This window comes from Adhaeribacter sp., from assembly GCF_057359045.1.
In genome coordinates, this window is the sequence record NZ_JBMQUD010000089.1 from 57,672 (window position 1) to 115,342 (window position 57,671).

Consider the following 57,671-nt stretch of genomic DNA (forward strand, 5'->3'; position numbering starts at 1 on the left):
CAAACTCTATCAGCCACTCGTGGTGCGATTGACCGTTGCCGGCACTTACCACTGGTGCCACGGTAAACTCTACCACCTCGGTTTCCGGAAACTGTTTAAGGGTTTGCTGCAAGGCTTTCTCTACTTCTTCGCCAATTACGTGCTCGCCAAACGCCGAAATAAAATGCTTAATGCGCCCCGAAACAATTAATTTATAAGGTTGGGTGGAGGTAAATTTCACGGTATCGCCGAGCGAATAACTCCATAAGCCGGCATTGCTGCTAATAACCAACGCGTAGTTAACGCCGGTTTCTACTTCGCCAATGGTCAGGCGCGTAGGATTAGGATTAAAATATTCGTTAGCCGGAATAAATTCGTAAAAAATACCGCTGTTTAAAAGCAACAACAAACCCGGATCGTGCTGCTGATCCTGAAAAGCAAAAAAGCCTTCCGAGGCCGGAAATAATTCGATGGAATCGACGGGGCGACCAATGGTCTGGAACAGTTTGGCTTTATACGGGCTAAAATTTACGCCGCCGTACACAAACAACGAAAAATCCGGAAATACATCTTTTATTTGTTTGCCGGTACGCTGCACAATTTTATCGAAATACATTTGCACCCAGGGCGGAATGCCGGAGATTAAGGTCATTTTCTCCCGGATGGTTTCGTCGATAATGGCATCTAGCTTGGTTTCCCAATCTTCGATGCAATTGGTTGCGTAAGTAGGCAATTGGTTGGTGCGTAAATAACCCGGCACGTGGTGGTTGGCAATGCCCGATAAACGCCCAATTTTAATACCGCCTACATCTTCCAACTCGGGGCTACCCGATAAAAAGATGAGTTTGCCATCCAGAAACTGCGCTTTACCGGTGTTGTAAATATAATGGAGCAACGCCTCTTTGGCTCCGTTTATATGATTTGAGATAGAGTCAGGGGAAATAGGAATATACTTGGTACCCGAAGTGGTACCGGAGGTTTTTGCTAAATACAGCGGTTTGCCGGGCCATAAAACATTGGCCTCGCCTTTCTTAACCCGGTTAAAGTAAGCGCTTAAACCTTCGTAATCGCGCACCGGAACAGCCTTTACGTAATCGGCGTGGGTCTGAATCTTATCGAAACTATGCTCCCGGCCAAAAGCGGTGCCCGCAGCTTGTTTTATAATTTGCTTAAATATTGCCGCCTGGGTCGTAACGGGTTGCTGCATCCAGGCTTGGTTGCGGCGATAAGTGAGGGCAGCCAGGGGCTTACTTAATATTGCTTTTATACCCATACGGGAGAACAGTAGCTTTACTTTTTAAAAAATAAACTGCTAAAATAACAGGTTCGCCACACAAAAAGGCACTTTGGCTTTATAAATATTAAATACCTGGCCGTATAAACTCTAATTTATAAGAACTACTTAAAAACTTTTTGAGTAATATTACCAACACCAAAACAAACTATTCACCTAAATTAATTATAAAAATATGGCTATAAACAAAGCAAATGCCATTTGGCACGGCGGCCTTAAAGAGGGTAAAGGCAATGTATCTACTAAAAGCGGTGCCCTAAACAGCCCGTATTCTTTTAAAACGCGGTTCGAAGGCGATGATAAAGGCACCAACCCCGAAGAATTAATAGGTGCTGCCCACGCTGGTTGCTATTCTATGTTTTTGAGTAGCTTACTCGAAAAAGCCGGCAAACCAGCAACCCGTATTTTAACCGAAGCCACTGTACAGCTTACGGTAACCGATAACGGCCCCATTATTGATTTGATTGAATTAAATACCGAAGCCGAGGTGCCCGATATGAGCAATGAAGATTTTCAGCGGTATGCGCAGGAAGCAAAAGAAAAATGCCCCATATCGGCGGCCTTAAAAGCCGTGCCCGAAATGCGGCTGAACGCTACGTTAAAGTAAACCGGGTTAAATATATTTTACCCTAAAAATTTAGTTTAATTTTTCAATTACCGGCCGGTTTGGTTACCTAAGCTGGCTATCAACTGCTTAGCAGGTAAACCGGCCGGAATATTTTTTATTTTGTTTTATTTGCAGCGTAGTACTTGCCGCACAAAAGTATCTTGGAACCTACTTTTTCCTATATTCACGGTTCGTTTAACCTATACCCTACTGCATGAGATCCTTAGTTCGAGTGGGATTAAGACCTTCCCGTAATGCCCGGTTATCTTTTGGCGTACAATTAATGCTGGTCTTTTTCTGGATAATTTACGCGCTATTTCTCATATTTTCTGAAAACCCCACCAACGATCGGAATTTTTTGTATTACATTTTTCTGGTAATGGCTGTTGGTTACCTGTGCTATATTCTGTCGCAGAACACCTCTATTTTTGGCACCCAGGCTTATTTCGAAATTACGCCAGATTATATTGTTCAGAAGCAAGGACACTTTCGCCGGAAAATTGTAATTCCGTTCGCCCAGGTAGCCGCCATGCACATTGCAACTTTTGCGCTTACCTTAACCATGAAAACCGGCGAACAACAAATGCTGGATTTAAAATTAATCCGGCGCCGGCGCAACTTAAAGCTGATTAAGGAACAACTCCACAATATGGCCTTAAAGTTTGATATAGCTTTAACCGAAGGACCTAATAACCGGCATTAATTTAAGCCGTTAACTTGCGCTACTTTAAAAGCAGGCTGGAATAATAGCTTTTGCTAACGACAAAAGAGTGGTTTTGCGCAGCTGAAAAATCGCCAATAGCTAATCTATGTTATAGTTAATAATGAGGCGAATTGCCTGACAGGCACAGGTTTAGCTTTAGGTTAAGGCCATATATAATATACGCAAGCTTACCAGAATTACCAGTACTCCTACCAAAATCATCAGCGATTTAACCGGCAGTTTTTTAGAAAGATTAGCAGCAATGGGAGCCGCAATAACGCCACCCACCACCAGGCCTGCAATTATTTGCCAGTAACTTAAACCTATCATGGCAAAAAAAGTAACTGAGCTGGCAAAAGCCACAAAGAACTCCGTTAGGTTTACCGAGCCAATGGCAAACCTGGGCGAGCGGCCGCCCGCAATTAAACTCGAAGAAACCACCGGTCCCCAGCCTCCACCCCCTACCGAATCGACAAAGCCGCCGAATAAAGCCAAGGGCGCAATGCGGCTAGATTTAATGCGGCTGCGATTTGGTTTAAAAGCCTTAATAATAATTAATATACCTAACACCAACGTATAACTGGCCACCAGCGGTTTCATAATATAATTGTACGCTTCCAACGACGAGAGCACGTAAGCCCCCAGAATAGCTCCCAATACGCCCGGAATTAACAAAATCCGGAATAATCTTTTATTTACATTACGCAGTTTCAGGTGCATGAGCCCCGAAGCACCACTGGTAAATATTTCGGAAGTATGCACACTGGCACTAGCCGCCGCCGGTGGTACCCCAATGGTTAACAAAAAAGTAGTAGAAGTTAAACCGTAAGCCATTCCCAAAGCGCCATCTACCATTTGGGCTAAAAATCCACCCAGCATATAAATAAAAAAATCGCTGGTAAAATTTTCCGTAACAAAGGCCGAAACCAGCTTTACCGAACCGAACCGGTATAACCCAAAAACCGCCAGCAAAATCACCCCAGCAACAACTAACCAAATTCGTTTAATGCGATTTTTTTTCCGGAACGAAGCTGGTGCAGCCAGCGACATCGTTTCTGCACCAACCGCATTTACATTTAACCGGGCATTGTTATCAGGGAATCCTTTATCTGGTAAATTCATATTCTATTATTTTGCGGGAACAATAACTTCTTTTTTCCGGAGATCAAGATTCTGAAATATAAATAGCCGCAGGGTATGGGTATTAAAAAACCGGTTACCGGCAGGTTGCTGCTGAAAAACGTGCATATAGCCTAATTGCGCATTCAGGTTTTTGGTAAACTGGTAACCAACTCCGGCAAATAAACGATTCTGATCGAAGTAGTTATAAACGATTTCTTTACCAAAGTTTACGTGCAGTTCATCGTTTAAAACTAAAAAAGGTACCTGCGGCGCAATGGCATCGGCGGTAAGTGGCACCAGTAAAGCCAGCATATACCGCACTCGCCAGTTAAAATGGTATCCATCCTGCAAAGCATCATTCGCTATATTCCGGTTAAAACGTTGTTCCAGGCGTACCCATTGGTTTGTTTGCAACCGCTTACTCCGCCCCGACCAGTTTACTTGCTGCCAAAGCCTATGCTCTGGCCGTACCGTTTGCTGGGTTTCTAGAGCCGGCCAGTGGGCAGCATACGCATACCCCGCCGTAAACCGCGTATGCTCCGAAATATGATACGTAACCCCCGGCCGAATAATGGTGGTTGCCCAACGGTCCAGAAAATCAGTGCGGCGGGCATGCAAATCCAGCCACAACGAAAATTTATCTGAAAGCCGCGTTTGGTTAAAATACCCTAGCCATGCCTGGCTCCGGTCAGTTACTTCTTTAGTCGCTGTTTGAGCCTGTAGATTATTATTCACTAGCCCTCCAGAAAATAAAACAAGAAAAACGACCAGCCGGTAAATATTAGCCAAAGATAAATATTTCGTGTAAAATATTATCATATCAAATCTATAGAGATTCAGGAAAATGATCCTAAAAAAATCGGATGCCGGTACAAAACCAGCATCCGATTAAAAATATTATAAATTAGGCTGCGGTGTGGTGCGCAGGTAAGGCTTAATTACTTTATGCCCTTTCGGAAATTTAGCCGGAATATCTTCGTCTTTTACGGCCGGAACAATTACACAATCCTGGCCTTGCTCCCAATTAGCCGGGGTTGCTACACTATAATTGGCGGTAAGTTGTAAAGAATCCAGTACCCGGATAATTTCGGCAAAATTGCGGCCGGTAGAAGCCGGGTAAGTTAATTGTAATTTAATCTTTTTATCGGGCCCAATAATAAACACCGACCGCACCGTTGCCGTATCGCTGGCGTTCGGGTGAATCATGTCGTACAGGTTGGCAATGGTTTTGTCGGGGTCGGCAATCAACGGGAAATTAACGGTAGTATCCTGGGTTTCATTAATATCCTGAATCCAGCCGGCATGCGATTCCAGTGGATCTACACTAATGGCAATAACCTTGGTGTTACGTTTATCAAATTCGCCTTTTATGCGGGCAACGGCGCCCAACTCAGTAGTACAAACCGGTGTATAATCGCGCGGATGCGAGAAAAATATTGCCCAATTGTCGCCAATCCATTCGTGAAAATGGATCGTTCCCTCTGAGGTCTCCGCAGTGAAATCCGGGGCTATATCGCCTAATCTTAATGCCATAGTTTTATAATTTTTAGATGGTCAGACTTTTTAAAATATAAACCTAAAATAATTTCTTTAAATATGAAAGCAAATACAGCTTATACAAAGCTATATGGGCCACCAAAATAAGGAATTAAGCTGCTGGCCAGGACGATTGTACGCGGCTCCTGCTTATTTATCCTGCCATTTTTTGCATCTGGTGCTGCTTTACCAGCTTCCGTTGCCTTATCTGCCATTGCAAAAGAGTAGCTACATAATCAGTAGATGTTAGCGCCTCTAATAATATACTTAACTCCTGTTCCAGCACGGCTAGTTCGGACAAGTCCAGAAATAGCTTTAAGGTATTGGTTGCCGGATTTACCTGCGCCCGGTTGTTAAACCAATAACTTTTCCGGAATAAAGTGGCGGCAAACAAGCCAAAAGCCGTTGACGAACCGGGTAAAGTAAAAGAATATCCTTGTCCGGGTTTCTCCAGCAAATCGGCGGCACCAGGTACCCGGGCGTTTGCTTTGCCCGTGCGCAATTGTTTCTGTAAAAAACTGTGTACGGCGGCCACATTCTGCAACTGAACCTGCCAGGTGTTCTTCATGGTTTCGATTTCTTTGAGCCATACTTTTGTAATAAGTACGGGCGGCACCGGCGGCAGAATTTGATCTAATAAAGCTAAATAATTGATAGATGCAGCCCCTTCGGCGGTTCTTCGGGGTTCATTGTCAGGCGATAAAAAATATCCTGGTTCTATTTTAAGTTTCATGTTGCTGGTTGTTAAGGAGAAAACGAGGCAAAGCCAGGCCGGCATCGCTTTTCTGCTTAAATGCCAGCTTAGTTTTGCCGCTTACACATATCGTCGGTCATATAAATGAAATATTCAGTCTGATGGAGATTAAAGCCGGAAGCCTATAGGTTTATTTATTTAGTAAACCATCTATGGTAACGGCTACATAATATAACCCACCAATGCTTGGCCCGGCAGCATATTGGATGTAGCGGTTGTTAAAGATATTGGTACCTCCCAATTTAATAGCGGTTTTACTTTCGGGTAAACGGTAGGTGGCTTGCGCATCAAAGGTGTGGTAAGCCGGTACCGCGCCGTTGGCCAAAGGACTCTCCCACAAAAAGGAATCCTGCCAGCGGTAAACCAGGTTAAAGCCAAGATTTTTTACTACCTCGCGGTTACCTAACGATACATTAGCCGCCCATTTGGGCGTGTTAAAACCGGTTACAAATACATCCGATGCGTTGTTGGCTTTAATATTATTGTAATTTACGTTACCGGCCAGGGTAAATTTCTGGTAGAAATTATACGTTAGTCCCAGCGAGGAGCCATAGTTACGGTATTTGTTTTTGGCGTTGGTATATACCCGGTACCGGGTTTGCTGGGCTGTACGGTTAGCAGCTAAGGCCGCCAGTACGGCTTCGTCGGTACCTACCTGGGCTTGCGTAGTTAATGTAGCGCCGCCCGGAGCGGCCGGTAAATAAGGTACGGCTACCTCTACCTGACCCAAAAATCCGTCGTACTCGTTGGTATACGCATCTATATCTAAAACCAGTTTGTTCTCAAATAAAACGCTTTTGTACCCGATTTCATAAGAATTAATGCGTTCGGGGCGGGTTTTATCTAAGGCCGATACCGCTAATAAATACCGGTTACTAAGGGCTGCTTCCCGGGTGTTAGTGGCCGTGCCATTGGCTACATCGCGGTTTACCGCGGCATTAAAGGTATTAATAGAAGCCAATGTATACGAATTATCGAGGTAATTTAAACCTTCGTTTATATAGCTAAGCCCGCCTACCCGCCGCACGTTGCCGTTATTTACGTAAGAAACTGCCTCAAACAAAGCCGGGAACCGGAAACCATTCTGGAACGAAGCCCGGAAATTATGGTTCTGCGCCAAAGTATAAACAGCCGCAATCCGGGGGTTTAGTTTTGGGTCAAATTCTGGGTTGTAGTCCAGGCGCAGCGAGCCGTATAATTTTAACTTATCTTCTAAAAGTGTTTTAGTTACCTGGCCAAAGCCGCCAAACTTTTTGTAGTATACATTATTACCGCCAGGCAGGGTTCTTTCGGCAATAGGCCGGGAAAAATCTACAAAATTATTGCCATCCGGAATTACTTCGTACAACCGGGCATCTAAACCCACCAGTAAACTAATAAATTTAATTTTATCGGTAAAATCCCACTGGCCTTCGGTATGGTATACCCGGCTACGTTGGGTTAGCAATGCGCCTCCGGTGGCTGGCGCGCCGGCTACTACTTTGCCATGGTCCCAGTTATTTATGCTGCGGATAGTATTTTTAAGGGCATCAAACGCTGGCGTACCGGGTTCTACGCGGCTGGCATCGGCAGCCGATCGGGCTGCTTTCATGGCGTTGGCTAAATCGGCACCTTTGTTTAACTCTCCTTGCAAAGCGTTTTTGAATTTGGCGCTCCACTCGGCATTGCTACCGCCGCTGCTAATTTCCAGGTTATCTACCATGGGTTTAATGTTGTAAGAATCGCCGGTATTTTCTACTGACAGGTAAGAACGTAAGAAATAATTAGCGCCTTTTATTTCTACCCGATGATTTTGTACCACTACGTTATCTAACTGAATTTTATTTCCCCGCTGAAACAAACCATCCATTTTACCTACGCGGTAACCGTACGAAATTTCGGCGTTGGCGCCCAAACGGTAATGCAGGGCCGCATCGAACTTTAAATTATCTACGTACGGGCTAACTACATCTTTTTCCCAATAGCCGGTACGTCTTAACTGAAAAGACTGGTTTGATTTGCCGTTGTAAGTTATACCGCTAATGGTTAAGGCGTTGGCCGAGGCATCGTCGCCGTATTTGTTCCAGGCATCGTAGGCCGGGTTATTGGCGTCGGCGTTTAATTCGGGGTACAAGGGATTGGCAGTACTGGAAGTGTTGGGGTTCTGGTTTGTAGCGGTGCTGCCCCGCCAATCGGTGCCGCGCATGTAAGCGCCGTTTATTTTAAAAGCCCATTTATCGTTAAAAGCTTTGGCATATCTTACCGCAAAATCAACTAAGGGGCTGGGTTCGTAATCTTGGCCATCTACGTGGTTAATGCCGGTTTTCTGGTAAATACTTAAGCCCTGGTGCAAAAACGGACTTTTGGTAATGAGGTTGGCCATGCCGTTAATGGCATTCATGCCGTATAAAGCCGAGGCGGCGCCCGGGGTTATTTCTACGCTGGCAATATCTAATTCGGTGGGACCAATGGCATTGCCCAGCGGAACGCCCAAAGTAGCGGCCTGCATATCTACGCCGTCTACCAATTGCATAAACCGGAAATTATTCGGGATATTAAAGCCGCGGGTATTGGGCACTTTAAAGGTTAAGCTGGAGGTGGTCATTTGCACCCCTTTTACGTTTTCGAGGGCATCGTAAAAACTGGGGGCCGGTGTTTCCCGGATGGCCCGAATATCCAGTTTTTCGATAGCTACCGGCGATTTAAGAATATTTTCTTCTACGCGCGATGCCGTAATAACCACTTCTTTCCCCAATAAAGTTTGGGTAACCAAAGCAATATTTAACTTAGACTCGGGCCCGGTAACTAAATATTCCTGCGGCTGAAAACCAACCGAAGAGAAAACCAGCGTAAAAGGAAATTTTAAGCGGGTCCGGAAAGTAAAATTGCCGCTCTCGTTAGTAATGGTACCGGTAACAGCCCCTTTTACATAAACACTCACGCCCGGCAATCCGGTTTTGGTTTCCTGGTCCGATACGTGACCCGATACTTCTACCAGGTTATTTTCCTGGGCCCAGGCAGTTAATAAGGGTATAAAATAAGCTAAATATATTAGGAGAACAATTTTTTTCATGTTAAATACTTATTCAAAAATTACTTTTTTACGGATGAAGATTTTACCAGTTTAAAATCAACAACAACCCGGCGAGCCATAAATTTTAGTGGTTATGCCAACGCGCCCGGCTCCTTTTGCATAAATATTATTCATGGTTTTACTTAAATTTATTTATCTTGTCTACTTTCTCTACTTAAATAATAGACAAATAAAAACAGACTTTATTTAGCAACCAAATATTCCTGAAATTATTTTCTAATAATCTATAGAATAAATAGACAATATGATTAAAATGAACCTGTATACTGGTTAAATTTAAAATAGTTATTAGCTAGCAGTAAAGTCTAAATTATAACTAGTAAATTAATCAGGCTGACTATCGCTTACTAAATAGGTAAAACCGCAGTATGGCACCCTACTTATGCTCTCTTAGTGTTGTCATCTGGCCAAGACCTAGTGGTCAAATAACATTACAGGCAATTTTAATGATTTCTTTATTCCCTATTTTACTGTCTACACAATAGATGCTTGCAGCATGACAGGATGGGGTTAAGTATGGAAGGAGTTGATACGACTTGGCATTACACCTGCTTTATCTTTCGCTAAGCACTTACCTCTAACCATAAAAAAAGAAATACCCGGCAAACTTGAATTTACCGGGCATTTTCTTTTAACTAATTATTATCTAAAGGCTGATTACCTCTTCTTATGTAACGGATAACTTTATAAAGGCCGGATTTTAATGTTTCTGAACCATACTTTATCGCCGTGATCCTGCAGAGCAATATAGCCACTTTTCTGACGACCATAATCCGGCATGGAGGCAAACTTGCTGCCTTTCACCAAAGCTTCCCACTCGGGGCTCCAAAGCTGGTATTCTACTACTTTTTTTCCGTTCAGCCATTGCTCTACGTGACCATTTTTTACAATAACCCGCACGGCATTAAACTCTCCTACCGGTTTTACAGCCGGTGTAGCTAAGGGCATTAGGTCGTAATTAGTACCGGCTTTGCGGTTGCCGTTTTTGCCTTGTTTGGCATCTGGATGGCGTTCATCGTCTATAATCTGTATTTCCGGGCCGGTTTGCCAAACGTAGCGGTATTTAGGATCTTCAACCACGTTAAAGAAAATACCACTATTGCCCCCTTCCGAAATTTTCCACTCGAGCTGGAGTTCAAAGTTTTCGTACTGGTTTTTGGTAATAATATCGCCGCCACCTTTACCCACCAGGGCCAAAGTACCCTCTTCAATCTGCCAGGCCGCCGGCACCGATTCTTTCCGGAAACCACGCCATTGGTCCATCGATTTGCCATCGAATAAAAGTACCCAACCGGCAGCAACCTCCGATTTGGTTAATTCATTTAATTTCTGGGCAGAGGAGTTCTGCGATTTAGTAGCGCAAGCGGTGGTAAGCCCAATAGCTAAAAATAAGGCGGCAATGTTTTTAAGTTTTTTAAGCGAAATCATGCAATATGGGTGTTAATTATAATTTGATTTAATTTAGTAAACACAATAGGTTAGCTTCCTGGCTTTTTTAGCAGGCTAATCAGGAACAAGAATAAATAATTGGTTTATGCGGGAAAGAAGCCTAGGTGGTGCAGAAACTACGCAGAAGAAATAGGTAGCCTAAAGATTGCTTTTATAAATTGGAGTTTAATATTTTCTCCGGCAGCCGCTCCGTTATACCCAAAGAATTAATTGCGAGCAGCCCGGATCAGTCAGTTTTATTTTCTGACCCGGGCCGTTCATGCAATTATTTATCTAAAGAATTGATCCAGGCCGCAATTTTAAGGGCGTCGGCCCGGGGAACTTGCGGCATTGGTGGCATTTCGGTAGCATAATCGGGCCAGTTTTGCGGCTCCGGATTATGAATCAGCTTTACAATCCGTTCGTTCGAATATTTCCGTTTGGCTACATCTTTGTACGCCGGGCCTACCTGGCGCTTATCGGCATTGTGGCAAGCCAAACAGTTGTTTTTAGCCAACAACGGTTTTATAGCTTCAAAAGTAGGCGCTTTTTCAACAGTAGCGGTGGTTTTAGTTGCAGTAGTTTTACCGGTGGTTTTAACGCCGCCTTTGGCTGCCGTAACATTGTTGTTTTTAGCACCGCTTTCCGGCACCGCCGACTGTAATTTATAGTTAAACCGGTCTCTCATTAGTTCGGTAGGAACTCTTTTTACCGCTACTTCTTTGCCGGAGTTTCTGGTACTGGCTTGGGTAAGAGGCAGTTTAGCACCATCTGGGATATTATTAAGGGTATAGAAAGCATTGGTATGTACCAAAGCAGATGACGAACCTTTTTCCCGAACGCCTTCTAACGAAATGTTGTGCACATAATACTGGCGTAAATCATCTACAATCAGGCGGGCTTTTAAGCCATCTTCCGATACTTTAACGCCTTTAACTTTCGGGTTCTCGATATTAACCGGCGGGCTGCCGTATACCGGGTGGTATTTATACGTAAAGCTTTCGATGGAATAAGAAGCCAAATCTTCGGCCGAGTTGCGGTCTACTGGTTTCGTAAATTCTACTTCAAAACCATCGGGCATGGCACGTACGTTTTTCATCTCGAACGGTACCTGGTTGTTCCAAACCAAACGCTGCAAACCCTGATTAGCTTCGCCGGCCGAGCCCCAACCGCGGTTGGTTTCCCCTACAAATAAAGAATTATCCGGTGCCCAGGCCATCCGCATTACCCCCGATTGAAAACCGCTGCGGAATTCAATGGCTACGCCCTGGTACTCACCTTTTACTTTTTCCATGATTACCCGCGAAATCTTGCTTTGCCCCTGGTCGCCGACTAATAACTGACCGGCAAACGGACCAAAAGCGCCTTCCGGAATTTTAACGATTTCGGAGTTAGAAATACCCAAAATAGTATGCGGCAATACTACCGCCTGCATTTGTAATTCCGGGAAATCTTTTTTCAGATCGGCTTTTGTTAAGAATTTTTCATTTACCACGTTTTCGGGTTTAATGGCCCGTCCGTTGGCATCTTTAAAGTCTCTGGGGTTAAGTTTAGCGTTAAATTGCTCGGTGGTAATTTTTACCGGCGAACCTGGTAAACCAGACCAGCGCAAACCAGCCGGGTGGCCCGCAAAAATACCTTTTTTAACGTGCCATATTCCGCCCGAACCCACGTATTCGCCCTGGTTATCGGTATAGAATAATTCGTCGTCGATGATACCTAAACCGGCCGGCGACCGCATACCGGTAGCCCAGGGCTCCATTTTACCATCCGGACTGATTTTCAGGGTCCAACCGCGCCACGGCACCCGGCTTTCGCCCCGCCACCACTGCTCGTTACCAAAGGCCACGTTGCCGGTTACAAAGAAAGAACCATCGGGAGCAATTTTAGGCCCGAAGCTGTACTCGTGGTAATGGCCCGATAACGGCCAGGCGTAAACGGTTTCGTAAACATCGGCTTTACCGTCCTGGTTCGTATCTACCAGTTTGGTTAACTCGCCGCGTTGGGCGCAATACAAAGCACCATCTTTATAAGCCAAGCCCAAGACCTCGTGCAAGCCAGAAGCAAACTTCCGGAAATAAGGTCTTTGGCTGGTGGGGTTTTCTACGATATAAATATCGCCCCTGCGGGTAGAAACGCCCAGCGTACCGTTCGGCAACATGGTTAAACCACCTACTTCCAGAATGGTACCTTCGGGTGCGCTAACGCGCATTAATTTAAAATAATATTCTTCCTTGGCCGCTTCCTGCGCCTGGGCCGGAGAATTACCCAGTAAGGCGCCAGCCGCCAGCAGTAACGGCAAGGCGGCCCGGCGTAAAAATTTATTTTTCTTATAATTACTTGAGAATTTCATCGACTAAATATTTAAGCAGATACTAAAAATATATCTCTGTTTTACCTTATAGCACTTAAGCTATGATCTACCCTTAAAATAATATAGAATAGCCTACTTTGCCTTTTACCGGTACTACCAGTTCTTTGCGGCCATTGGCATCGCGAACCACAGGCTTCGTACCTTTGGCATCATCGAGACGCAGGTAATAAGATTTGCCATCTATCTGGTATACGCCATTGGCTTTATCTTCTTCAATGGTGGCACCTTCGGCCAAACGGGCGTATAATTCACCGGCTGCCGGATTCTGGATGGTTATCTCGCGGTGCAAACCTTGTCCGTTATCTAATACCCGGATGGCATCGGTTACCAGGGTACCGTAAATGCGGTACTGGAAAGTTGGCAGATCCTGGTTATCGAGGGTGTAGCCTTTAGGCCGGTAACCGGTACCGGTGCTGTCGGCAGTCCAGGCACTGGTTGGAGAAGTCATTTTGGCCAAAGCAAAAACAGGTTTACCAAAGCGCTGTACAGCACCAGCCGGCCGGGAAGAACCATCACCGCGCTCGTGCCACATGGGCGTAGCATCCAGGAAATTGCCGCGCCAAACCTGAATAATAGCACCTTTATCTAAATCGTAGGTGTAATGTACTTGCTGCGGACTGCCCACCGAAATGGCATGCACTATCCGCTCGCGCGGTTCGCCGGGAATATCCATAAAACTACGCAACAGGGTATTTACCGGCGCCTCTACCAGAATAGGATCTACCGGATTGCGGCTATTATTGGCCTGCTGCGGTACACTAACGTTATTGCTAATAGAAATATTCCGGAAAGCCACGGCACCGTGGTCGCCTTGGATGCGCAAAGGTCCGGTCGCTTTTTCTTCGCCCATAGCACCGCGGGTAGCACCCAATAATTCTACATTTTCGTGAATGGTTACGCCATTAAGTTCTACGCGCAGCATGCGGGCGTTCTGTGTTTTTTTGCCGCTGGCATCAAACCGGGGGGCTTGGAAAACCACCCGTAAATGCTGCCATAGACCTGGGGCGCGGCTTACATTTTGCCGGGGAGCATAGCCCTGATAACCTTTTTGTCCTTCGGGTTTGCTTTCGTCCCAACGTTCGTAAATACCGCCATTATCGCCGGCTTTGGGGGTTTTAACGCCCCAGCTATCTAATAATTGCAGCTCGTAGCGACCTTGCAAGTAAATGCCGGAATTAGAGCCTTTGGCCATCATATAATCCAGTTCCAGTTCCACATCGCCGTGCTCGGCGGTAGTTAATAAGTCCTGACCGTGGTTTTTCTTATCCGGCATATTTACCAAAATACCGGTGCCTTTAGAGGTGGTTAGTACATTATCCTTGTTTAAGGTTGCACGCACGTCGCCCACAATTTGCCAGGTTTTACCCGGATTCTGAAAAGCCGACAAATCGTTTAACGGGATAGCGTTACGTTGGCCACTGGGTTGTTGGGCCACGGCAGCATGGTTACCAAACATCCAGGATATACCTAACGCCACCACCAGGTTTAATAAAGTAAACTGTGTTCGTAGCATTTTTTAATCGGAATAGTAAAAGGTTAAATTTTAAAGTGAGGATTAATACTTAAATATTACTGGTTATAATTTAGCAATTCTGATAATCAGCATAAATATTCTTCAATAACTAATACAGCAAATCTAAGCTGGTTTTTGCCAGGGTGTTTTGGTATTGTCCCCAATATCCCTAACAAGTTTAACATGCCAATCTGAAGTAATTCTGAAGCCGTTCAGTTAATTTCCTGGTTCAATCGCTGGCTTTACTTTGGCCCCGGCAAACCCGTAATAAACAATATACAGGTAGCAAAACAAAGGCACTAAAAACGATAGCTGCAGGTTATCGGTTACATCGGCTACGTAGCCCTGCAAAGGCGGAATAATGGCGCCGCCCACAATGGCCATTACCAATAAAGAAGACCCTTGACTCGTGTGCAGCCCCAACCCATTAATGGCCAAAGTAAATATGGTAGGAAACATAATGGAATTAAATAACCCAATAGCTATAACCGACCACATGGCCAACTGCCCTTCGGCAAAAATGGTAAATAAAAGCAACACCAACACGCTGGCTGCAAAAAAACCTAAAGTACGACCCGGCAATGACTTACCAATAAAAAACACGCCCAAGTTTAAAGCCATTAAACCCAAAGTAAGTAACGCCATGTTTATATCGTACAAACCGTAAATGCTCAGGAAAGTAACCAGGGTAATAATGCCAATTAATAAGGCTTTAGAATTACGGCTACCTTGCGATAAAGCCACGGCCCCAAAGAAACGGCCAATCATGGCCCCACCCCAGTAAAAAGCCAAATAATATTTGGCTTCTGATTCGGGTAAACCCGCTATCTGAGGCAAAGCAAAGAAACTAATTAAAGTACTGCCAATGGTTACCTCTCCGCCTACATACATAAAGATACAGATTATGCCTAAAACCAGGTGGCGGTATTTTAAAGCGCCCGCATCGGCAATAATTTTACCTTCGCCGGTAACCTGGGGCAAGCGCGATACTTTTATGATAAGGGCAATAACCACCAAAGCCGCCGCCAACCCCAAGTAAGGCATTTTCACCGAATCGGCATTCGGACCAGTATTACTTAAGTTATGGGTTACTTCAAAAATGAGATACCCGCCCAAAACCGGGGCAATGGTAGTACCCAAAGAATTTAAGGCTTGCGTTAAGTTCATCCGGCTGGAGGCCCCAGCGGGTGGTCCCAGCACCGCCACGTAAGGATTGGCCGCAATCTGTAAAATGGTAATGCCCGACGCCAGCACAAACAAAGCCAACAAGAAAAAGCTGTAACTGGTAAAATCGGCGGCCGGGTAAAAAAGTACGCAGCCAACCGCCGCTACTATTAACCCCACAATAATTCCGTTTTTATAACCAATTTTTAAAATAGGATCGCCTTTGCTGATAGAAACCAAAAAATAAATAAGCGAGACAATAAAATAAGCCCCAAAAAAAGCGGTTTGGATGAGCATGGCTTGCCAGTGCTGCAACGTAAAAACCTCTTTTAATTTAGGAATAAGAATATCGTTGAGGCAAGTAATAAAACCCCACATAAAAAATAACATGGTTACCGTAAGCAGGGGCGCCGTGTAGCTTTTACCTACTTCGTAACTTTGATCTGCAGCTTTATTCGCAGTACTCGTTGAAATTCCGGCCATGGGTGGTGGAGGTTGGAATAAGATTGATTATTAAAGTATAGTGCTTACTTTGAAATACTTGGCATACCTAGGTAAACTCTTATTTGCAAAATAGCCCTTTAAAAGGTACAAGTTATAAAAAATTAGCTAAAACGTTTTAACAAACCTATGTAAATTTAGCAGTTCAGGATATTAATATTCAGAATAACACTTTGTTTAAGTACACTAAAGTTGAAAAGCAGCAATTTAAATATTCATTTATTAGCCTCAATCAGAAAACATTAGCCTTTAAAGCTATTAACCCAATTTTGATCTTTCTTTAGCTAAAATGTATCCGAAAAAATTTATAGACTTAATCCATTCTGGCAAAGTTATCATGATGTTCTTTTAATGTTAATTACAGAACGCTGCCAATGTAAATTTAGTACCAGCAACTGGCCGCACCAATTATGGCGGCTTCTTCGCCTAACTGGGCCTTCAGAATGGGCACTTCTAAGTGCTGGCTCACAAGAACCTGCTGCGTCGAGGATATAAACAAGGGCATGGTCTGCGCTATATTTCCGCCTAAAACCACTACCTCCGGACGATTATGCTTAATAAAATTGGTTAGAAACAAGCCTAAATTTTCGCCGAACTCACTAAAAATATTCTTTATACAACCTTCGGCATTAACCAAACCCACCAACTCTTTTACATCGGCTACTGCTTTGCCGGTTAGTTCGTGGTAACGGTTTACAAACCAGCGGGTCGATAAATAATCTTCGGCAATACCGTCCAGGAAAGGCGCACACCAAAGATTGGCATCTTCGGCTACACCATCGGTAAAGTGCGACGTACCTAAACCGGTACCTAATGTTAAACAAATTACTTTGTTATAGCCTTTAGCGGCTCCCCCAAATACTTCGCCCTGCAAAAAACAGCCGGCATCATTCATTAGTTTGATGTTTTGACTTACCAGGCTTAATTTTTTACTTATTAATTCTTTTAAATTTAATCCGTAAAGGGCGTCGTATTTATCCTGGTTTTTAATTTTGCTGATACCGGCTTCGTAATCGCAAGGGCCTGGCAGGGAAATACCAATTTTGCTCACCGCTGCGGCGCAACTATCAAGGGCCTTTTTCATGGCTTTAGACCAAACAGCAATAATTTCGTCGGTGGTGCCGCGGGAGTTTACCGATAGCCGAACCAAAGAATCGGGTACCATGGTGCCCGATTGCATATCAACCAAGGCCGCGGTAATATGCGATCCGCCAATATCTACTCCTAAAACCTCTTTATTATTCATGTAATTACTTTCAAAGTAATATGTTCTTGCTTAAGCCTTGCCAAAGTATATTAGATTTACCCCGTTTAAACACGCGTTAAGTTTAATTAACCTAAAAAAGCGTATCAGACTGTCCTAAAAATTAAGAGCAAAATTTACCAAGCGTTTAGTTAAACATTTAACCTGATTAACAAAAATAATTAATTAAAACGTTTTAGCAAATTTTGTAAATACTTTGTTCTACGCTCTGCCTTATGAGCTAAAAATTAGTAGCGTTATTTGAAGTTATTGTTTAATCGATGATTCGCGCAAAATTAAGTTGGCGGGCAAAATAATAGCATGGTCTTTTTTACTTTTTTCCGAAGATGTTAATTGACCAAGCAATATTTTTATTACTTGTTTTGATATATCTTCTATGGGTTGCGCAATAGCGGTTATGGAGGGGGTATGCAACCGGAACAAATCATGATCATCGAAAGATACAACGCCTATATCGGCAGGAATTTTAAGCCCCAGCCGCTTAATTGCCTCTAACCCTCTCACGCCTAAGTAATTGGTGCCAAACACTATCGCATCTATCTGGTTATTCTCTTTTAAAAAAGAATATATTTGCGCAATGGTTATTTCGGGATCTTCCTCAAACAAGACTTTCTTGATATATTTATTCTTGTTTAGTTTCTGGATGGCTTTTTCATAGCCCATCTGACGGTTCTCCATTTGGGTTTGCCCCGATTCGATGGTAATAAAAGCAATATCTTGAAAGCCCTGCTGGTTCAGGTGGTTGGTAGCCATATAAGTACCACCAAAATTATCTACAACCACATAATTGGTAAATAAATCGGGTAAATACCGGTCGAATAAAATTACCGGCAGTTTGGCGTTAATTAGTTCCTGAATTTCTTCTTCGATGCCTACGGGTGGGGTAATAATGTACCCATCTACGTGCCGATCGCGGAACATGCTAATTAATTCCTTTGTCTTGGTGGTATTATTTTCGGTACTGCAGTATAATATTTTATAGCCCTCTTTGTACGCGTTCTCTTCAATTAGCCGGGCAATATTGGCAAAGAAAGGGTTAGCAATATCTTCTACAATTAACCCAATAATATTGGTTTTGCCCGTTCGCAAACTTTTGGCTAACTGGTTAGGTTTATACCCCAATTCATCAACCAACTTTAATACTTTTTCGGTTACACTATCGCTAATACGTCTTTCCTTGGCTTTCCCATTTAAAATAAAAGAAACCGTAGTGATGGAAATATTAAGTTTCTGGGCTATATCATTAATGATTGGCCTCTTTTTAACGGTATTTTCCATGTCGCTTTGTAGTATAGTACCTTTTGGATTAACAATTCGGGCAAAAGTAGGATTACCTGAACCAAGTTCTCATTAAAAGAACGCAACGCATTCTTTTTGGTGGAGGATGTTAAATTAAATTTAATAAAATTGTAAAGCTTTTTTACCTGTTTATATATTTTAAGCGGCATTTTAACTTACCTTACCGCACTTTCCAAAATTAATCTGTTTTAATTTTCAGGAGTATATTTTAAAGTCAATGGTAACGTTGCCGTTTTGGCGGCGCCTGTACCTAAATTCGGCTATTTGTATATCTTTAATCTTTAGGTACTCCGGCGGTGGTATTAACAAATTTACTTAATCTGGGTACTAGCCGCTAAATATTTTAAATAGCTTTCTCTATTTTTTCTACCCCTCCCGACCTACTTCCCCGGAAATATTTATTTATATATTTTTTTATTTGGTTTATTGCCCATGTAAAACGTCAGGTTGCCGCCGTTCATAATAGCACTGTGCAACAGAGTTGGTATGGTTAATTCTTTACCGTTTAAGATTACTTTTTGTACGTACACATTTTTATCCGACTGGTTCTTGGTATCAATCCGGAATGTTTTGCCGTTTTCGAGTTGCAAGGTGGCTTCTTTTACGGCCGGGCTACCCAAGGCATATTCTTCGGAGCCAGGGGCTACCGGGTAAAAACCAAGCGTACTAAATAAATACCAGGCGCTCATCTGGCCGCAGTCGTCGTTGCCGCCCAACCCATCGGGAGTGGGACGGTACATTTTTTTCAGAATCATCCGGATGCGTTCCTGCGTTTTCCAGGGCTGGTCTGTCCAGTTGTATAAATACGCAGCGTGGTGGGCAGGCTCGTTGCCGTGCACGTAATTGCCAATAATGCCCTCGCGGGTAATATCCTCGGTTTCGGCAAAGAATTTATCGGGCAGCTCCATGGTAAACAAGGAATCGAGGTGCGGTACAAACTTTTTATTGCCACCCATTAGAGCAATTAAATCAGCAGGATTATGCGGTACGTATAAACTATAGTTCCAGGCGTTGCCTTCAATATATCCCTGGTTGTGGGTACTTAGTACATCAAATTCTTTCTTAAAAGTGCCATCGCTCAGCTTAGGCCGCATAAACCCGATTTTGGCATCCCATACGTTTTTGTAATTTTCGGAGCGCTTCATAAATTCCTGGTAAATATCCTGGCGGTTCAGTTTCTTGGCCATTTGGGCAATGCACCAATCGTCGTAAGCATATTCCAGGGTTTTAGACACCGACGAGCTGTTTTTATCTTCGGGCACAAAACCGAGTTGCATGTAATATTCCAGGCCGTCGTAATATTTGGTGCGGGCGGTTTGTACGCAGGCATCCAGGGCTTTATTCGCGTCAAACGGCGCGTTGCCTTTTATCACGGCATCGGCAATAACGGGCACGCTGTGGTAGCCAATCATACACCAGTTTTCGTTGGCGTGGTGCGACCAAACCGGCAGCATTTTATGCACACTTTGCTCGTAATGCGCCAGCATCGACTGCACCATATCGGCGTTGCGCTTGGGCTGAATTAAGTTAAAAAACGGGTGCAGCGTGCGGTAAGTATCCCAGAGCGAGAAGGTGGTATAGTTGGTAAAACCTTTGGCCACGTGGTTATTTTGGTCCAGACCGCGGTAATTGCCGTCTACGTCCATGTAGGTAGTTGGCCCCAGGAACGTGTGGTACATGGCGGTATAAAAATTAACCAGTTCCTTTTCGTCGATGGCTTTCACCGCAATTTTATTAAACTCCTTGTTCCATAAATCCTGGCTCGCTTTTTTGGCTTTTTCGAAATCCCAGTGCGGAATTTCGGAGCGCATATTTTTTAAAGCGCCTTCCGTACTTACCGGCGATAAGGCAAATTTTATCTTTATTTTTTCGCCTTCGGTGGTTTTAAAATCGAAATACGCGCGGAACTGCTTGCCGGCAAATTCCGGAAAGTTTTTGGTCTGGTCGAACTTCCGCCAGAAGCCACGGTACACTTGGGCCTTGGAATAATCTTTGTTGCCGTACTGGTAAAAGGGTTTCGAAAAACTCATGGCAAAATAGACCGTGCGGGTGCGGGCCCAGCCGTTCGTTTGCCGATAACCGGTAATCAAGGTATCGTTCTCTACGCGCATAAACGTCCACACATTTTTCTCATCGTGGTTGTAAATGCCGGCCATTAAATCCAGGATTATATGCGATTGGTCCGATTTCGGGAAGGTATATTGGTGAAAACCCACCCGGTTGCTGGCCGTTAATTCTGCTAAAATATTGTGGTCATCGAGCTTTACTTTATAATAGGCGGGCTCGGCTACTTCGTTTTTATGGGAAAATACCGAGCGATAGCCACTTTCGGGTTTGGCTTCCGTGCCTGGATTTAACTGCAATTTGCCCGTAGTGGGCATTATTAAAAAATCGCCCAAATCGGAGTGGCCGGTGCCGCTAAAGTGCGTATGGCTAAAGCCCACGATGGTCGGGTCGTCGTACTGGTAACCGGCGCAATATTTATAGACCTCGCCGTTGTATTTGCCGTTTACCGCATAAGGTATAGTATCCGTATCGGGGCTGAGTTGCACCATACCAAAGGGTACCGTGGCACCCGGGTAGGTGTGGCCCATTTTAGCCGTGCCAATTATCGGGTTCACGTACTTTACCCAATTAGTGGTTGGTTTGCTTTGCGAAAAAACCGCCAAGGGAACAATACAGAATAAAAAAAGACTAATCTGACGCATTTGAACTAATAATAAAACCAGTAACTCTTTAGCGGGCACTTAAAAGGTTAGCGGCAATATTTTTTAAATATCTCTTCTTAGACAAGGCATTATAAAAGAATATTTTGGATGGAGAGCCTAAAAGATGCTTCTATACATGGTAGCCGGGAATAAATAATTACTAACCCAACTACTGTGTTTAAGCAGGTACATACATCTGGCTAAGCGCAGTAGTTGGGTTGTTTAAATATTAAGCCAGTAACTTTGGTTTCTCCTGGTAAGTTTTCCAGAGGAACTCCCCAAAAATAGTATTGGCCCAGGCAAACCACGAACGGGTAAATTTCTCGGGATTATCTTTATGGAAAGACTCGTGCATGAAACCGGTTTTGCCGTGGGTTTGCCGCAAAGCTTCTATACAAGCCCTGATTTCGTCGTCGCTGGTGCTGGTTAAACCCCGCATCACAATACTCATGGGCCAAATCATATCCTGGCCTACGTGTGGCCCGCCAATACCTTCGCCGGCTTTACCTTTAAAGAAAAACGGATTGTTTTCGGATAATAAAAATTTACGGGTGTTCTGATAAACCGGGTCGTTTACTTTAACGGCATCCAGGTAAGGCAACGACAATAAACTAGGTATATTGGCATCATCCATCAGGTAATTACTCCCAAAGCCATCTACCTCAAAGGCAAAAATTTTACCGTGTTGCGGATGATTTATAATGGCATATTGCTGTAACGCTTTTTCCACTTCGTCGGCGAGGTCTTTACAAGCCGTAGCGGTGGTTTTGTCGTTGAACAGTTTTTCCAGCATGGTGGCGGCCTGGCGCAAACTTACTACTGCAAAATAGTTAGACGGTATTAAAAAAGAATATACCGTGGCATCGTCGCTGGGCCGGAAAGCCGAACAAATTAAGCCTACGGGTTTTACCGGGTAACCGTAACCGCTCATGGGCAAGGTATCGGTGGCAACAGCTGTTTCGCGCTGAAACCGGTAAGGGCCTAAATTTTCTTTGCGTTGCTGTTCCCGGAAAACCTGCAATATGGTTTTAATTGCCTTTTGCCACTGCGCATCAAAAGGTTTGGTATCGCCAGTAACCGACCAGTAATTATACGCCAGCCGGATAGGGTAACACAAAGAATCGATTTCCCATTTGCGTTCATGTACACCGGGTTTCATGGCGGTTTTATCTTTGGCCCACTCTCCTACTTTGGTTGGCTCATGGTAAAAAGCATTGGCGTAGGCATCGTGTAAAATACAAGTGGTTTGTCGGTTTATTACCCCGGCAATTAATTGTTGCAACGGCGCATCTTTCCGGATAAACTTAAGATAGGGCCATACCTGGGCGGTGCTGTCGCGCAGCCACATGGCATCAATATCGCCGGTAATTACATACGTATCGGGGCGGTTATTCTGGGTGGTAAACGTAACCGTTGTATCCAGGGTATTGGGAAAGCAGTTCTCGAAAAGCCAGCCCAGCTCTTTGTTTTTAACCTTTGATTTAAATTCGGTAATGGCGCCTTCTACCGCTTTGCTTTTAAATTTACGATTTGCCAGAGGCGTACGTACCACCGGGAACTCCGGTGCTGCTGCCCAGGTGTGCTGGTTTAATAAAATGCCGGCACCAACTAAAGCCGAACTTTGCACAAATGATCTTCTGTTCATGTATGAATATTTTTCCGGTTTAAAATAGCAGGTACCGGCCACAGCAATTTAATACCCTAAGTTGGTGCTATAATTCTCTAAGCCCACCTGCCTGTTTAAAATTTAGATTATTTTTTCTCTGCTTTTTAAACCGGGAAAGCTTTAAGCAACGGCTTTCCCGGCTTTAAGCTTATTTATTCTGATCAGAGTAAGAATATGGGTAAGCGGCCTCTTCGGTACCCCGGCGGGTATTAGGCTTATTTTCCATTTTAAAAGTAATTTTGCCGCCTTTTAAAATATCGAAATGATCGATCCAATTCTTGTCGTAGTTTTTGCGGTTTAGTTTTACGCTTTCTACATATAGGTTTTCGGCACTGTTATCGGGGGCTTCAATGGTAAACTTTTTGCCGTTTTCCAGATTTAAGGTTACTTTTTTAAATAAAGGGGCACCCAAAACGTACTGGGTAGTGCCTGGCGTAACCGGGTAAAAACCCAGAGCCGAAAACACATACCACGCCGAGGTCTGGCCGTTGTCTTCGTCGCCGCAATAACCATCGGGGGTACCTTTATACATGCGGTCCATTACCTGGCGTACCCAGTATTGCGTTTTCCAGGGCTCGCCGGCGTAGTTGTATAAATAAGGCATGTGCTGAATAGGCTGGTTGCCGTGCGCATACTGGCCCATGTTGGCAATCTGCATTTCCCGGATTTCGTGAATAACGCCGCCGTAATAAGACTCGTCAAAAACCGGTGCCATGTTAAATACCGAATCGAGCATGGCTACAAATTGTTTTTTACCACCCATTAAATTAGCCAAACCGCGAATATCCTGGAAAACCGACCAGGAATAATGCCAACTGTTGCCTTCGGTAAATGCATCGCCCCACTTAAACGGATTAAACGGTGCCATAAATTTGCCGTCTTTGTTTTTGCCGCGCATTAATTTGGTTTCGGGATCAAATAAATGCTTGTAATTCTGGCTACGCTTGGCGTACAAATCAATTTCGGCTTGCGGCCGGTTAAGCGCTTTAGCCAACTGGTAAATGGTGAAATCGTCGTAAGCGTACTCGAGCGTACGGGCGGCATTTTCGTTAATTTTTACATCGTAAGGCACGTAACCTAGCTCTTTGTAGTACTGCGCACCGGCCCGGCCAACGGCCGTCATTGGACCTTCGTTGTTCGCACCTTTCAGCAAAGCTTCGTACAAAATATTTATATCGTAACCGCGCAAGCCTTTAATATAAGCATCCGACACGACCGAAGCCGAATTATTGCCCACCATAATATTGGCGTAACCCGGGCTCGACCACTCCGGTAACCAACCACCTTCTTTAAAATCGTTAATGAGGCCTTCCTGCATTTCTTTGTTAATGCCTGGGTAAGCCAAATTCAGGAAAGGATATAATGCCCGGAACGTATCCCAGAAACCAGTACCGGCAAACATATAACCTGGCAAAGTTTTGCCGTTGTAGGGGCTGTAATGCATAATTTGGTTAGAAGCATCGAGCTCGTACATTTTGTGGGGGAAAAACAACGTACGGTAGAAGCAAGAGTAAAAAGTGCGCATCTGGTCGATGGTTCCCCCTTCTACCGTAATCCGGCTTAAGGTTTTATTCCAAATATCTTTGGCTTTTTGCTTAGTAGTTTCAAAATTATCGTTAGCCAGTTCGCGTTTTAGATTTAGTTCGGCCTGCTCAAAACTTATAAACGACGAGGCTACTTTTAAGCCTACCTTTTCGCCTTTAGCGGTTTTAAAACCCAGAATAGCACCTGCGTGGTTTGCCTTTATTTCTAAAGAATCTTTTACCAGAACGTTGCCCCGCCAGGTGCGGGCTAAGGTAAAGGGCTTATCGGTGTAGATTACAAAGTAATTTTTAAAATTGGGTAAGGGCCCGCGGCTATAGCGGGTAGTGTAGCCAATAATCTTTTTTTCCTGCGGAATAACTTTAATATACGATCCCCGGTCGAAAGCATCTACCACCACGTAAGCGCTATCGGTTTTTGGGTAAGTAATCCGGAACTGGGCAGCCCGCTCGGTGGGTGCTATTTCGGTGGTTACATCGGCATCGGCCAAATACACACTATAATAATAAGGTTTGGCAACTTCGGCTTTGTGCGAAAACCAACTGGCGCGGTCGTCCTGGTTAAACCGCAGCTTACCAGTAACCGGCATTATCGAAAACTGGCCGTAATCGTTCATCCAGGGCGATGGTTGGTGGGTTTGTTTAAATCCCCGGATTTTATCGGCAGCATACGTGTAAGCCCAACCGTCGCCCATTTTGCCGGTTTGGGGCGTCCAGAAATTCATACCCCAGGGCACTGCAATAGCCGGATAGGTGTTACCGTTAGATAAGCTGGGTTTAGAATCAGTTCCCATTAAAGGGTTTACCCACTCTACCGGGTCCGATACTTTTTGGATAAACTGGGCTTTTGCTCCTACCGAGACAATTAACCCCAAAGCCAGAATAATTTTTTTCATTAAATAGTTAAAGCTTTTAAATATTTCTTTTATCGGGAGTTAACCTTTACAGGCAAATAAATATGCGCTCCCTGGCTAAATTAATGATATCTGCCTTTTAATGCTGGCAAAACATAAGCATATATTCCGACCAATATTTTAAAGACAAATAAAATGGATGTAAAAAAATGTAGTTGCAAGCTAAAACGTTTTTGCAAAACTTACTAATTTTAAGACAAATTTGCCGGCTATTCCAATAAAAACCAATGTTGAATGAGTTTAGCAGGCCCGGTAAATCCGGAAAATTCACGGTTGCTTTAAGTAATTGATTTAAACAAGAGTAGCTTATACACTTTAAGTATCCTGATAAAAATAAAAACTACAAATCATGAAAAAATTAGTAACTACTTTCTGCTTTAGCTTGCTGGGATTTATTTCGGCTATGGCGCAAACGCCAGCTCCTACCAATATCCCTGCCGGGCAACAGGGCGGCAATCGGATGCGGCAATGGTCTACAATAGGTACTTACCATAGCAAAGATTCGCTTACCCAAGGTGCCTACACCCTTATTTTTGTAAACAAAGATTCGGCGTTTCAGCAAAATGGTGCCCCGGTAAAAAAAAGAATGATAGATGCTTTCTTTACTGTTTATCCGCAACAAGCCAAACGGTTTAACCCCAATACAGCTACCAAAGTAATATTTATCATTGACCCCGGTTACCAAGGTGTGGCAGCTACCAGTGGCAATATTATCCGGTACAGCCCTAAATGGATGCTGGAACGCCCCGGCGATATTGATGTAGTAACCCACGAAGTTTTTCATGTGGTTCAAAATTATGGCCGCGGTGCCGGACCGGGTTGGTTAACCGAAGGCATTACCGATTACGTCCGGTATAAATTTGGAGTAGATAATGCCGGGGCCAACTGGTCTTTAACTGAATTTAATCCGAGCCAAAGTTATACCAACAGCTATCGCATTACCGGCCGGTTCTTGGCCTGGCTGGAAAAAAATGTACGACCAACCTTAGTAAATGAGTTGGATGCTGCTTTACGTTCGCATACTTATACCCCCGAAACCTGGACCAAACTGACCGGCAAAACGGTAGATGAGCTTTGGCAAACCTATGCTAAAAATCCGGTTTTGTAATATTTAATATAGATTAAAGTAAGCATAACCCGGCAGGAAACTACCGGCAATAAAAATAAAGTAACAAAAGCTCGTTTAAACAGTAAAATAAATATTTATATAACGAATTAAATATAGAACTGTATTGTTGAAAGTTATAATTCCTAAACCAAGACAGAAACGGAGTTAAAAAATTTTTACTTTAATAATATTAGTGTTTAATTTACAGTAGTACTTTCACAAAAGTAGATAATAATTAACTAATAGCTTATTGTGTTAGTAATTTTTAAATAAGCTCTTTAATTAGACAAAAATTTGCTAAAACGTTTTTCTAAAGTGGTCTAAGTAAAATTTAAACGTAGCTAAAACGTTTTGCCCAAACTCACATTTTTATTTAAATATAAATCTTCTCCGCTGCCTATGTAAAAACAAAACCCGTTTCAACATTTTATCTCAAAACAGTTTCAATCCCCATTTGGCATTTTGTCCTGAAAAGCAATCTGTCTTAAATAACATCTTGTTTTTTGCCAGAACATTTTCCTTTGGCTTGGCAAGATTTTATACAACTAAAACATTTAATATTTTAAGAGATAACCTCTAAAAAACAGAAAAATGAATATTCCTTTTACAACAAAGGTTAAATTCAGCCGGGCCGCTCCAGCGTTGTTACCCGACAGAAATAAAACCTTAAAGTACTCTTTTCTTTTATTTTTCCTGCTTTTTGCATCTGCTTCTGCTTTTGCGCAAAAACAAGTTACCGGTAGGGTTATTGGCGCTACCGATAATGCAGCCTTGCCCGGTGTAACCGTAGTAGTAAAAGGCACAAACACTGGCACTTCTACTGATGCTGATGGAAAATTTGCTCTAGAAATGCCCGCCGGCCAGGATGTGCTTACGTTTACCTTTATTGGCTATACCCCGCAAGATGTAGCAGTTGGTAACCGTACTACAGTAAATGTTACCTTACGCGAAGATGCCAAAGCCCTGGAAGAAGTAATTGTAGTAGGTTACGGTACCCAACGGCGCGAAGAAGTAACCGCTGCGGTAGCCAACGTAACCCAAGAAGAGTTCCGGCAGTCGGGTGCCCGCAATGCTCTAGATTTGGTGCAAGGGAAAGTAGCCGGACTGGTTATTACCAGAAGTAGTTCTAACCCCAATACGGGCGTTGCAATTCAGTTAAGAGGTGTTGGCTCTATCAATGGTGGAAATAGCCCTTTGGTTGTAATTGATGGTATACCCGGAGGAAATTTAGATTTATTACAGCAGGATGATATAGAATCAATTAGTGTTTTAAAAGATGGTTCGGCGGCCGCTATATATGGTACCCGGGCCAATGGCGGGGTAATATTAGTTACCACCAAGAAAGGTAAAGCCGGCAAAGCACAGTTCGATTACAACACCTACTTTAGAAAAGAATACGAAAGAGACCGCCCCGATTTTATGACAGCGGACCAATGGCGGGCCCGAATTGCTGATAAGACTTGGAACAGACCGGACCTAGGAGCTAGTACAGATTGGTACGGATTGCTGCTTAATAAGCAAAACTTAACCCAAAATCATAACTTAGCTTTATCGGGCGGCGGCGAAAATACAACTTACCGGGCAAGTATTTTTTACCAGGATTTGCAAGGAATAGCCCGGGAAAATGAGCGTAAGCAATACGGCGGACGGATTAGTATTAACCACACTGGCTTTCAGGATCGCTTAACCGCTCAAATTAACTTAGCCACCAACTTTAACAATGCCAATTTGCTTGGTGGTGGTGGTTGGGAGAGCTCGCTGCAAAGAAATCCTACCCAATCGGTTTATAACCCAGATGGAACTTACTTTTTTGAACCCACTACCACTAACCAAGTGGCCAGGTTAGCACAAGAAACGAACAAACGGCAACAGCAAACCACCTCCGCCGATGCAAAGTTCTCTTTAGAAACCTTAAAAAACTTAAAAGCATCGGTATTTGTGGCGGTACAGCGCAATAACATATTAGACGGAGCGTACCGGCTTTTAGCCTCTGAATCGTCAGTAGAAAATGCTGATGCACCAGGAGGAGGTTTTGCTTCCAGAAGTACCTCTTTAAGCAATGCCTATACCTTTGAACCCACTATTGATTATAATACCACCATTGCAGGTAACCATCATCTGAATGCTGTAGTGGGCTATAGTTACCAGTATTTTGTTAACGAGGGATTCGATGGTAGTAATTTTGGCTTTGTAAACGATATTTTCCGGGAAAACAACTTAAACGCAGGTACCCAATTACGGCTTGGTAGAGCGGGACTAGGAAGCTATAAAAACGATAATAAATTAATTGCTTTTTTCGGGAGGGCAAATTATTCCTTTAATGATAAATATTTATTGTCTTTGATTCTGCGGCGGGAAGGTACTTCGCGTTTTGGAGCCAATAACAAGTGGGGTAATTTCCCGGCGGTTTCAGTAGGCTGGAATATTACCAATGAAGGCTTTCTGGATGGAGTTACCTTTATAGATAATCTGAAATTTAGAGCCGGTTATGGCGTTACCGGTAACCAGGATATTGGTAATTACAACTCCTTGGTAACTTTGGGTACAGGCGGTTCTTATCTTTTTCCCGATGGCATTTACCGGCAAACATACGGTCCTACCCGGAATCCGAATCCTGATTTAAAATGGGAGGAAAAACACGAAATAAATGTTGGTTTGGATTTTAGCTTACTAAATAACCGTTTAGGAGGTTCCATTGATGTGTTCCAGCGCCGGATCGTAGATTTAATAGGTAATTACCAATCGCAACAGCCTCCTTTTATTTTAGATAATATTAATGCAAATGTGGGTACCTTGGTTGGTAAAGGAATAGAACTGACCCTGAATGCACAAGCCCTGAAAGTACAGGATTTTACCTGGAACATTGATTTAATAGGAAGTACGGCTAGCTCCAGATTAGAGTCTTTTTCAAACGATGTGTACAAAGCTCAGGAAAGAACATTTGGTGGTATTCCGGGCCCGGGAGCATTAGGTGATGCTATTTTAACCAGAGAGGGCGGTAAAATAGGAGAATTTGTGGGTAAACGCTTTGCCGGTTTCGATGATAAAGGAAATTGGCTTTTCTACAAACGCGATGGTTCTAAGGTACTGGCCAATCAAATAAACCGGTCAGTAGATCCTAATGTAACCGATCTGGCCGTAATTGGTAATGCCGTTCCTAAATACTTTGCTTCCTTAACCAACGACTTCCGTTACAAAAATTTAGGATTACGGGTATTTCTCAGAGGCCGGTTTGCCTACGATATTCTAAATGCACAGGCGATCCAATATGGCAATACCGTGGCTGGCACCAACGTCCTAAATAGTGCCTTTGGTCGGTATGCTGAATTAGCTGGTCAATCTCTCCAATATTCTGATTATTTTATAGAAAAGGGCGATCATGTGAAATTAGATGAGGTTACTTTGAGCTATAACTTTAAATTAAACACAGCTTATATGCGCAACTTACGGGTTTATGCTACCGGTGCTAACTTAGCTACTTTTACCAAATATACCGGGACTGACCCTGATTATATAGGCGTTAATGGCCTGGGACCCGGTATTCAAGGTTTAGATATTTACCCAAATACCAGATCATTCCTGATTGGACTTAGTGTAGGTTTTTAAGAATTAAATAAATGAAGCGTATACATAAAATACTAAAAACAGCGGCGTTGGTACTGCCGTTTATGGCAATAAATGCCTGTACTGATCTGGAAGAGACCCTTTACGATCAAATTAAGGATAGTGACTTCTATAACAACAAAAATGAAGTATTATCAGCGGTATTAAGACCTTATACCCACGCTAATGCCTGGAGTTCACCCGGGCAGGACGGCTACTGGCGTTTAAACGAACTTTCGGCCGATCAATTGGCGTGGCCTACCAAAGGGCGCCACGGCTTTGATGGCGGGAACTGGATACGGTTGCATTACCACGAATGGACACCCGATGATGGTACTATTGCCGGTGCCTGGCGGCTAATGTGGTGGGGCATGGGCCTGTGTACCAGTCCGATTGAAAATATAGAAGCTAAGAGTATTGCCAGCATGGGCATTACGCAGGCCGAAAAGGATGCTTATATAGCTGAATTAAAGTTATTAAGAGCATATCATTACCTTAAAATAATGGACTTGTGGGGCAATGTGCCTATTGTAACCAAAGTTGGTGAACCAATAAGCCCACCTACTCAGCCCAGAGTAGAGGTCTTTAATTTTATTGAGAAGGAAATAAAAGATAATATTGATAAAGCGCCAATTTTATCTGGGGCCATGAACGGCCGGATGACCCAAGCGGGTGGTTATGCCATGTTGGTAGAATTATACCTGAATGCCGAAGTTTGGACCGGAACAGCCAGATGGGATGATGCGATTGCGGCTGCCGATAAATTAATTTCGGGTGCCGCCGGCGGTATAAATGGTCCCGCTGCTTTAGATCCCAATATTACCGATACGTATAAGCCTACCAATCATACTTCTAAAGAAATTCTGTTTGGCATTGCTTATGATTTTCAGAAGGGAAGTTTTGCGCCGCAATGGCCAGGAGATTTCTATTATTTCAACCAGCGAGATATTTACGGCGGAGGCCGTAACGGTAACGATGGGGTAGTAGTTATTCCGGGCGTTTATACTACTTTCTCGGATAAAGATTTGCGAAAAAAAGAATGGATATTAGAAGGGCCGCAGTTCCGTTTTGATAATCCTACTAGACCGGTGCTTGCTTCGGGTGGGAATGAATACAATGGACAGCCCTTGGTGTTTGTAGATAATATCAGAAGAAATAGTACACTGCAACCCGGCCAGGATCCCAATACCCTGGAATCTAATATGAATACAGGAGAAGAAAACAGCGGCGTACGATTCAATAAATACAAATTGGGCGATTTGGCTCATCCGAGTTATAATAGTACCGACTGGGTTTTATATCGTCTTTCCTGGATTTATTTTGCTAAAGCCGAAGCCTTAATGCGCAAGAATGGTGGAAACGCAACTGCCGAGGCCGTTCAGTTAATTAATACGGTTAAAAGCCGGGCTTTTGCCCCTGCAGATTGGGCAACTATGCAATACACTACCACAACTTTAACCTTAGATGAACTGTTAGCCGAAAGAGGCCGGGAGTTTATATTTGAAGGCTGGCGCCGCCAGGATTTAATCCGGTTTGGTAAGTTTTCTACTGCTTCCTGGTGGGATCACAAACCAAGCGCTAAATTCAGAGAAATATATCCCGTTCCAAGAAGACAAACTGTTTTAAATACTAATCTGAAGCAAAACACAGGTTATGAAGGATTATAATTAGTACTTACTTTTCACTTAAAAAAGCTCCGTTATAGTAATATTCCGGAGCTTTTTTAATAAACTTTCTTTATTACTGATTCATTCTTTTTACCTATCTGATTTATATTTTCTGCTTAAGAATATTTCGGTTGCTCTCTGGGAAAAACTAACCGGTAAAACCCTGAATGATCTTTGGCTAAATTATTCCCAAAACCCTACCTGGTAAAACAAGTGCCCTTTAAAACCCTTAGCCATCTTATCTTTATCACAAACAAAAGCCCGATGAAGAAAACCCTAATTTTTCTGTTTCTATTCTTGAACTTAGTTATATCAACCCGCACAGAAGCCCAATTTAAACCCTCCGCAACAAAGGAGTTGCAACAATGGCTAAATTTAGAAAGAGATAGCCGCCCCGCTTTAAACAGCCAATCTTTTGCCAATCGGCCCTTAAACCGTAAGCAGGTAACCGCCATTACCGCCTTATTGTACCAAGACCGAAAGGCCATTATCCAGTCAGCGTGGGCAAAGGCCTGGCAGCAAAAAACATTTGAAAGCGGCCCATATACATTTAAATTTGAGTATAAAATATTTGGCGAAAAGCCCCGCGACGGCCGAAGTCTATATATTTCGTTACACGGCGGCGGCGGTACTACGGCGGCGGTAAACGATCAGCAATGGCGTAACCAAATTAAACTGTATACCCCAGCCGAAGGCATTTACGTAGCCCCACGGGCACCTACCGATACTTGGAATATGTGGCACCAGGCCCATATCGATAGCTTTATTACCCGTTTAGTTCAAGCGGCAATAGTTTTTGAAGATGTAAATCCGAATAAAGTATATGTGCTGGGGTATTCGGCGGGTGGCGATGGCGTATTTCAGTTAGCCCCGCGCCTCGCCGATTATTGGGCGGCGGCCGCCATGATGGCCGGTCACCCCGGCGATGCCACGGCTTTAAACCTGCGCAATATTGGTTTTACCATTCACATGGGTGGCAAAGATGCCGCTTATAAACGCAACGAACTGGCAAAAAAATGGTCGGTTTTACTCGATAGCCTGGCCCGCATCGATACTGCCGGGTACCGCCATTGGGTTAAAATTTACCCGGACCTCCCCCACTGGATGAACCGGCAAGACTCCACCGCCATAGCCTGGCTGGCTAAATTTACGCGCCAACCCTTACCAACTAAAGTAATCTGGCAACAAGACGATGTATTAAAAACTCAGTTCTACTGGCTGGCGGTTTCACCTACCCAAGCCAAACCCGGCCGGCAAATAGTGGCAACCTACCAGAAAAACGAAATAAATATTCATAAATCAGATTACGATACCATTATGGTAAATCTGAATGACAATATGGTTGATTTTAAAAAGCCGGTTGTGGTACGCTGGCAAGGAAAAGAAATTTATAAAGGCAAAATACCGCAAAGTTTGTTACCTATTTGGGAATCGGTAGAAAACCGAACCGATAATAATTTGGTATTTAGTGCCCGGTTGGTGCTTTGCCCCGATAAAGTTATAAAAACCACACCTTAACCAGAAAGTAGGAGGGCTTTAACTGGTAAGCTTTTACACATAATAGTAGCTTAAGCTTACCGGTTCCTTAAATATCTTCGTTTACGAGGGTGTTTATTTGGTTTAAATCTGATAGGTAGGTAGAATCTAAAATTGAGGCCGTGGCATCGCGGACCTTTTTCATGACCAACCGGATTTCGCATGTTTCTTCGTTTACACACTCATCGCAGCGGCGGTAATATAAATGGCTCACGCACGGAATAGGTGCCAAAGGTCCATCTATCATCCGGATAACATTGCCCACCGATACTTGGGCAGGATTTTTTGCCAGTGCGTAGCCCCCGTTTTTACCGCGGGTACTCTGCAAAATGCCACCAGTTTTTAAATCAACCAGAATAGCTTCCAGAAATTTACGCGGAATCCGTTCTTCACGCGCAATATCCGAAATCAGGACCAGGCCTTTATCGGTATTTTTGGTTAAGTAAAGAAGTGCTTTAAGGGCGTATTTCGCTTTTTTCGAAAGCATAGGCAATTGTATCTACCCGGCTTTAACTTTAAATTTCTTTTGCAGTTCCTGGATAGAAGCTTTAAACTTTTTGTCAGTATCAATTAAATCCGATACGGTTTGTACCGAATGGATTACCGTGCTATGGTCGCGGCCACCAAAATGATAACCAATAGATTTAAGCGAGTGGCTGGTAAATTCTTTGGCAAAATACATAGCCACCTGCCGCGCCGTTACAATTTCTTTTTTCCGGGTTTTGGCCTTAAGCGAATCTACGGTTACTTCAAAGTATTCGGCTACGGTTTTCTGAATAAAATCCAGGTTAACCTCCGCTTCTACATCTTCAATAATGTGTTTTAAAGCGCCTTTAGCCAGTTCCAGATCAATTTCTTTGCGGTTCAGGAGCGACTGGGCCATCAGCGACGTCAAAACACCTTCCAGTTCCCGCATATTGGTATCTACGGAATAAGCCAAATATTCAACTACGTTATCCGGAATATAAATGCCATCCGACTGCATTTTCTTCTGAATAATGGCCATCCGGGTTTCAAAATCCGGGCTTTGCAAGTCGGCGGTTAAACCCCATTTAAACCGAGATAGCAACCGTTCTTCCAGGCCTTTGAGGCTGCGCGGCGGCAAATCCGAGGTCATCACGATTTGCTTACCAGATTGGTGCAGGTGGTTAAAGATGTGGAAGAACATTTCCTGGGTTTTTTCTTTACCACTCAAAAACTGCACATCATCTATTATCAGAATATCTACCAATAAATAAAAATTGGCAAAATCCTGCACGCTGTTGGTCTTTAAAGATTCGATGAACTGGTTCACGAACTTCTCCGACGATACGTACAACACAAATTTTTCGGGATTGTTGCTTTTAATATGGTTGCCAATGGCCTGCACCAGGTGGGTTTTGCCTAATCCTACGCCCCCGTAAACCATTAGCGGGTTAAAAGAGGTAGTACCAGGTTTATTTGCCACCGCATAGCCGGCCGACCGCGCCAAACGGTTACAATCGCCTTCAATGTAATTATCGAAATTGTAAGAAGCGTTTAATTGCGAATTAAGAAAATTCCGGTCGATGTTTTTAGATTCGAACGGATTTTTTAAAAAATGCTGCTCCGGTTGGTACGAATTGGCAATGGCCTGCGGCACTTTTTTTGTAGGAATATTTACCGTTTGGGGTTTATTAAAATTATCGCCCCGGTCTACTATAATAGAATATTCCAGCCGGCCCTCACTGCCGAGTTCCTGATAAATAACTTTCTTGAGCAAACTTACATAATGCTCTTCCAACCACTCGTAAAAAAACTGAGTAGGAACCTGTATCGTCAGAATATTATCTTTTAGCGACAAAGGCATAATCGGCTCGAACCACGTTTTGTAGCTCTGCTCGCCGATATTGTCTTTGATTACCTCCAGACAATTCCGCCATACTGTCGTACAGTCTTTTACCGTCACATTCACCTGTTATTGCGAGTTTAATGAAGCCTGAAGGCCGTCCATATTATTTATGGGGGTTACAAAAATGTAAAAAAATTAGTAAACAAAAAATTATTTATTCACGAAGTTTTTACATCTGAACTTAAAGGCAACACCGTACTGGCTACACCCATCTTTTGTTTTGATTGCCGGTTAAAGCTAAAATCCAGGCGCCCGAGGTACAAACCATCTTTCCCCACCTGGTTTATAAGAGTATATTTTCCGTTGGGCTGGGCAACTTTAATGGGTTCATTTAAGAACGAATGCGTGTGGCCGCCCAATATTAAATCTATATCGGGTACCTCCTGCGCCAGTTTAAGGTCGTTTACTTTGTCGGGTTCGCTGGCAAATTTTAAACCAAGGTGCGAAAGGCAAACCACCAGGTCACATTTTTCGGTTTGCCGGAGCTGTTTTACGGTTTCCTGCGCTTGGGCCAAAGGGTCGAGGTATACGGTTTGGGCATAATTGCGACTGTCTACTAAGCCGGCTAGTTCTATACCCAAGCCAAATACCCCTATTTTTAATCCGGCACGCTTAAATATTTGGTATGGTTTAAACTGATTTTTAAGAATGGTGCGGCTAAAGTCGTAATTGGCCGTTAAGAATGGAAAGCGGGCATGCGATAATTGGCGCTGCAGTCCTTCCAGGCCATTATCAAAGTCGTGGTTACCCAGAGTAGCGGCATCGTACTGCATCCCCGACATAAGTTTATACTCCAGTTCGCCGCCAAATAAATTAAAATAAGGCGTACCCTGCCAAATATCGCCGCTATCGAATAAAAGTACATTGCTTTCTGTTTGCCGGATTTGCCGCACCAAAGCCGCCCGGCGGGCGGCTCCGCCCAAACCAGCATTGGCGCGGCCATCGCTGGGGTACGGGTCGATACGGGAATGCACATCGTTGGTATGCAAAATGGTTAATTTAATACCATCGGTGGCCCACAATTGCTTTGGCAAACCAATCAGGCTTAATCCGGCGGCCCCCGCTACTGTATTTTTAATAAAATCTCTTCTGTTCATGCTTAAAACGTTGGCCAATGTTTAGGGCTGTACTTTCATCCGGCCATCGGTTTGGGCCTGTATAAGTTTGTGCTGCGCTGTAAGTTGCCGAATATGGTTAACGAGCGCTTCGCGGGCCATAATGCCCACCGGTTCTACCGCCGTAGCCTCTTTCAGGAAAGATAGATCGTCGCCGCCATTGGCCAGGTAATCCGACATTACAATGCGGTATTCTTTCTGCAGCGACAGTGGCTGACCATTAATTAATATATGAGTAGGCTTTGCGTCTTTTATGATAAAGGTGGCGTTTTTAAAGATAAGTTGCTGGTTACGGGCAGCTTGGTTAAATAATTTTTGTACGGTTATGCCGGGCACTGTAACTACTACCAATTGGTTTTCAAAAGGCGAGAGCTCAAAAATATGGCTTAAAGTAACAGGGCCAGCCGGTAAAGTCGCCCGTAACCCACCGGTGGTCATCAGGCTCAGGTCAATATTTTTTTTGTACAGCGGTAAAGCCTGTGCCAATTGTACATCGGCCACAAAATTTCCCAAAGCCGATTCGCCGGTGCCTACTTTCCGGAGCTCCTGCGCTGAGGTTCCGAGTACTTCGGCCATTTGCCGGGCCATTTGCTGCCGGTACGGCGCAATTAATGCTTCGGTAAGCGTATCGGCCGGTACAGTGGCATCTAGTTTTATATCGGTATCGGGCCGGAGCGACGCCGAGGGCTGAAAAGCAGGTTGGCAGGCAAAAAAAGAGAAAGCAAGGGCAAAACTATACAACCATTGCCGGTAAGGTAAAATACGCATTTGCTAAAAATAAACCACAAAATTAAGGCAAAGTATGGGTTTAGGCAACCTTAACTTTTACTTAAAAACTTTTTACCGGTAAACAGACGGGTGTAAAATATTGTTCCGGCCAAGCCGGCGAATACAGATTTAGGATAACCAGATAAGGCTGGCCATATTTGCCATTTAACGCCGGGCCTGGTTCAGCAGCATTAAGCTGTACGCTTTTTACATTTGTGCTAATAATTCTTGTAAGCGCTTGGCATCGGTAATAGCACTGCCGTACATAGTATTATTAAAGTAAACCCATACTTCGCGGTCGTCCAGGAGCCAGTCGTTAATCATAAAGGCGTAGCGCTCCAGTTTTTCATCGGAGTAAGAAGATGCATACAGGCGTTCGTCGCCGTGCAGGCGCAGGTAAACCGTATTAGAAGTAGTGGCTTCTAAGTACGGAAACCGCTTGCCCGCACTGGCAATTACAAAGGTAATATTGTAATCGCGCAACAAATCCATGGCTTCATCGGCAAACCAGGAATTATGCCTAACTTCTAAGGCAAATGGGGGCTCGGGGTATTTAGCTCGTAAGGTCCGGAAAAAACCTTCGGCAACGGGTCGATCGTACCGGAAACTGCCGGCAATCTGAATTAACAGCGGCCCCAAACGTTCACCCATGAGTAAATACCGGCTCATAAATTTATCGAGCGGCTCTTCTATGTCTTCGAATTTGCGCTTGTGGGTAATTTCCTGGTTTAGTTTGGCACTAAATTTAAAATCAGGCGGCGTTTGGCTCAGCCATTTTTCAATGGTTTTGGGCATGGTAAAATGGTAGAAGCTACTGTTTACTTCGGTGCAATTAAAATGCTGCGCGTAAAAAGGCAAATATTCCGCCGATTTTAATTCTTCCGGGTAAAAAACACCTTTCCAACGATAACTCCAACCACTGGTACCAATATGTAAATTCTCCAAAGCCATTATTTAATTGCGTTACCTAATATTTAATAATTAACTTTTTACCTAAAAGCATTTGTATACTCCTGTAAACGCACTGACGTTTTATTAATTTATTAAATAATTAACTCTGGTAGCCTTATTTCGTCTTTCTGGTAATAATCAATCGGCTACAGGTTATCATTTCCGAATTAATTGGCGGGATAGCAGTAAAACAAATCATTCGGTTTCCTCTTTTTTGTTATCGGCGGCTTTTAAGAGGCCTACGGCCACTGCAGCAAAAACACTATGCTCCGCCTGAATGCCCCTCCGGATAACATCAATCCCAATAATTAAAAAAATAAAGATAGCTGCTCCTGTTTTCCAGGGATTATGTCTAAAATTTTTCATCGCACTTGCTCCTCTATATTATTTCTTAAACATTCATTTAATCTCAATTACCCGTTTTTTTAATATAAACCCTTGGTATGCAATAGCTTCTAAATAGGCTTTCTAAACCGCTACAACCCAAAACTACCATGCTATTGTTATAACCTGAGCAAATATACGTGTAATTGAAATAAAAATACAATCTAAATACACATATTTATTTCAATTGAAATGAAAATATTTAATTTACAGAGTACTACCTAAAATAAAAATAATAGAATATACTTTAAAACAAAGAAATTTAGCTCATGTCAGCTTTAATGCACTAAAATCAGCCAGCATTCAATTGCATTGCATTTGCACTATTAGAGAAATACTTTTATAAAGCTGCAGCCTTTATTTTAAAATATTTAATCTTAAAACAGGCGTGCCACAAACCAGCTTTATCCTTTTTTGGCTGCACTGATACCGGCTGGCAAGCAAAAACATTATCATTAAACCTTAATTTAAGTTAGATTAACGCAGAGCTGGCGTTACTTAACTAAAGTCTCCTACAATCGTTTACCTTTACAGCAAATAATGCTTCAAGTGCATGAATTCAGAAGTAACCAGAACACGGCTTTTTAGTGATTTTCCGGAGGTACCGGCCGACGCGTGGGCCGAAAAAATAAAGCAGGACCTAAAAGGTGCTAGCCCAGACACCTTGTTATGGCAATCTTACGAAGGCCTTACGGTAAAGCCCTTTTATACCGCAGAAGACAACCCCAACCATGCGCCACTTCAGAATATACCGGGCAAGTTTCCGTTTATCCGGGGGCATAAAACCGGTCAGAATACTTGGCAGAACCTACCGGAAATTACGGTTGGGCCTAATAGCCACCCGGCTATTACCAAAGCAGCGCAAGCTATTGCTACCCGAGCCGATGGAGTTCATTTTATAGTAGAACACCCCGATAATTTTGATTTTGAATATTTAATCGCCGCACTGGATTTAACCAAAATAACCCTTGCTTTTACCTTAAGCACCAAAGCCACTACCTTTATAAATTCATTTTTCGCGCAATTGCAGGCGCACCAAATATCGCCGCACGGACTGAAAGGCTTTATAAATACCACGCCGGCTTTGGTGCCGGATAACGCTTTGCCGGATTACCAGCAACTTGAAACTATTCTGGAAAGAACCAAAGATGCTGTTGATTTTTATGGTGTTACGGTAAATGGCGCTGTATTTGGTAACCGTGGGGCCAATGCGGTGCAGGAGTTGGCTTTTTGCCTGAGTGCAGCCGTAGACTACACCAGCACCCTCAGCGCGGCCGGTATCCCTTTAAGCACTATTTTCCGGAACCTGCAAGTCCTGATAAGCATCAGCCCGAATTACTTTTTTGAAATTGCCAAACTGCGGGCTTTGCGTTGGCTTTGGTCGGGGGTGGTAAAAACGTACGGCGAAGAACCAAGCCTAGCCGCTTCGCTCCGGATTCATGCCCAAACGGCCCGGTGGTCGGCTACCACCTTCGACCCGCATTCAAATATTTTACGCTACACCACCGAGGCCATGTCGGCTATTATGGGCGGTTGCGACTCTTTATCGATAGCCTCTTTTGACATTACTTTTAACCCCCAAAATCCGTTTGCCGAAAGAATCTCCCAGAATATTCCGCTAATTTTAAAGCACGAAGCTTACCTCGATCAGGCCATTGATCCGGCGGGCGGCTCCTACTACCTCGAAGCGCTTACCCAAGAACTGGCCGAAAAAGCTTGGGCCTTGTTTAAAGAAATAGAAGACCGGGGCGGCTACGCCAAAGTCTGGCAAAACGGTTTTATTACCGAACAGATAAACCAGTCGGCCGAAGAACGCTTTAAAAATATTGCTTCGGGCAGAGAGGTGCTGGTGGGCACGAATAAATTTGCGAACAAAAACGAAAAAATTGATTTCGACCCGGAGGCTTTGCTGCAAAGTACTTATTTTGATACCACCCGTGCCAGTTATCCGTTTGAAGTAATGCGCCTGGCCGCCTTGCTGCATTTCCGGAAAAAAAAGGCCCGGCCCAAAGCTATTATTGCCATTGTAGGAAATGATATTCAGGAGCACATTCATGCTGCCTTCGCCAAAGAGTTTTTTGCCTGCGGCGATTTCGATACCGAAACGCTAACCTTTGATTCGGTACCGGCTGCGCTGGAGAAATTATTATTTACCGACTGTAAAGTAATTGTTTTCTCGAGTACCCAACGCGATTACACCCAGTTCTCCGCCCATTTTACCCAGGCCCTGAAAAATCATCCGCACCGGCCTATATTAATATTAGCCGCGCCGCCCGAAGACATGAAAGAAGAACTGGAAGAAAATGGTTTTGATGGCCGTATTTTCCAGAACTGCAACACCAAATCAATTATTGTAAGGATACAGGAACGGTTACTGAATTATGAGTTATTATAAAATATATTTCTGATGAGAGAAAATATAATTCAAAAGAAATCCTACGCCTTTGCCTGAGACATAATTCGGTTATATAGAGCATTAACAAGTGAGAAAAAGGAATTTATATTGTCAAAACAATTATTACGAAGTGGGACTTTTATTGGAGCCAATGTAGAGGAAGCACTGGCAGCAAGCTCTAAAGCTGATTTAATTAAAATAAATATTTCAGCAAAAGAAAATCGTAAAACTAACTATTGGTTAAGACTTCTAAAAGATGCTGATTATATAACAGAAGCTGTTTTTACCCGACATTATTCTGAATGTTTAGAAATGCAACGGATTTTCAGCAGCATTTTAATGAATTCAAAAACTAATTCAAAATTCATAATTATTTAAAAGTGAAGCCCGATTTCACCAAAATAGATTTTAAAGCATTAACGGAGGGTATAAACCCGCCTGGCGCGGCCATAAAACCGCAGCCCTGGAAAACGCACGAGCAAATTCCGTTGCAGAATTTTTATACTGCTTCTGATGTCGGAGAATTTGAGCACTTAGGTTTTGCCGCTGGTTTACCGCCTTATTTGCGTGGCCCCTACTCCACCATGTATGTAAAAAACCCATGGACCATTAGGCAATACGCCGGCTTTAGCACCGCTGAGGAAAGCAACGCTTTTTACCGCCGCAACTTAGCCGGTGGCCAGAAAGGCTTATCCGTGGCTTTCGATTTAGCTACCCACCGCGGCTACGACTCCGACCATCCGCGCGTGGTTGGTGATGTCGGCAAAGCCGGCGTAGCCATCGATTCGATTCTGGACATGAAAATATTGTTCGACCAGATTCCGTTGGACCAAATGAGCGTTTCCATGACCATGAATGGCGCGGTATTACCAATATTAGCTTTTTATATTGTGGCCGCCGAAGAACAAGGCGTTAGTCAGGATAAATTAAGCGGCACTATCCAGAACGATATTCTGAAAGAGTTCATGGTGCGCAACACTTACATTTACCCGCCGGAACCCAGCATGCGCATTATTTCGGATATTTTTGCCTATACCTCGCAGCACATGCCGAAGTTTAACTCTATCAGCATTAGCGGGTACCACATGCAGGAAGCCGGCGCTACCGCCGACCAGGAACTGGCTTACACGCTCGCCGACGGCCTGGAATATGTGCGCACCGGTTTAAAAGCTGGTTTAGATATTGATGCTTTTGCGCCGCGGTTGTCGTTTTTCTGGGCCATCGGCATGAACCACTTTATGGAAATCGCCAAAATGCGGGCGGCCCGGATGCTTTGGGCCAAAATCATCAAGGCATTCAACCCGAAAAACGAAAAATCTTTAGCCTTACGTACCCATTGCCAGACTTCCGGCTGGAGTTTAACCGAACAGGACCCGTTTAATAACGTAGCCCGCACCACGGTAGAGGCTTTAGCGGCAGCTTTAGGCGGAACCCAGAGTTTGCACACCAACGCCCTCGACGAAGCCATTGCCCTGCCCACCGATTTTTCTGCGCGCATTGCCCGCAACACGCAGTTGTATTTGCAGCACGAAACCCACATTACCAAAACCGTTGACCCCTGGGGCGGCTCGTATTACGTAGAGGCTTTAACCCACGAGTTGGCGCACAAAGCCTGGGAATTGATACAGGAAGTAGAAGACCTGGGCGGCATGGCCAAAGCCATTGAAACCGGTTTGCCCAAAATGCGCATTGAGGAAGCTGCTGCCCGCCGCCAGGCCCGCATCGATTCGGGAAAAGATGTAATTGTGGGCGTAAACCAATACCGGTTGCAACCCGACGATGAAGATTACCCGATTGAAATTTTAGATATCGATAACACCGCCGTACGCGAAGCCCAACTACAACGCCTGCAATATTTAAAAGAAAACCGGAACCAGCCCGAAGTAGAAGCCGCTTTAGAAGCCTTAACCGAAGCTGCCCAAAACAACTCCGGAAATTTATTGGCCTTATGTATTGAAGCGGCCCGCAAACGCGCTACTTTAGGAGAAATATCCACTGCTTTAGAAAAAATATACGGGAGACACAAAGCCGTGACCAGAGCCATATCGGGCGTATATTCCGCCGAACTTACCGACGACGAAAACTTTAATAAAGCAACTGAATTAGCTAATAAATTTGCCCAACTGGAAGGCCGCCGTCCCCGCATTATGGTCGCTAAAATGGGCCAGGACGGCCACGACCGCGGCGCCAAAGTAATTGCCACCTCCTTCGCCGATTTGGGTTTTGACGTGGATATTGGACCATTGTTCCAGACGCCGGAAGAAGTAGCGCGGCAAGCCGCCGAAAACGATGTGCACGTGGTGGGCATCAGTAGTTTGGCTGCTGGCCATAAAACCCTGGTCCCCCAACTAATAGAAGAACTTAAAAAACTAGAGCGCGAAGATATATTGGTTATTGTAGGCGGCGTTATTCCGGCGCAGGATTATGGTTTCTTAAAAGATGCAGGCGTAGCAGGGATATTTGGTCCGGGTACGGTAATTAGCGTTGCGGCACAGGAAATATTGGAGCGGTTGATACAAGCATAATGAATTAATTAAATGCTCTTATAATTTCAGAACGAATAATATACGGAAATTTTCGTTTGAATCCTGAAATTTTCCGTATATTCAATTACTCCATTAGAGTGATTCGTATGGCTGCTTTAGTAGAAGAAAAAGATAATCTGGTAGTAGTGCAAGACGACCTGGCTTTAGTAAATAAAGCTCTGGAAGGCGTAGATGCAGCTTATTTTATTAATATATAAAAACACTCCGGCTTGCGTAAAGATAAACTGGCCAACCTGGTCGGCATCGACCCGAAAACCGTAGATAATTACCGGAAATCACAAAAGAAATCTACCCGCGACGCTGCTGAAAAATTATTAAATCTCCACCGGCTGTTTGCCTTCGGCGACGAAATATTTGGTTCTACCGCCGAATTTGTGGACTGGCTGGCTATTCCTTCGCCGGGGCTTAATAACCAAAGTCCCTTAACTTTGCTACATTCCATTTCCGGCATCATGGAAGTAGAAAAACAATTGCTCCGCCTGGCCCACGGTTACGCTGCTTAAACAATCAGCAAGCTATGGAAGCTTACCGTATTGTGCTGGAACACTTTTCCGATAAATTATTTGCCCCTGGTTTTTCGGGCCGCTGGAACTACAACGGCGAGTTTGTTATTTATGCCGCTTCCAGCCGTTCCCAGGCGGCCATGGAAAACATGGTACATAAAATGGGACAAGGCTGTTGGGCACCAACTTTGTTTTCATGGTTCTGGAAATTCCCGATAACTTACCTTTTACCCAAATATCCTTGCAGGATTTACCTGACGATTGGAAATTGGAAAGCCATTACGCCGAGACCCAACCCATCGGCTCGGCCTGGTACCAGGCTGGCAAAACACTTGGTCTACAAGTACCTTCTGCCGTTGTCCCCAGCGAAAACAACTACGTTTTAAAGACTCGTCACCCCGATTTTGCCCAGGTACAGGTTAAGCATAAAGAGCCTTTTAGGTATGATTATCGGTTTGTGACAACAGATAAGGCTTTAGGTATGGGAAAGAAATAGTAAATATTATAAAAGCCTTATATCAGTTTAAGATTTAGATTTATTACTTTGGAGCAACTTTGCCACAAGGGTGATTTGATTGAATAAGCTTTTAGTTGAAAAGAAACAGTTTATTTCTATACAGTAACAGTAATACAGGGTATCTTTTTTAAATACATCAGGCAGTAGAGAATTTATACTGTTAAAACTTATGAAACATTCTGGTTTCAAGCATGTAGCTGTGCAACAGATTTGGCCCCTTTGGGTAAAGAGTAAGCCACATAATTCCTAAATATTAAAATAAACCGCTAAAGCAGTTATAGTGAAAAGAACCCTTTATAATTTATCAATTGTAGCCATCCTCTTAAACCTTTATTACAGTACAAATGGTTACGCCCAGGCAAAAACCAATATTCCGGCGGTAGCAGTAGAAGTTCCGCTGGGCGGCAATACCTGGGCATCGGTTAGCCGGGTGCCCGGCGGCAAAGTAGATAAAGCGGGTATTGCCAACTGGACCGACCCGGAAATATTCTTTACAACTTACGTGCGGGTAGCCAAACCCGGCAAGGTTAAAGTATGGCTCAATTTGCAGGTTCCGGCCGGAGCTAGCAAACTCAGCGTTAGCCTTTTAAATAAGACCCGGGAAATTAAAGTTACTGGTCAGGCGCCCCAAGATTATTATGCCGGCGAATGGCAAACAAAAGAGGCCGGGTACCTGGCCATAAACCTTAGAGGTGTATCTAAAACCGGCAGCCACTTTGCCGATATTGCCAGTATAAAGTTGGCCGGCGAGGCAGTAGATGAAAATATTGCTTTTGTTAAAAACAACGACGACAATTATTTTTATTGGGGCCGACGGGGGCCATCGGTACACCTGAATTACCCGTTACCCGAAAATACCACGGCCGAATGGTTTTACAACGAAATTACCGTACCCACCGGCTCCGATGTAATTGGCTCTTATTTTATGGCCAATGGCTTTGCTGAAGGTTATTTTGGCATTCAGGTAAACTCCCCTACCGAACGCCGCATTTTGTTTTCGGTTTGGAGCCCGTTTAAAACCGATAATCCCAAAAGTATTCCCGAAGACCAGAAAATTAAGCTGCTGCAAAAAGGCGAGGGCGTTTATACCGGCGAATTTGGCAACGAAGGTTCTGGCGGCCAGAGTTATTTAAAATACAACTGGCAAGCGGGCACTACCTATAAGTTTCTGCTGCGCGGCTACCCGGCAGCCAATAATTACACCAACTATACGGCTTACTTTTATAACCCCGATACCCAAAAATGGCAGTTAATTGCCAGCTTTAGTCGGCCCAAAATAAACACCTATTTAAAACGGCTCCACTCGTTTTTAGAAAACTTTAATCCTGAAACCGGCAATATTACCCGCCAGGTGCAATTTAGCAACCAATGGATTGGTACGCCCGACGGCCAATGGCTGGAACTAAACGAAGCCCGTTTTACCGGCGACAATACTGCAGGCAAAGGCTTCCGGCTGGATTATGCTGGTGGATTGTTAAATAACACTTTTTACCTAAAAAATTGCGGCTTTTTTAACCAGAATATTCCGTTAAAAACCACATTTAAACGTCCCCAAAATAATCAAAAACCGCAGATAGATTTTGCGCAGCTTCCGGGTGCTTCGAGCCGTTAAAATTATGTTTTAAAGTTATTTTAACTTCTTAACTTAAATCTTGGGGTCGCTTTACTTGTATAATGCTTGGGAATATAATACCCTGGTTATATAGTTAGGGCGCATAAAGTATTGTAATCAAGTTCACCGAAACATATAAATTCTACTTTTAGTAACGGAAGTAATTATTTAGACAGACTTAGGATAAACTTTTTTAAAGCGCAGTACTATAGTAGTACTAATAATTTATTAGCGGATATCTAATACATACAATCAACTTATAATCTAGCTAACCTTCTTTTTTATTTAACTAGGCTACAGTCAAACATTTACCCTCATTATCCTAAGCATAAAACTTTTATAATGATTTCCGGGCTTTGTATACACCAAATTATAATTTTATAATAATCAAAAAAAATAATAATATTAAATAACTGTAATACAATATTTTAAACACATACAATAAGCAAATACTTTAAAGTATAAATAAACCAGTAATTATTTATCTTATATTAGAGGATAAATAAAGCTTTAGCCGGAAATCAGCAGAGGAAGCATGAGTTTAACCGATCCCGACCCAAATCCAACTGAAACAACTTTACAACAAAAAATAAGAAATAAAGTAGCCGAAATTGCCGCCGTGGCCGATGATATACCCGGAGTTATAATTATTCTTAACATCCAAAATTCATCGGTGGTTTATATGTCGCGGCGCGGTACCGATACCCTGGGGGTAAGCCTGGAAGAAATTATACGTATGGGGCCCGATTACCACAAAAACTTCTTTAACCCCGAAGAGTCGCAGGAGTATGTACCCCAAATCATTCAACTGCTCGAACGCAACAACAACACCGATATTCTTTCCTTGTTTCAGCAGGTAAAAGGACGTAACCAATCTGATTGGACCTGGTACGCCTCTACGTTAAAAATTTTAATGTGGGACGACAACCACAAACCGCTTTTGGCAATTACCCTGGCCAACCCCATTGATCCCAAGCACCATGTTTCGGTGAAAGTAGCCCGTTTGCTCGAGGAGAATAATTTTCTTCGGAAACATTATAACCTTTTTTCGCAACTTTCTAAGCGCGAACGGCAGGTGTTAAAATTGCTGGCGCTGGGCAAAAGTGCTACCGAAATTGCCGCAGAATTATTTATTTCTACGTTTACCGCCGAAACCCATCGGCGCAATATCCGGCAAAAACTAAACGCCGATTCGGCTTATGAGCTGTCGCAATATGCCCGCGCCTTTAATTTAATCTGATTTTAGTTTAATAAACGCATACCTGCAACGCTACATTGGTTTTCTAAACTCAGGATAATTAATCCATTTAGTTGGGTTTAATTTATGGAATAATAAAACCATAGCATCTATCAATCAATAGCTTTTGCTTTAAAAGCTATTAACAAGAGCTAACCTATTTGCTATGAAAATTTTGTACGCTTGTACCCTTCTGTTACTGTGCCTGGCTGGTTGTAAAAAGGCTATTAAAGAAAAACATAACTCCAGTACCATTGTTATTCTGGCCGAAGTAACGCCAAACGATTATACAGGGGGGGTATCGGCGTATTATGAAGATGAATTTGGCGATTACCAAACAGTAAACTTCCAAAAAGACACGACCAGCGAAAATTATTTTCCGGCGGTTATTTATAGCCGGCATCCTATCTGGCTACAGTTTACCCGGGGCGCACAGGTTCCGGTTTACCTCCGGCCCGGCGATACTTTGCAGGTAAAAAAAGCACCCCGTTTTAATGTAGATTATACGTTTATTGGCAAACGGCCCGGCGAAATAAACTTTTATAACCAACTCGAAGAAAAATCGCTGAGTATGAACATGGGCGATTTAATGGGCTTACACCAAAACGAAACTGTTTTCCGGCCACGTACGCGGCTTTTAAATTATAAATATACCCAGCGCAAGGCGCTGCTGCACCAGGTAAAAGATTCTTTGGCCTTAAACAAAAATTTTATGCGGTTTATCGGGGCCGAAATAACCGGTACGTATTTAATTGGTTTATTAACCCCTTTTATCTTACCCCAATATTCCCAACAGCGGTTGCGCCAAACCTACCTCGATACATTAACCCAATTCTCAGCTTCCGGCTACTTTAACCAAGATTCACTGGTATTTTCATCACAGCAGTACCGACGCAGCATAATTTTTTATAACCGGTTTTTAAGTAAACAAGCCCTGCAACAGCCCCTCGAAACAGAAATTCTGTACCAAAACGCTGAGCAAAAATTTACCGGCCAAACCCGCGACTATGCCCTTTTTTCGCTTTTAAAAGAAAAGCTGCCCCAGGATTTAAATATGCAGCCCTACCTAAACCAAGCCCGGAAAGATATTACGTATAAACCTTACATCCGCTACCTCGATAGCCTGGCCAGGCGGCCCGAAACGCTTAACACCCAACCGCAATTGCTTAATACGCCGGTTACTTCCCTGGCCGGTGAGCAGTTAACCTGGCGCGATATATTAGCGCGCAATAAGGGCAAAGTTGTTTACGTAACTTTCTGGGCCAGTTGGTTTGAACCTAGTTTAGAAGAAATACAAGCTTTAAAATTATTACAAGCCAGTTTGCCAAACCAAAATATTGCATTTTTGTATATCGCCGAGGATCATCCCTAAGAAAAAGTATCCGTTACACAAACGGTAACCCAGCTGGGCATAAATAAGCAGTCCGACCAGCATTATTTTGTAAAAGACCAATTGCCGTTACCGGTTTTTATAGGCGGTAGTGCTACCGGGTTTCCGTGGTTAAATTTTGTGCTGTTGAATAAAAACGGGAAAGTAGCCGCACTAGAGGCTAAAACACCAAGCGACCCCAAATTACGGGCGGATATTTTAACCTTATTAAAAAAATAAAATATTTACTCATTGCCGTTGGCCCGTTTGCAACTGTTTAACCTACCCGCTTATTATTATGGCTCCATTATTTTAATAAAGCAGTTTTTACATGCATCAATCTAAATAAAAGTGCTTGAAGCCCTAATTTAATCTAAGCGGTACTTGGTGCAGTCCGGTTAACGCCGATTATAAAATATATGTAAACAATTTTAACCTGCGCAAAAAAGCTTTTCCGCGTAACAGAAACATTAGAAATTAAGCATAAGCGGTAAAAATTATCTTTTAATTTTATCTAAAAAGCCAGGGTAAGCCTGGCTTTTATATTTTAATGCCAGGCTTAACTTTAGGTAATGACCTAAACATTATTAAAGCTTGGCTGGTTATAGCTTATATCAGACGCTACATAATGCGGTTTAGCTAACGTAGGTTTTTTACAGCTCCGGCTAGTACCATTTACCAGAATAAACCATGGAAAAGATACATTTTAAATTAACCAGCCGGATTTGCCACATTTTAATTGTTTACGTTTAAACGCCCAAAGTTATCTATATTTACTGGCTGTAATTACGGCCAACCAAAAAACCAAACTGGTCCTAAAAACCGGTAAACCAAACCGTTCCAGCATATCCATTTTAAACCTATGAATTACCAGAAGCTTTTTTCCAGCCTTCCGGAAACTATTGTTGTGCTTCAGCCCGATAGCCCCGATTACCGCATCTCAGATGCTACTGATTTATACCTGAAAACCACCATGCGGAAACGCGAAGACCTGATTGGCCGGAAATTTTTAGTTGAAGCCTTTCCGGATAATTCGGTGCCTTACATTGAAAACCCAGTGCGTAAATCGCTGGATAAAGCCTTGGCTTCTAAAAAAGTAGATTATTTAGCCGTAATCCGCTACGATATTCAAAAACCAGAAGCCGAGGGTGGTGGTTTAGAAGAGCGCTACTGGGAAGCTTCGCATACGCCTATTCTCGACGAGCAGGGCCAGGTAGAATATCTTATTCAGCGCACTACCGACGTAACCGAACGCGAACTGGCCAAACAAGCCCAGATAGAAAGTGAAGAAAAATTTAAACTTCTGACTGATGCCATACCGCAACTGATTTACATTACCGATCCGGCCGGAAATTTAACTTATGTAAACCAACGCTGGGTAGATTATAGTGGTTTAACCGTCGACAAAGCTGTAAATGCCGGTTGGCAAGCCATTATTCACCCCGACGACTTTCCTGCTATTTCCCGGCGCATGAACGAAGTAACACCAGACGACCAGGAGTTACAAGCCGAATTGCGCCTGAAAAACAAAGATGGTCATTATAGATGGTATTTAACCAAAAGCTTGGCCATGCTGGATAAAAACAACGAAGTTATGATGCGGGTAGGCAGCGCCACCGATATTCATGATTCGCGGCAAATGGTACAGGAATTGCTGCAAGCCAACGAACAAATGTCGGCTTTATCGGATATGGTGCACGAAGCGTATAATAAAGCCGAAGCTGAACGCAAAACCCTGGAGCGGCTAATTATTGAAAGCCCGGCTTTTTTCTGTATTTTAAAGGGGCCGGAACACTGTTACGACCTGGTAAACCAACAGTACCAAAATTTGTTTCCGAACCGCCCGCTTTTGCACAAAACCGTAGCCGAAGCTTTGCCCGAAGTAGTAGAACAAGGCTTTGTACAAATATTAGATAAGGTTTACCAAACCGGCGAAACCTTTATTGCCAACGAAATATTGGTGAAGCTCGACCGGGCAGGCAATGGCCATTTAGCAGATGTTTACTTAACGTTTAATTATCAGCCACTTTACGGCGGCGACCTTATTACGGGCATTATTGTGTTTGGCTACGAAGTAACCGACCAAGTGCTGTTCCGGAATAAACTAAAAGAACTCGGTTTCGCTTAACATACAGGAAAGCTACAACTCATTTCCGCAGGAAAAAAGATTAAAATGAATTTAGCCAAAGTAGATTTCCAACAGCTTCGGATTAAACACATCCTTTTTAAATCAAAAGTACGCTCTTTTCTTTACGGCGGCACTTTCGATGAAGCTTTCTTTTCGGGCACGGGTCCGGTAAATACCTGGTTTAGCACCGTAGGCCAACCCCGTTACGGCCAAGACGCGGCCATGCGCGAATTGCACCGGGTACACCAGGAAGCAACCGCAACCGCTTTGCAATTATATACTATGTACAAAAGCGGTCGCATAGAACAAGCCCTTGAAGGCCTACAAACCATTGAAATTAAATCAGAACAATTTTTAAATATTCTATCGCAGCTCGAAAAAAAATTAGGCGATTGAACGTAACAAACTTTTAGAAAAAATAATAAGCTTTAAATAAAAAGGCGGGGCCGGTTTTAGTAAACCGGCCCCGCCTTTTTTCTGGAAAAATTCAATAAATTAGTTACGCTCGAAATAACAAACCATTTGGCCATTTTCTATTTTCCCTACAAACTGGTTGGGGTTGGCGTATTGGTATAAGTTGCAGTTAATCTTTAAGGTTACTTTAAACTTAAATTTATTATTTACTTCGTCGTGAGCGAGCTGTTCCAGTTGGGTAACTTCCAGAAAATTGTTAGGTTGCTCCCCGCCTACCGAAGAATAAAGATTACCGGGCACCCGGAATAAAACGTGAAAGCCAAGATAATTGCCTTCGGCCGATTTCGGTCCAACCGCAAATAATGCTTTAAACTTATCGGCGGTGAGTTGGCCATCAATAGATTTAGAGTTTATGACCAGTTCGGTTTGGGTGGTTTGCGGGTCGGTAGTACCTAAACCCAGTTCGGCGTACGATTGTGAACCGCTGCTCCAACTGCGGGTTCGATTCTCGAAATTGTTCTCGCCGGCTTTATACGATGTGGGCTGCCCTAATATTTGCCCGGCAAAGGCATTGGCCTGTGGTATAGGCGCTTCCGGCTCTACGGTAGATTTTTCGCAGCTTACCAGCAAAAGCAGCAGCGAAAAGAGCGTTAAACATAAATGGGTTTTCATAGTTTTAGATTGACTAACAGTTCAGGCCCGGGCAAATACAACTATAATGCCATATAGTACAACTCTATATAATATTTCCATATATTCATACCAATCATTTGATAATCAATTATAAAAAATATTATACCCGGCTTAATGAATAGATTCTAATCATTAGCAACTTTTATAAATTTGTACGGTTTTACCTACTGGCGTACACATAACAGCAAAAAAGCCACTCGCTGGAGTGGCTTTTTTGCTGTTAATAAAACAGGTATAAACGCTTTAACTGGTTTAAGTTTACTGGTCGGCCTGGCCGTCATTATCTTTATCTACAATTCCTTTGTCGGTATCGGCCCGGTCGTAAGCATTATCAGCGCTGGCGGTATCTTTAGGCATGGGCTGGGTGGCCGTTTCGTTGTGTTCGTTCGGGTTTTTATCTTTGCCGTCGCTTTCTTCTACGTTGGTTTGGCCTTCGCCGGTGCCGGTGCTGCACGCGGTCGTTCCCAGGGTTAAGCTCAGCAAAAACATAAAAGCCGTAATTTTTATTTTTTCTGAAAGTAGTTTCATAGTTTTTTTGTTAAATAATTTTTGCGTGTCGGGTAGCTTTAAGTTTATTTATAATTTAACGATAATAATTTTAAAGCTGCCGTATCGGTAGTTTACGCAAGGCTTTAAATTTAAGTTTATGCCGGCTGTAAGCTAAATAAAAAGGAATAACCAGTTCCGGTAAACTTATTACTTTTACTTGCTTAAGGCATTGGCCGCAGACCAAAACAATTATATGGGGAAAAAGAGAAAACCGGCAATCAGAAAATCAGCATCTAAAAACAAAAAAATAAACTTTACCAAAAGAGGCTTACCGCGCGATTTGCTCGTTATATTTCTGATTAGCTTTTTTATTTCTACGGCCCTGATTGTTTATTTATTTGGCATGACCGAAGGTTTTTTTGGCCGGCTTTTCTGGTGTATTCTGGTAATATTTTTGTTGATCTCTGGTACAGTTTTAGGTATTATACCGGCCATCAACTTTATTGGCCAGAAATGGTTGCGCCGGTAAATATTTATATTAAACTTCTAGCAAATGGATAATCTTCATTTATATATAAAAAATATGGTTTGCCCCCGTTGCATTAGCACGGTGGAGCGGGTGCTTACCCAAGAAGGCTTGCCGTTACAGGAAGTAAAACTAGGCGAAGCCACGCTTACCCAGCCGCAACCCCACCTAGACCTGGACAGAATAAATGACGTTTTACAGCAGGAAGGTTTTGAACTAATTTACGACCGCGAAAAACAACTAACCGAAAAAATAAAAAACTTACTTATTCAATACCTGGCGCAACTCCCAACGCAACCGGCTAATTTAACTACCTCGGCTTATCTCGCCGATAAATTAAATATTCCTTATCCGCAACTGAGCAAAATCTTTTCGCGGCAGGAACACACCACCATCGAAAAATATTTAATCCGGCTGAAGATTGAAAAGGTAAAAGAACTGATTAGTTATAACCAGCTAACCTTAAGCGAAATTGCTTACGAATTAAATTATAGCAGCTTACAACACCTGTCTAACCAATTTAAAAAAGTTACCGGCATTTCGGTAAGCGATTACAAGCAAAGTGCTATTTCCCGTACTTCGCTAGATGCGCTTATCTAAGTATTTCTAACTTTGCCCGGCTATTTATTTATTTTCTGGTAAAAAAAGCATTATAACCCGCTTCGCTACAGATTTTCACCAATATTTCTCCTCACCTTTAGCCTGAATATTTTCTATTATACTTTAAACACCAGTGTTTTATTAGAGTATGTTTAAATTTAGTAGAACGACGGAGATTAATGGTAGAAATAGGAAATTTTATATCTCTTTATTAATCATTTAATAAAATTTAAACATGCTCTTAGTTTAGTTCATGTAATTTCTATTTCATAACTAATTGGCGGGAAGTAACCAGCGTATTTTTGGCCTGCTTGGTATTCATTTATATCAAAATTTATGTAGGCTTAACAAAAGGCCGAACCTGTTTTGGCAGAAAATAAAGAGGACTTAACTTTCCTGAAAATTTAAATATTATATTTTTACAATATTTAATTTAAATATAATTAAATCAGCCAGTTACGTATAAATAAATATTTTATTTTTCCTTAGTTGCTTTGGCGTATTCTAAAATATTTCCTATTTTTAGAAGAGAGACAACACGTTCGTTATTTGTTTTCTTACGTAAACTTAAAATATGATAAAACCTTTACTTGTATGAATCCTTTAAAATTAAAAAGTTTTCTATTATCGCTGGCGCTTCTATTTTGGTTTGCCGGAGCCACTTCTGCCCAACACGATAAAACAACGCACGCCCATAAATCCCACAACGGTGGTACAGTAAAATCGGCCGGCGATTACCATATAGAACTCGTTGATAAAAAAACGCAGTATACCATTTATTTATTAGATGTAAGTGAAAAGCCCATTAACCTGAAGGGAGTTACGGGACTGGCTATTTTGCGCGATGGTGACCGGACCGTGCATACGCAACAATTATCAGCTACTTTTAATACGCATTTTAACCTGCCCACTAATGGCATAGAACACAGTTCGGTAATTATAAACTTTACGGTAGACAAGCAAAATATTACCGCTAAATTCGAGCGAAGCGGAGCCCAGGCCATGAACTTTTATTGCCCTTCTAAATGCAACGGCAGCGAAAGTAATTTAGCCGGTGTTTGCCCTAAATGCGGTAATGCTTTAGCCGACCGCCGTTTACTAGCCAAAGATTAATTAACTCATTTGTATTTCCTTAAGGCAAACTATTACTTTCGGCTTGTATTCCTACCTATAGCTACTTTATAAGTTTTTAAAGCTTAAATTTTTAAAACCAGATTTATTTATGGTTAGAAAATAGCCAGGGCAGTAAAGTTGGTTCGGCCAGGGCTGGGGTCCAACTGTTGTGGTTGGCGTTGGGGTAAACCGTAAATTTTACCGGCGCACCTTTTTCTTCTAAAGCTTTTACTACTACTTCGGATTTAGCTACCGGCACTACATCGTCTTTGGCACCGTGGAACACCCACAGCGGTATTTTGCGGTACTTCTTAACGTTGGCAATATTGTCGCCGCCGCAAATGGCAAAAGCGGCAGCAAATAATTTTGGTTTCCGGCGCAGCATTTCAAAAGTACCCATACCGCCCATAGATAAGCCACCAATATAAATCTGATCTTTTTTTACCGCAGGCATTTTCACCAACTTATCGGTCAGGCCCAGCAAGGCCCGCATGGCTTTGGTAGGATCTCCGCCTTTTACAAAAGTAAAATGTCTTTTACCGGTTTGGTCGGTCTGAATATTTACATTGGCCCAGTAACTATTGGCGGGGCACTGTGGAAATACCACAATGGCCGGGAAACGGCTCCTTACGGAATCTTGTAAGAAAAGCGGGCCGGCATAAGCCAATTGTTTCTGGTTATCTCGCCCGGATTCACCGCGTCCGTGCAGGAACAAGAGTAAAGGATATTTTTGGTTTGGATCATAATTTTCCGGATACAAAATCCGGTAAGATAATGTGTCGCCTGCCGCAATAAATACTTCGTGTTGGTAACGCGACAAATCCTGGGCCTTTGCCGACGCAGCAAATAATATTAATCCAATGAAAATTAAGATACCGTTTTTCATGTAAGTTCTTTATAAATTAATTTCTAAACTACCTGGGTGTTCTGCTGCCGGAAACACAATAATTATTCTTTCAAATCGGCGGGCAGTTCTATAACCGCAATATTCCGGAAGCGATGCACGGCACCGGGAGCCCAGGAATCCAGAATATTCCAGCTTACTTCGGCCGGCGAGAACAAAGTAGTCCAATGCGATTGCAAGCCAATCATACCGGTGGTTGCGCCGGCGGTAAAATCGTTTTTGAGTTGGGTAACATCCCACATCTGCACGCCATTAATCCAAAGGGTAATGTGCGGAATATCGCCTACCATGCGGATGCGAAAGGAATTCCAATCGTTGGGCCGCCATACTTTTGCCCGTTCGGTGGCGCGCATGGGTTTACTTACCGGCATCCGCTCGCCTAATAAATTACCCGTACTGTTGGCAGCATCATCCAGTTCAATCTGGTAAGCAATGCCGCTTTCGGAGGAGCGAATAAAAATACCGCCGTTGGTAAAGGAATCAATTTTAGCTTCAAGGTACAATTCAAAATTCTTGTATTTTTTATTTGATAACAACACGCCGCCTTGCCCGAATGGCTGCTGGGTAAGTACAATCGCGCCATCTTCTACCCGCACGCTCGGGGTAGTGCCCTGATGCGTGGTGCGACTAATGTGCCAGCCTTTTAAATTCTTGCCGTTAAATATTTTTTTATAGCCGGCCGGAATCTGGGCTACGGTACAATTGGTTAGCAGCAAAAGTATAAGTAAGTTCAGGAGTAGTTTCAAAGGCTATTTAGTAATAAGTTAAAAGTTGTAAGTAAAAAGTTGCTCACTTTTTCACTCATGCCAGTCTCTGACTGGTTTGTATTTAACGAGGAAGTCTCTGACTTCCGGAAGTTGAAAATTTCCTGTTATGGTTAGGCACAAGTTACGCTTCGCTAAACTTGCACCATAGTAGAATTTTAAAGCTAAGGGCTAACCGCCAATTACTAAAAGCTAAAAGTTGCTTACTTCATCTCCATTACCAACCGGAAACCAATATCGTAGCCATTGCCAGGGCCGGCGGCGTGGGTCATGTAGGTGGCATTTTTAGAATCGCCGGTAAAGGAAGCGCCTTTTAGAACGTGTTCTTTGCCCGAGCGCGGGGGTACCGGATCGGGGAATATTTTTTCGTTGTAGTAATCCTGCACCCATTCCCATACGTTGCCTAGCATGTCGTAGAGGCCCCAGGCATTGGGTTGTTTTTGCCCGATGGCACTGGTGGTAGTGCCGCCCAGCACGGCCATGGCGCGGGCGTCCGGCCACGGAATATCACCTTGGGCTCCAGCTCGGGCGGCATACTCCCACTCAAATTCGGTGGGTAACCGGTAGCGGTGCGTTGGGTCTAGTTTATTCATTCTTTGAATAAATTTCTGGGTGTCCTGCCAGGTAATATTTTCTACGGGGTGTTTGGAGGCATCATCTGCAACTTTATCGCCTTTAAAAAAGGATGGATTATCGCCCATTACTCTATCCCATTGCCCTTGGGTCACTTCAAATTTGCCAATGTAATACGGTTTATCCAGCGTAACTTTAAAACCCGGCTGGGCTGCCTGCCGGGCCATTTCGTCGGCTTTGACATACGCTGCTTCGGGTAAAGTTCTCCGGTTAGCAGGCTTGTTTTTGAGCCGGCTAACCGCCGGTTCAAATTTGCCGACTACCATGCTGCCCGGCTGAATCAAAACAAATTCCAGCCCGACGGAATTGGTAAAGGTTGGCGCTTGCGCCTGTAGACTGGCACCTGTAAATACCCAAAAAAAGAACAGTACTAATATTTTTTTATGCATTTGGCATGGTTTAAAAATTAACCCAAGATTATATTGGCAGTACCCGGAATGGATATATTAAGTAAATCAACCACCCCTACCCCCTCCTAATCTTAGGAGGGGAGTTTCCGGCTTATGTTGGGGATAATACCTGTTTATTGGCTACTTTTATTCTACGAAGTTACGTTTGGTATTGCGGTAGCCTTTGTGTACTTCCAGTTTCTGCATGGTTTCGCCGCCGGGGGTAAGCTGTTTAATGCTCGCCCGTACTTTCTTAACTTCTTCCGGGGTAATAACCGAGGCATTGTTGCCCAACTCGCTGCTATTCCGCACATAGCTCAGTACCGAGGCAATCCACTCGTCGCTTTGGCCGGCCATAGATGGCATTACATCCGGATAAGTTTTTCCGTCGATGGGG

Annotated in this window: 46 protein-coding genes (2 of these 46 cut by a window edge); 19 read left to right on the forward strand and 27 right to left on the reverse strand. The window is 43.3% G+C overall.

The annotated features are described in order from the left end of the window. A protein-coding gene (locus tag ACO1R6_RS14125; RefSeq protein WP_486265531.1) for a GH3 auxin-responsive promoter family protein crosses the window boundary here: on the reverse strand, positions 1 to 1,252 show its 5' portion. Its footprint begins 248 nt before the window's first position; the window shows 1,252 of its 1,500 coding nt (coding positions 1-1,252); its start codon is at positions 1,250 to 1,252; its stop codon lies beyond the left edge, outside the window. A 196-nt stretch (positions 1,253 to 1,448) separates the two neighbouring features. Between ACO1R6_RS14125 and ACO1R6_RS14130 the strand changes: the two genes are divergently transcribed. Together ACO1R6_RS14130 and ACO1R6_RS14135 are read left to right on the forward strand one after the other, a co-directional pair. Further along, the gene (locus ACO1R6_RS14130) at positions 1,449 to 1,880 is read left to right on the forward strand and encodes an OsmC family protein (RefSeq protein WP_486265532.1); all 432 of its coding nucleotides are present in this window, start codon (positions 1,449 to 1,451) and stop codon (positions 1,878 to 1,880) included. A 214-nt stretch (positions 1,881 to 2,094) separates the two neighbouring features. Beyond that, positions 2,095 to 2,583 carry a hypothetical protein gene (locus ACO1R6_RS14135; protein ID WP_486265533.1) on the forward strand — a complete coding sequence of 163 codons (489 nt, stop codon included), beginning with the start codon at positions 2,095 to 2,097 and terminating at the stop codon, positions 2,581 to 2,583. A 156-nt stretch (positions 2,584 to 2,739) separates the two neighbouring features. Here the strand turns inward: ACO1R6_RS14135 and ACO1R6_RS14140 are convergent, their stop codons facing one another. From ACO1R6_RS14140 to ACO1R6_RS14205, 14 genes are all read right to left on the reverse strand, one after another. Beyond that, a complete protein-coding gene (locus ACO1R6_RS14140) occupies positions 2,740 to 3,705 on the reverse strand; it encodes a sulfite exporter TauE/SafE family protein (RefSeq protein WP_486265534.1) in 966 nt (321 codons plus the stop codon). A 6-nt stretch (positions 3,706 to 3,711) separates the two neighbouring features. After that, positions 3,712 to 4,440, reverse strand: a complete 729-nt coding sequence (locus ACO1R6_RS14145) for a DUF2490 domain-containing protein (protein WP_486265535.1) — start codon at positions 4,438 to 4,440, stop codon at positions 3,712 to 3,714. A 162-nt stretch (positions 4,441 to 4,602) separates the two neighbouring features. Continuing rightward, a complete protein-coding gene (locus ACO1R6_RS14150; protein WP_486265536.1) occupies positions 4,603 to 5,238 on the reverse strand; it encodes a peroxiredoxin in 636 nt (211 codons plus the stop codon). Between the two features lie 157 nt (positions 5,239 to 5,395). Beyond that, entirely contained in the window at positions 5,396 to 5,974 is a 579-nt protein-coding gene (locus ACO1R6_RS14155) for a hypothetical protein (RefSeq protein ID WP_486265537.1), read from the reverse strand. A 151-nt stretch (positions 5,975 to 6,125) separates the two neighbouring features. Next, the gene (locus ACO1R6_RS14160; protein ID WP_486265539.1) at positions 6,126 to 9,047 is read right to left on the reverse strand and encodes a TonB-dependent receptor; all 2,922 of its coding nucleotides are present in this window, start codon (positions 9,045 to 9,047) and stop codon (positions 6,126 to 6,128) included. A gap of 705 nt (positions 9,048 to 9,752) precedes the next feature. After that, positions 9,753 to 10,496 carry a 3-keto-disaccharide hydrolase gene (locus ACO1R6_RS14165; protein WP_486265540.1) on the reverse strand — a complete coding sequence of 248 codons (744 nt, stop codon included), beginning with the start codon at positions 10,494 to 10,496 and terminating at the stop codon, positions 9,753 to 9,755. Between the two features lie 286 nt (positions 10,497 to 10,782). Further along, positions 10,783 to 12,849, reverse strand: coding sequence for a c-type cytochrome (locus ACO1R6_RS14170; RefSeq protein WP_486265541.1), 2,067 nt, complete (start codon positions 12,847 to 12,849; stop codon positions 10,783 to 10,785). A gap of 73 nt (positions 12,850 to 12,922) precedes the next feature. After that, the gene (locus ACO1R6_RS14175) at positions 12,923 to 14,383 is read right to left on the reverse strand and encodes a 3-keto-disaccharide hydrolase (protein WP_486265542.1); all 1,461 of its coding nucleotides are present in this window, start codon (positions 14,381 to 14,383) and stop codon (positions 12,923 to 12,925) included. Between the two features lie 216 nt (positions 14,384 to 14,599). Beyond that, positions 14,600 to 16,030 carry a sugar MFS transporter gene (locus ACO1R6_RS14180; RefSeq protein WP_486265544.1) on the reverse strand — a complete coding sequence of 477 codons (1,431 nt, stop codon included), beginning with the start codon at positions 16,028 to 16,030 and terminating at the stop codon, positions 14,600 to 14,602. 400 nt (positions 16,031 to 16,430) lie between these two features. Then, on the reverse strand, positions 16,431 to 17,294 hold the full coding sequence (locus tag ACO1R6_RS14185) for an ROK family protein (protein WP_486265545.1): 864 nt from the start codon (positions 17,292 to 17,294) through the stop codon (positions 16,431 to 16,433). Positions 17,295 to 17,558: 264 nt separating this feature from the next. Further along, positions 17,559 to 18,590 carry a LacI family DNA-binding transcriptional regulator gene (locus tag ACO1R6_RS14190; RefSeq protein ID WP_486265547.1) on the reverse strand — a complete coding sequence of 344 codons (1,032 nt, stop codon included), beginning with the start codon at positions 18,588 to 18,590 and terminating at the stop codon, positions 17,559 to 17,561. A 419-nt stretch (positions 18,591 to 19,009) separates the two neighbouring features. Next, positions 19,010 to 21,319 (reverse strand): GH92 family glycosyl hydrolase, encoded by a 2,310-nt coding sequence (locus ACO1R6_RS14195; RefSeq protein WP_486265548.1) that lies wholly within the window; start codon positions 21,317 to 21,319, stop codon positions 19,010 to 19,012. A gap of 229 nt (positions 21,320 to 21,548) precedes the next feature. Continuing rightward, the gene (locus ACO1R6_RS14200) at positions 21,549 to 22,964 is read right to left on the reverse strand and encodes a glycoside hydrolase family 125 protein (protein ID WP_486265549.1); all 1,416 of its coding nucleotides are present in this window, start codon (positions 22,962 to 22,964) and stop codon (positions 21,549 to 21,551) included. Between the two features lie 169 nt (positions 22,965 to 23,133). Continuing rightward, on the reverse strand, positions 23,134 to 25,422 hold the full coding sequence (locus ACO1R6_RS14205) for a GH92 family glycosyl hydrolase (RefSeq protein ID WP_486265551.1): 2,289 nt from the start codon (positions 25,420 to 25,422) through the stop codon (positions 23,134 to 23,136). Positions 25,423 to 25,789: 367 nt separating this feature from the next. Between ACO1R6_RS14205 and ACO1R6_RS14210 the strand changes: the two genes are divergently transcribed. From ACO1R6_RS14210 to ACO1R6_RS14225, 4 genes are all read left to right on the forward strand, one after another. Continuing rightward, entirely contained in the window at positions 25,790 to 26,548 is a 759-nt protein-coding gene (locus ACO1R6_RS14210) for a basic secretory protein-like protein (protein WP_486265552.1), read from the forward strand. Positions 26,549 to 27,139: 591 nt separating this feature from the next. Continuing rightward, positions 27,140 to 30,154 carry a SusC/RagA family TonB-linked outer membrane protein gene (locus ACO1R6_RS14215; RefSeq protein WP_486265553.1) on the forward strand — a complete coding sequence of 1,005 codons (3,015 nt, stop codon included), beginning with the start codon at positions 27,140 to 27,142 and terminating at the stop codon, positions 30,152 to 30,154. 11 nt (positions 30,155 to 30,165) lie between these two features. Next, the gene (locus ACO1R6_RS14220; protein WP_486265554.1) at positions 30,166 to 31,818 is read left to right on the forward strand and encodes a RagB/SusD family nutrient uptake outer membrane protein; all 1,653 of its coding nucleotides are present in this window, start codon (positions 30,166 to 30,168) and stop codon (positions 31,816 to 31,818) included. 297 nt (positions 31,819 to 32,115) lie between these two features. Next, positions 32,116 to 33,336 (forward strand): dienelactone hydrolase family protein, encoded by a 1,221-nt coding sequence (locus tag ACO1R6_RS14225; protein ID WP_486265555.1) that lies wholly within the window; start codon positions 32,116 to 32,118, stop codon positions 33,334 to 33,336. Between the two features lie 67 nt (positions 33,337 to 33,403). Here ACO1R6_RS14225 and ACO1R6_RS14230 read toward each other — a convergent pair whose 3' ends face one another. The 6 genes from ACO1R6_RS14230 to ACO1R6_RS14255 all read right to left on the reverse strand — a co-directional run bounded on the left by ACO1R6_RS14230 (position 33,404) and on the right by ACO1R6_RS14255 (position 38,424). After that, positions 33,404 to 33,841, reverse strand: a complete 438-nt coding sequence (locus ACO1R6_RS14230) for an RrF2 family transcriptional regulator (protein WP_486265556.1) — start codon at positions 33,839 to 33,841, stop codon at positions 33,404 to 33,406. Positions 33,842 to 33,853: 12 nt separating this feature from the next. Further along, positions 33,854 to 35,281, reverse strand: coding sequence for a chromosomal replication initiator protein DnaA (gene dnaA / locus ACO1R6_RS14235; protein WP_486265557.1), 1,428 nt, complete (start codon positions 35,279 to 35,281; stop codon positions 33,854 to 33,856). Positions 35,282 to 35,382: 101 nt separating this feature from the next. Continuing rightward, complete coding sequence (locus tag ACO1R6_RS14240) at positions 35,383 to 36,321, reverse strand: bifunctional metallophosphatase/5'-nucleotidase (RefSeq protein WP_486265558.1); 939 nt, start codon at positions 36,319 to 36,321, stop codon at positions 35,383 to 35,385. A gap of 21 nt (positions 36,322 to 36,342) precedes the next feature. Further along, on the reverse strand, positions 36,343 to 37,107 hold the full coding sequence (locus ACO1R6_RS14245; protein ID WP_486265559.1) for a 5'-nucleotidase C-terminal domain-containing protein: 765 nt from the start codon (positions 37,105 to 37,107) through the stop codon (positions 36,343 to 36,345). Positions 37,108 to 37,314: 207 nt separating this feature from the next. Then, a complete protein-coding gene (locus ACO1R6_RS14250) occupies positions 37,315 to 38,058 on the reverse strand; it encodes a DUF72 domain-containing protein (RefSeq protein WP_486265561.1) in 744 nt (247 codons plus the stop codon). A gap of 195 nt (positions 38,059 to 38,253) precedes the next feature. After that, positions 38,254 to 38,424, reverse strand: coding sequence for a hypothetical protein (locus ACO1R6_RS14255; RefSeq protein ID WP_486265562.1), 171 nt, complete (start codon positions 38,422 to 38,424; stop codon positions 38,254 to 38,256). A 571-nt stretch (positions 38,425 to 38,995) separates the two neighbouring features. Between ACO1R6_RS14255 and ACO1R6_RS14260 the strand changes: the two genes are divergently transcribed. From ACO1R6_RS14260 to ACO1R6_RS14305, 10 genes are all read left to right on the forward strand, one after another. Continuing rightward, complete coding sequence (locus tag ACO1R6_RS14260) at positions 38,996 to 40,837, forward strand: methylmalonyl-CoA mutase family protein (protein WP_486265563.1); 1,842 nt, start codon at positions 38,996 to 38,998, stop codon at positions 40,835 to 40,837. A gap of 63 nt (positions 40,838 to 40,900) precedes the next feature. Further along, positions 40,901 to 41,215, forward strand: coding sequence for a four helix bundle protein (locus tag ACO1R6_RS14265; protein WP_486265595.1), 315 nt, complete (start codon positions 40,901 to 40,903; stop codon positions 41,213 to 41,215). A gap of 2 nt (positions 41,216 to 41,217) precedes the next feature. After that, the gene (scpA, locus tag ACO1R6_RS14270; protein ID WP_486265564.1) at positions 41,218 to 43,362 is read left to right on the forward strand and encodes a methylmalonyl-CoA mutase; all 2,145 of its coding nucleotides are present in this window, start codon (positions 41,218 to 41,220) and stop codon (positions 43,360 to 43,362) included. A gap of 230 nt (positions 43,363 to 43,592) precedes the next feature. Beyond that, positions 43,593 to 43,886, forward strand: coding sequence for an antitoxin Xre/MbcA/ParS toxin-binding domain-containing protein (locus ACO1R6_RS14275; RefSeq protein WP_486265565.1), 294 nt, complete (start codon positions 43,593 to 43,595; stop codon positions 43,884 to 43,886). Positions 43,887 to 44,082: 196 nt separating this feature from the next. Further along, positions 44,083 to 44,382 (forward strand): RES family NAD+ phosphorylase, encoded by a 300-nt coding sequence (locus ACO1R6_RS14280; protein ID WP_486265566.1) that lies wholly within the window; start codon positions 44,083 to 44,085, stop codon positions 44,380 to 44,382. A gap of 301 nt (positions 44,383 to 44,683) precedes the next feature. Further along, a complete protein-coding gene (locus ACO1R6_RS14285; RefSeq protein WP_486265567.1) occupies positions 44,684 to 46,015 on the forward strand; it encodes a DUF3472 domain-containing protein in 1,332 nt (443 codons plus the stop codon). Positions 46,016 to 46,550: 535 nt separating this feature from the next. Beyond that, the gene (locus ACO1R6_RS14290) at positions 46,551 to 47,255 is read left to right on the forward strand and encodes a response regulator transcription factor (RefSeq protein WP_486265569.1); all 705 of its coding nucleotides are present in this window, start codon (positions 46,551 to 46,553) and stop codon (positions 47,253 to 47,255) included. A gap of 163 nt (positions 47,256 to 47,418) precedes the next feature. Further along, positions 47,419 to 48,624: a thioredoxin domain-containing protein gene (locus tag ACO1R6_RS14295; RefSeq protein WP_486265570.1), complete on the forward strand. Its 1,206-nt coding sequence runs from the start codon at positions 47,419 to 47,421 to the stop codon at positions 48,622 to 48,624. 859 nt (positions 48,625 to 49,483) lie between these two features. Continuing rightward, on the forward strand, positions 49,484 to 50,749 hold the full coding sequence (locus ACO1R6_RS14300; RefSeq protein WP_486265571.1) for a PAS domain-containing protein: 1,266 nt from the start codon (positions 49,484 to 49,486) through the stop codon (positions 50,747 to 50,749). Positions 50,750 to 50,794: 45 nt separating this feature from the next. Beyond that, positions 50,795 to 51,145 carry a histidine kinase gene (locus ACO1R6_RS14305; protein ID WP_486265572.1) on the forward strand — a complete coding sequence of 117 codons (351 nt, stop codon included), beginning with the start codon at positions 50,795 to 50,797 and terminating at the stop codon, positions 51,143 to 51,145. Between the two features lie 99 nt (positions 51,146 to 51,244). Here ACO1R6_RS14305 and ACO1R6_RS14310 read toward each other — a convergent pair whose 3' ends face one another. After that, complete coding sequence (locus ACO1R6_RS14310) at positions 51,245 to 51,835, reverse strand: hypothetical protein (protein WP_486265574.1); 591 nt, start codon at positions 51,833 to 51,835, stop codon at positions 51,245 to 51,247. A 279-nt stretch (positions 51,836 to 52,114) separates the two neighbouring features. After that, complete coding sequence (locus ACO1R6_RS14315) at positions 52,115 to 52,384, reverse strand: hypothetical protein (protein ID WP_486265575.1); 270 nt, start codon at positions 52,382 to 52,384, stop codon at positions 52,115 to 52,117. A gap of 214 nt (positions 52,385 to 52,598) precedes the next feature. Between ACO1R6_RS14315 and ACO1R6_RS14320 the strand changes: the two genes are divergently transcribed. From ACO1R6_RS14320 to ACO1R6_RS14330, 3 genes are all read left to right on the forward strand, one after another. Then, positions 52,599 to 52,874 (forward strand): hypothetical protein, encoded by a 276-nt coding sequence (locus tag ACO1R6_RS14320; RefSeq protein WP_486265576.1) that lies wholly within the window; start codon positions 52,599 to 52,601, stop codon positions 52,872 to 52,874. A 24-nt stretch (positions 52,875 to 52,898) separates the two neighbouring features. Beyond that, entirely contained in the window at positions 52,899 to 53,471 is a 573-nt protein-coding gene (locus ACO1R6_RS14325; protein ID WP_486265577.1) for an AraC family transcriptional regulator, read from the forward strand. A 594-nt stretch (positions 53,472 to 54,065) separates the two neighbouring features. After that, positions 54,066 to 54,584, forward strand: coding sequence for a hypothetical protein (locus ACO1R6_RS14330; RefSeq protein ID WP_486265578.1), 519 nt, complete (start codon positions 54,066 to 54,068; stop codon positions 54,582 to 54,584). 103 nt (positions 54,585 to 54,687) lie between these two features. On the opposite strand, the gene ACO1R6_RS14335 is transcribed toward ACO1R6_RS14330, so the two are convergent. The 4 genes from ACO1R6_RS14335 to ACO1R6_RS14350 form a co-directional block, all read right to left on the reverse strand. Then, positions 54,688 to 55,470, reverse strand: coding sequence for a carboxylesterase family protein (locus ACO1R6_RS14335; RefSeq protein ID WP_486265579.1), 783 nt, complete (start codon positions 55,468 to 55,470; stop codon positions 54,688 to 54,690). A gap of 62 nt (positions 55,471 to 55,532) precedes the next feature. Beyond that, positions 55,533 to 56,234 (reverse strand): 3-keto-disaccharide hydrolase, encoded by a 702-nt coding sequence (locus ACO1R6_RS14340; RefSeq protein WP_486265580.1) that lies wholly within the window; start codon positions 56,232 to 56,234, stop codon positions 55,533 to 55,535. Positions 56,235 to 56,455: 221 nt separating this feature from the next. Further along, the gene (locus ACO1R6_RS14345; protein ID WP_486265581.1) at positions 56,456 to 57,274 is read right to left on the reverse strand and encodes a formylglycine-generating enzyme family protein; all 819 of its coding nucleotides are present in this window, start codon (positions 57,272 to 57,274) and stop codon (positions 56,456 to 56,458) included. 147 nt (positions 57,275 to 57,421) lie between these two features. Continuing rightward, positions 57,422 to 57,671: the final stretch of a DUF7133 domain-containing protein gene (locus ACO1R6_RS14350; RefSeq protein ID WP_486265582.1), read on the reverse strand. The gene runs 2,063 nt beyond the window's last position; the window shows 250 of its 2,313 coding nt (coding positions 2,064-2,313); the start codon falls outside the window, past its right edge; its stop codon occupies positions 57,422 to 57,424.

Excerpts from the sequence above, each read along its gene's own strand:
- ACO1R6_RS14345 (WP_486265581.1), bottom strand. The coding sequence starts at position 57,274 with ATGCATAAAAAAATATTAGTACTGTTCTTTTTTTGGGTATTTACAGGT.
- ACO1R6_RS14325 (WP_486265577.1), top strand. The coding sequence starts at position 52,899 with ATGGATAATCTTCATTTATATATAAAAAATATGGTTTGCCCCCGTTGC.
- ACO1R6_RS14190 (WP_486265547.1), bottom strand. The coding sequence starts at position 18,590 with ATGGAAAATACCGTTAAAAAGAGGCCAATCATTAATGATATAGCCCAG.
- ACO1R6_RS14280 (WP_486265566.1), top strand. The coding sequence starts at position 44,083 with ATGGTTCTGGAAATTCCCGATAACTTACCTTTTACCCAAATATCCTTG.
- ACO1R6_RS14315 (WP_486265575.1), bottom strand. The coding sequence starts at position 52,384 with ATGAAACTACTTTCAGAAAAAATAAAAATTACGGCTTTTATGTTTTTG.
- ACO1R6_RS14205 (WP_486265551.1), bottom strand. The coding sequence starts at position 25,422 with ATGAAAAAAATTATTCTGGCTTTGGGGTTAATTGTCTCGGTAGGAGCA.
- ACO1R6_RS14200 (WP_486265549.1), bottom strand. The coding sequence starts at position 22,964 with ATGAACAGAAGATCATTTGTGCAAAGTTCGGCTTTAGTTGGTGCCGGC.
- ACO1R6_RS14175 (WP_486265542.1), bottom strand. The coding sequence starts at position 14,383 with ATGCTACGAACACAGTTTACTTTATTAAACCTGGTGGTGGCGTTAGGT.
- ACO1R6_RS14320 (WP_486265576.1), top strand. The coding sequence starts at position 52,599 with ATGGGGAAAAAGAGAAAACCGGCAATCAGAAAATCAGCATCTAAAAAC.
- ACO1R6_RS14260 (WP_486265563.1), top strand. The coding sequence starts at position 38,996 with ATGAATTCAGAAGTAACCAGAACACGGCTTTTTAGTGATTTTCCGGAG.
- ACO1R6_RS14305 (WP_486265572.1), top strand. The coding sequence starts at position 50,795 with ATGAATTTAGCCAAAGTAGATTTCCAACAGCTTCGGATTAAACACATC.
- ACO1R6_RS14170 (WP_486265541.1), bottom strand. The coding sequence starts at position 12,849 with ATGAAATTCTCAAGTAATTATAAGAAAAATAAATTTTTACGCCGGGCC.
- ACO1R6_RS14180 (WP_486265544.1), bottom strand. The coding sequence starts at position 16,030 with ATGGCCGGAATTTCAACGAGTACTGCGAATAAAGCTGCAGATCAAAGT.
- ACO1R6_RS14330 (WP_486265578.1), top strand. The coding sequence starts at position 54,066 with ATGAATCCTTTAAAATTAAAAAGTTTTCTATTATCGCTGGCGCTTCTA.
- ACO1R6_RS14215 (WP_486265553.1), top strand. The coding sequence starts at position 27,140 with ATGAATATTCCTTTTACAACAAAGGTTAAATTCAGCCGGGCCGCTCCA.
- ACO1R6_RS14140 (WP_486265534.1), bottom strand. The coding sequence starts at position 3,705 with ATGAATTTACCAGATAAAGGATTCCCTGATAACAATGCCCGGTTAAAT.
- ACO1R6_RS14230 (WP_486265556.1), bottom strand. The coding sequence starts at position 33,841 with ATGCTTTCGAAAAAAGCGAAATACGCCCTTAAAGCACTTCTTTACTTA.
- ACO1R6_RS14130 (WP_486265532.1), top strand. The coding sequence starts at position 1,449 with ATGGCTATAAACAAAGCAAATGCCATTTGGCACGGCGGCCTTAAAGAG.
- ACO1R6_RS14185 (WP_486265545.1), bottom strand. The coding sequence starts at position 17,294 with ATGAATAATAAAGAGGTTTTAGGAGTAGATATTGGCGGATCGCATATT.
- ACO1R6_RS14335 (WP_486265579.1), bottom strand. The coding sequence starts at position 55,470 with ATGAAAAACGGTATCTTAATTTTCATTGGATTAATATTATTTGCTGCG.
- ACO1R6_RS14195 (WP_486265548.1), bottom strand. The coding sequence starts at position 21,319 with ATGCGTCAGATTAGTCTTTTTTTATTCTGTATTGTTCCCTTGGCGGTT.
- ACO1R6_RS14210 (WP_486265552.1), top strand. The coding sequence starts at position 25,790 with ATGAAAAAATTAGTAACTACTTTCTGCTTTAGCTTGCTGGGATTTATT.
- ACO1R6_RS14310 (WP_486265574.1), bottom strand. The coding sequence starts at position 51,835 with ATGAAAACCCATTTATGTTTAACGCTCTTTTCGCTGCTGCTTTTGCTG.
- ACO1R6_RS14255 (WP_486265562.1), bottom strand. The coding sequence starts at position 38,424 with ATGAAAAATTTTAGACATAATCCCTGGAAAACAGGAGCAGCTATCTTT.
- ACO1R6_RS14245 (WP_486265559.1), bottom strand. The coding sequence starts at position 37,107 with ATGCGTATTTTACCTTACCGGCAATGGTTGTATAGTTTTGCCCTTGCT.
- ACO1R6_RS14150 (WP_486265536.1), bottom strand. The coding sequence starts at position 5,238 with ATGGCATTAAGATTAGGCGATATAGCCCCGGATTTCACTGCGGAGACC.
- ACO1R6_RS14295 (WP_486265570.1), top strand. The coding sequence starts at position 47,419 with ATGAAAATTTTGTACGCTTGTACCCTTCTGTTACTGTGCCTGGCTGGT.
- ACO1R6_RS14160 (WP_486265539.1), bottom strand. The coding sequence starts at position 9,047 with ATGAAAAAAATTGTTCTCCTAATATATTTAGCTTATTTTATACCCTTA.
- ACO1R6_RS14290 (WP_486265569.1), top strand. The coding sequence starts at position 46,551 with ATGAGTTTAACCGATCCCGACCCAAATCCAACTGAAACAACTTTACAA.
- ACO1R6_RS14240 (WP_486265558.1), bottom strand. The coding sequence starts at position 36,321 with ATGAACAGAAGAGATTTTATTAAAAATACAGTAGCGGGGGCCGCCGGA.
- ACO1R6_RS14250 (WP_486265561.1), bottom strand. The coding sequence starts at position 38,058 with ATGGCTTTGGAGAATTTACATATTGGTACCAGTGGTTGGAGTTATCGT.
- ACO1R6_RS14135 (WP_486265533.1), top strand. The coding sequence starts at position 2,095 with ATGAGATCCTTAGTTCGAGTGGGATTAAGACCTTCCCGTAATGCCCGG.
- ACO1R6_RS14220 (WP_486265554.1), top strand. The coding sequence starts at position 30,166 with ATGAAGCGTATACATAAAATACTAAAAACAGCGGCGTTGGTACTGCCG.
- ACO1R6_RS14300 (WP_486265571.1), top strand. The coding sequence starts at position 49,484 with ATGAATTACCAGAAGCTTTTTTCCAGCCTTCCGGAAACTATTGTTGTG.
- ACO1R6_RS14155 (WP_486265537.1), bottom strand. The coding sequence starts at position 5,974 with ATGAAACTTAAAATAGAACCAGGATATTTTTTATCGCCTGACAATGAA.
- ACO1R6_RS14165 (WP_486265540.1), bottom strand. The coding sequence starts at position 10,496 with ATGATTTCGCTTAAAAAACTTAAAAACATTGCCGCCTTATTTTTAGCT.